Below are 57,671 nucleotides of genomic sequence, written 5' to 3' on the forward strand. Positions count from 1 at the left end.
AAGTTAAATTGCTCCTTTTTACATCCTGGTACTTTTTCTTGACATAGTACCAAGTTAAAATCATTTCTTTGATTCGTTCTTTATGCAATTGCTGATGGGACTTTTTACGATGTTTCCATGATTTAAAACCGCTTCTGGAAATATTTAATATTTTGCTTACTGCTCTAATCGAAACTTTATCTGAATCTGCTGTTTTTTTAATATAATCATTCAATGCTCTATAAAGAACACTTACTGGCTGTTGAGAATGTTCATAGCCTTTTTTAATATTTCAACAGCATCTCTTAAATCCTTGTTTTTTTTAATCTTGTCAGTTCTTTTGCATCATCACTGGAATAATTACCAGAACCCCTAAATACCTTACTTTCATCATCATTGTTTGATGAATATTCTTTGATCCAGCGATGAATAGAACTCAATGAGATTCCAAAATTATTTGCTGCTTCTTCCATAGTAAGCTCAAGATGATAAAAAGTGAACTGGATGCCAGACCAGTATACTTACAAAAAGAAAACAGTATCAAAGGGTATTTCTTTATATGTTATACAACTGTGCTGTTGACAAGACTGCTTCAATTCAAAGTACTAAACAATTCATATTCTGCAAATGAAATATGCCGATTCATGAAAGAATTCAAAATCGTTAAAATCAATGAAAACAGATATATTAATATGCTAAGATCTTCAAAATTAATTACTAATCTAGCTGTAATATTAAACCAGTCAATTACAAATTATTATCTTACAGATAAACAAATAAAAATGATGCAAACTCGATAATTGACGAATTAGCACCTTTTTTATTTAAAACCGCTAAAGCCAGGTTAGATATGTTAACATAATTCTCAACAAAAAACAATTCACCTCTTACTTATGGAATATGATTTATTGGAAAGCAATAAATAATATCCCATAAGTTTTTATTTCAAAAGAATTATGTTAAAATCAAATAAAGAAATGAGATGATTATTTATGTATAAATTTATTATTAAATTAGCAAATTTACGAATTCAAATAAATTGTTATTATCATTATTGTTTTAATATGTGTCAAGATTATATCGTTGAAGGAAAACAATTTGATTTTGAAATAACAGTTAATGAAAATGAATTAATGAAAGAAAAAAAGAATTTTAATGATTTTAATATCGGATATATTGAGAGTTTAACAGTTTATCGTCTAATTGCCGAAAAAATCCCATTATATAACCGGTTTCTTATGCATGGAGCTGTCATAACATATGATGAAATGGGATTTATGTTTATTGCTCCTAGTGGCACTGGTAAAAGTACTCATATTAAATTATGGAAAAAATATCTTGGTAAGCATGTTGATATAGTTAATGGCGATAAACCAATATTATCTATTGAAAATGATAAAATATATGCATACGGTACGCCATGGTGCGGTAAAGAAAGATGGCATAAAAATCGTAGAACTAGATTAAATGGTGTATGTTTTATAACCCAAGGAAAGAGCAATACCACAAAAATAATTGATATCAATAAACATTTTTTTAAATTAATGAAACAAGTATACTTATCAACAGATTCTACTTCTATGAACTATATATTTGATTGCATTAATCAATTTATAAAAGAGGTTCCTTTCTATACACTAGAATGTGATATATCTGAAGAAGCTGTAAAAAGTAGCTTTGAAGCTTTAACAAATTTATCTTATGATGAGTTTAAAATCAATAAAAACGAATAATGTATGCAATAAATTATCTTACACACAAAAAGTGGTTATTTTGAACCACTTTTTATATACCAATAAATTCATAACTAATTACTCTTCAAACTCTACTTCCGTATCAGCTTGACCAGGATCTGTTTGATCGTCATCTGATTCATGTATCTCTTGATGAGGATTCAATTTTATATCTGATGTCGTTTCATCATTTTCCTTTTGAATATTTTGATCTGATTGCTTATTATTCTTTGTTTCAACTTTATTTTCAATGTTATTAGAATCAATAGAGATATTACTACTTTTAAAGTTCATAAACAAAAGCACTATTACCAATCCTGCAACTATAACAATAACACCTACTATTATTCTTCTGTTTTTCACTATCATTTGCTTACCCCCTTTTACTTTTAATAAAAATTAAACAAAAAGAGATGAATAATACATCTCTTTTATCATATAAAATTACCATTCTCCAAAATCATCTTCATTATCACCTGGTCCAGGTAATTCACTTGTCGTAATAACACTTTCATCTATAAAAACAATCTCTAAATTAGGTTCTTCATACAAATCTTTTTGTTTCATAAACTTTCCTCTTTTCTATACTATTCTGTTTCATCAGAATTTTGATTTTCATATGTACTAATCAATTGTTCTATATATGTTTTTTGTTCTTCAGTGATTGAATTAGATAGAAGCATGCTATGAGCTACAGTTTTAGCAGATTGTTTATTTACATCACCTATATTTTGCTTAACATCAATTGGAACTGCATCCTCACATGTCGCTACAAATTGAGCATAAATAGATCTTTCATAACCACCATTAATAACTGGTACATTATTGATAACTAGATTAGCTGTGTAAGTTCCATCTCCATTTTCACTCCATTTTGTAGCAGTAACTGTTCTATTTAAATTATCTTCACTAGTTCCCCAATTCCAATACAATTCAACATTATCAATAGTACATCCTTCTGGAAGAGCAAATGTATATGAAAAACGCATATTTACTTTTTCAAAAGTATCTTTTGTCAATAATGACCCACCAATATACTTTATAGAAACAGCAGACTTCATTGTATAATTTCCATCATCAGCTATTTGAGATACAAATCCATTTGCACATGCATAATCAGGCACCACTCTATCAAATGTACCACCTGATACCTTGATTGAAGCAACTTTATCATCTTTACAAATGTAATTTTCACCATTACTCTTACTTTCAATTGCCTGTAATTCCCCTTTAACTACAGCGTCTTTAGAGATTTTAAGAACAGGTGCATTTTCTGCAGGACCATTATCATAATAATTCCATGCTCTAATATAATCTCCATCTCCACGACCAATTGTACCACCAGTTATATTCAATTCTGCTGTACTATCATCATAAGTAAAGACAACAACTGAACCTGCAATTATACCACCTGTAACTTCAGTGTTTGTCCAGCATTGTAATGCATAACTCTTGTCAGAATATATTTCACCACCAGTAATTATAGTAAGTCCAGATTCGTTTTTAACAGCAATACCATCTGGCTGACTTATAGTACCACCGTTTATTGTTAATGTAGCATTTTCATTTACTCTTTCACTATTAACTAATAGTGAGCTCACATTAGAATTATTACTAATAGTACCACCATTAACAGTTAAATCTCCATTATTTTGGATCGTGTAGTTACCAAAAGTATCATTATCACCACGTTTAATATTACCATCTTTAATTGTACAAGTACCGTTATTAACTAGAGCGATACCACCACGACCAACAGTTTCTTCACCAGTATCTGTACCACCCATAATTGTTCCAGTTTTAGTATCACTAGAATCTGTAATTGTCAATGTTCCATTATTAGTAAGAACATTTCCCATCTTACCTTTACTATCTTTAACACCTGTTAATGTATATCCATTCAAATCTAAAATTATTTCTTTATTTGCAGGAATAGTAATACATTCTGTTATATCTCCTAATAATTTTACTTTTTTACCACCAGCAATAGCATTTTGTAATGTTTGATAATATTTTTGTTCTCCTTCACTTGCATTAACTACTTCAGCTGCAAAATTAGTAACTTTCCAAGCACCTTCTTCTCCAGCAATTGTATATCCAGGAGCTAAATAGCTATAACTTGGCTTATGATTAAATATACCACCTGATATTAATATTTTAATTTTATTAGCATTGGTAGTAGTAGTATCATCAGCACGTCCTCCAGCTACTATAGGATGGTCAATGTTTGTATTAGTAAAATTACCACCTTTAATATTTATCGCAATAGAATTTTCACCATCATCATTAGTGTAAGTAGCATTAATACTTGCACGATTTCCTTCAATATTTCCACCAGTAATATCTACTGTAGTATTTCCATGAACACGAATAACGTCACTTCCAGTAGTTGTAATAGTACCATTCGTTACACTTAATTTTACATTTTCAATATTTAATCCAAATGAGTTCCCTTGAACTTTTCCACCATTAATTGCTACAGTTCCAGCTTCTGCATATACAGCAATACCAGCAGCTATTTCACCACCATCGATAGTAATAGTACCATTATAATTTTTATCTGTTCTAATACCATTACTAGCACTAGTAATTTTTCCACCAGTTACATTTAATAAACCATATCCATTCATATAAACAGCATGTTTATTTCCAGTATTTTCAATTGTTCCTGACTCAATATTCAAAGACCCTGTAGAATAAATTGTAATTTTTTCACTTTTAATTCTACCTGTACTCTCAAGTGACGTATCACAAATCGTCAACAAGCTTTCATTACGTAAAAAGAAACTGTCATTGTCTGATTGATCAGCTTGTGATATAGTATATCCATTTAAATCTAAAGTAACATTATTTGTTTTAAATCTTATAACATCCACTAATTCAATATTACTCATTAATTTAATAGTTTCACCACTTTGTACCTTTTCAACTGCCTCTTCTAGAGTTGGATATTCAGTACCCCCAATATTAGCAACATAATTAGTAGTTGAATCGTTCTCCCCTTCTAATGCTTTTACATTTAAGCTATCCCCCGCATGAATACTTACACACAAAGAAAAAACCATCGTTATTACAAGAAATAAGCTTAATATTTTTGTAAATTTATTTTTTATTCTCATCACTTTCTCCTCCTCGTATAAATTGACCACATTACATAACATAAACAAAAGAATGTAAGTATTTATACCTTTCATTGTATTCCCCAGGTAGGTATTTGTCAAGAAAGAATTCTTTAAGTTACAGTCCCTCTGATTCAAATATGATAATGTTACAACTAGTTAGAACATTATCAAAAAATATGTTAAACTGTTCTCTCATTTATGGGAGATTGTTTATGAAAATCCAACTGATTCGTCAAAGACTGATTGATCTGTTTAAGTCTCCTGATTTCCTTTCGCAACACTTCATTTTCTAAGATTTCCTGACAGTAAAACTCATAAAAATTCATATTAGATCTAGCCAAGATGATCAAATACTATTAAACAGCAAAGAAAAAAGAGCTGTTCAAGCAAACAATGTCATTAAGTTAATTTGACATTAAATAAACCAGAGATAAAAACGTTGTATGTTTTATCTCTGATTTTAATTTTTTATACACGAAAAAGTGTAGTATTGATACTACATTGTCAAAAATATATAATTATATATGTCAATCAAGTCTATAAATAAAGTATTCAGCTGGTCTACATCTAACATTGCGGGGGCTAGAGCGACCTGGTCTGATAGGTTCTATTTCTTTAGCTATGGTTGATTCGATATCAGGTGGATGTTTTCCACCTTTTTTGTATTTCAAGAATTCTCTTATATTATGAAAAGCCCTAGTAAAATTGATTTGATATGAATATTTTCTCTCCTTTTTAGAAGTTTTTGGTTTTATCTGTCTCATAATTCTTTCTGTAAAATTATAGAAAAGCAATCTTTCATATATTTCCTGCTTTATAGAATTATTTTTTTGGAATGAAAAGCATTCAAATCTACAGCATATTTTAGTTCTTTAAATGAAGTTTCGATTCCCCAGCGCATATTATAGAGTTTTTTTACTTCTTTAGCAGGAAATTCATCTCTATCCAAATTAGTTATAATACATTCATATGTATCATCTGTTATTTTGAATTTTACAATTCCACAGTTGAATTCATAAAATAGATTATCTTTCTTCATATAATCAAATTGTGATTTATTTGATAGGACCCTAAACAGTTGTGGGCAGGCTTTGATTGTTTTTGTCTGTTTTAGAGTAAGCATTCTAAAAACATCAATATCAAATTCATCCTGATCAGGATATGGTCCTAAAGTTTGAGTCATGCACTGCTTAGATGTAATATCTCTTACTCGAGTAAGGTATTTATTGCCAGAATGTACAACATGTTCAAAATTATTGTATGATTCATAACCTTTATTATTGATAAATATAGCTTGTATTCCATTATATCTATCTACCAGTTTACGAAAAGCCTTATTTATTTTCATCTTTGGATGCTCCTCATCATATGTATGTTCCATTAAATCATATGATGCATTTAAATGATACGCATTATACCTTTTGGCACTCTTTTGATTTACAAAATAAGTTATTTTATCATCAATATCAAATCTAATCGGTACTGAGCATCCATCAACCGCAAGCAATCTATATCCTTTATATAAATTATTTTGACTTTTATATGTTTTTGAATTAAATGATTCAAAGAGCCATTAAAAAGCTTGATATTTAATCTTACATCTCTGCTGCACAAAAGCTGAAGCAGATGAATTATTAATATTCAAATCAAAATTGTTATAAAGTTCATCTTTAATTGATCCAGCTTCCATCCATAGAATAAATTTAATTAATGATTTAAAAGGAAGTTTTCTATTTCTGGTAAAATCTTTATCAGGATTAAAAAGAAATTCTCTATAATCTTGAGATAGTTTGTCAACAGTTTGCATCAAAAAACGCAAAAAAAAAGAAACTCAAATTTGATTTTGAGATTCTCTAATCAAAAAAACCTTAACCTAATGACATTGTTCAAGCAAACAGCTCTCAGAACATAAAATATAAAGATTTTATATTTTAAAATTTGTGAATTAACTTTTTCTATTTCCATTTAGACTGTAAATAGTAACAATCATTGGAAAAAATATTAGCAGATACAATAATCATTATCTATTTCTAAAACAACATTACTAACTAAAGTTAATATTAAATAACCATTATTTCTTATCTTCTTTTGTTTAATTTTTTATTATATCGATTCACAATTGGATAACAAATTAACGCAACAATAATACCTATACCTGATTGAAAAATATTTTCTGGTATTCCTGTTAATGCAATAGCAGCACTTCCTTTTAGATACCATTTTGCTAAAAAGTATCCTACTACCATAATAACTGCCCCCAGCACATATGCTGGTATTTGAGCTTTCTTGCCAAATCTTTGAATCAAATAAGAAACAACGATCCCCACTAATCCCTTGATGAACAATGTTGGAATAAAATAATAAGCATACCCACCAGCAACATCTGCCAAAGCACTTCCTAATCCACCAACTAAAAAAGCTAAAAATGGATTAAGGATGGATGCAAACAATAAAATAAATCCATCACCTAAATTAAAATAACCATCTAAGGTATTTGGTATTTTAATAAATAATGTTGCAATAAAAACAATTGCAATCCCTAATCCTGTCAAAACCATTTTCTTTGTTGTTAATCCTTTTTTCATATATTCCTCCATTTCCGTCCGCCTCCATCGGTCGAACACAAACATGTGATTAAAATCTAAATTTACTATTAATCAAAATCAATTTAGACTATTATTATACGATTTGTTTTTATCATAAGTAATATTCTTAATATCTTTATATTCTTCGATTAATAACAAATTTTTTTCACACTTATATACCCCTTTACTTGTTCTCCATCATATCAAACATCTATACATTTTAAAATATACAATTTATGTATTTTTTTAAGGACAGTTTGTTATAATTAAATTGATGATCAATATAAAATTATCTATAAAAACAATATATTAAGAGACTGTTTTTTATCCCCATCATTATTTAAAAATTGGACATAAATAAGCTATTCAACTCCATTTTAATATTTAATCTCAAACATTTTTAAGATTGAAAATTTTCGAATATATGCCATTCAATATTTATTAGGATATACTTTTTTCATTACTATTTCATTTTTAACTTTTTTTATTAATAAAAATGAGTTATTAAAACTCATTTTTACCCAACCTAGTTTCGTTTTCAATTTTTTCTAAAAAACTGTATTCTTCTCCAACATTAGTTACATCAAACTGCATGACACTTTTACTAAGCCAGTACCACTTTCTAGCCATCTTTCCAACTATATTTCCTACTTCTGCTATGCTTATTTCATTTATAGAAACATATCCTGAGTACTGACGATGTACAAAATTACTTTTTTCAAAAAATTTTTTAATATCTCTCCAGCCATTCTTATAATTTTTTGAAGGATAATATTTTTTTAGAAGACTATCATTTAAATCAAAATTAATTGCTTTTCTGCTTTTTGAAGAAATTTGCATATCTATTCTTTATTCGATAATATGATTCTAATGCATCTTCTCGATATTCTATCGTATCGCCTTCATACCAGCAATACCATTTTTCTACTACCTTTAAAAACCACTCACTGTTAGGAAAACCAGTTTGTGCACAAGCAAAAGTACTAAAATCTTTATTTGTTCCTTTATAAAAACCGATACCTGTTTTTTTAACACCTCTACTAATAAAATATCTGTCTATTTTATTATAACATTCATTAATATCAACATTATTTATTTCAGCCTTTTCTTCACTTAGAACAATTTCCATCATCATCTTTATCACTTCCTATCAAGTATATAATACCTAAATCGGTCTATCTTTACAATACGATATTTATCCTTCATTATTATATACTTTGATAAAAGTGTTTTTACTTCAAACTTTATACTCTCGTTTAATTTTTTAAATAAATTCAACAATTCATAATAAAAATTATACCACACCTGCAACCAAGAAATCATCATCGATTACAATTTGATCAGGTATCCCCTCTCTTATAATAACTGCAGATTTTTTTTATTATTTAGATTTGAAAAATTATTAACGTCTTTATTATATGTTTTCTTTACAATATCATTATCAATTTTTAAAATTAATTTTATTGAAATTGAATTATCCATTACACCCTAATTAATTATTTAATTTCTTAGTAATAAAATAATTTGTTCTTCTTTCATTTGACTGAATTCATTTTTTATTATAGCCCAAATTCTATTTTGAAAATTTTCATCGATTAAAATATTCTTTTTTAATCCTGAAATAATATATTTATATGCCTCTAAAGATTTATATCTTAATAAAAAATTTGTAACAATTTATATAATTAGTAATATTTTATCTGATTTAGATATAAGTGTATTTAGTTTAGAACCTGATTTTGTTTCTGAATTTTATACTTTACTGTTATATAACTTTAAATTTAGAAATTATACCGCTCAAAGCCTTGAGTTAACAATAAAAGGTTTCCAAACTGGTTGTACCATAGAACGTCAAAAATAAATCATAATTTATTCTATAAAAACATCTTGTTGTGCTTACTATATACCTGAACAACACACTCACTGGCCCTTGAAGAGCCTTTTATTTTGTAAGTTCACTAATTTCTATATGTTTTTTGAACAAAATGATTAGATAGATTCATGACAAGGTAACTGATCAAATTCCTCTAGTATTTGATTCCAATTAATTTCATTACTCATAATAGAAAACCTCCTTTTTTAAGACAACGTTATTATCTCATAAAAAAGTGAGGTTTGTTAGTGTGTGAATTATAGAGAATTTACAATACATTATTAGGATAGATAATAAAATAGCAAAAAATTGTCTGCTTATATTAAAATACAGACAATCTTATATTATGATTTTTAGAAAAAACAGTTTATAAAAAGCTAAATAAATCGTCCTGAATCAATAAATAATTATGATAAAAGAATTCAAAAAAGATAACAATTCTTAATTAATAAACAACACATAAAAGATTATTGAAAATTAACTAAAAAATTTTTCATGTTCATAAAGCATTATTTATATAAAAAAATTGTATTTACATTTACCAAATCATATTTAATAAACTTCTTGTTAATTCAATTTTAATATTTTTATACTTAATACATCTGTAATCAAAATTTATTTTAGATATTTATCATAAATACTATCTATTTTTTTATCTAACTCAGAAATTTTTGTTTCTAAATCTTCTTTTTGAGAAATAAAATTATTTTCAAGACTTGCACGTTTATTTTCCAGTTCTTTACGATACTCTCTTACATCCAAAAGACTACTTACAAAAATGTTATTTGCTTTAGAAAAGTTATTAATTTTTGTTAACATCGAATTAAAACGATTTCTTTTATAACTTTCCTTTGATGAATCTGAACCAATAGTAAATAATATATATCCTTTTTGATTTATTACATTAGATAACATAGAACTAGCCCCGTCACGATTCCATGGTATTGCTCCTAAATACCAAAAATTATCTTTTGATTCTAAAGTGGTTAATGTTAATTCTTCCTCACCATGATGAACAATTATAGAGATTCCTTGTTTCATAAGATTCCCATTATACTCACTTCGATAAGAATTTTCAGGAAAGTATACAACTTCTGGTAACCCAATCCCTGCTTTCTTTGCGACAGCCTTACAAGATTCTAACCATTTATCGATATCTTCGCTTTCATCCCATTTTAAACAGCATTGCCACCCCATTTGCATTAATTCATTAAACTGTTCCAAGCTTAAACAATTATCTTGTCCTGGAAAAATTGTTGGAGATAATGTCAACATTCCAACAAACTCATGTTCTTTCATTAAAGGATAAATATCTGTATAAATATTTTCATTTAAATCAGTAAATAAAAAGGCTAGACTACTAATTCCCTGAGTCTCATTATTATAATTTTTCTCTAAATTTGATAAATCATTTTCTAACTGTTGTTTTTCTTTGGTTAAGGATTCCATTTCTTCTTCCATTTGAGTATAATGAACATCTATTTCCTTTTTAATCTGATCTTCTCGCCAAAAAAAGAATATTAAAAATCCTACAGTAATAATAGCTACAAGAACTATTATAACTTTTATTTTTTGTTCTTTATTTAGATTTAATTTATTCATACTAATATCTTCATCTTCTTCCATAATAGTCCCTCATTATAATAAATTACTTTAAATAAAAATATATTACTTCATTTAACAACATCCATTAAAACTTATTACTATGATAGAAATAAATCAATCATACAAATATATATTTTCATTATTATATTACTCAATGATTACCTCTATCCTTAGTATTCTATCTAGTCAATAGATATACTCATATTTGTTTTTGGCATAAAATAATATAGATCTATTTCTTTTTATATATCTTCTAATAAATAATGGTACTATGTCAAGAAAAAGTACCAGTTAAATAGAAATTTTTTCTATTTAACTTCTACATTTGAAAAATCCAGATTCATAATTATTTAGTCTCATATAACTTTACCTCTTATTTATCTATAATTTGATTATTGATTAATATAGATTACATCTATATTAATCAATACTGTTGTTACTCTACTGAAATTTCTTTATTTAGCTGGACCTAAATATATACTAGCATCATAACATTTAGTTTCAAACAAAGCTTAGCTTTTATAAACCCTACACAAGCATCATTATAATTGCCATTTTTACACAATCTTAGATTGTTTGATTATAAATTAATTAAATTTATAATAATCTCCCATTTTATATCTTAACAAGTCTTTCTAAAAATAAAGCATTTTAAAAATCCAAAACAATATAGTAAAACAACTTGCAAAGTTTTAATTTCATAAACACTAAATATATAAATATCTATGGTTAAATCATATAAACTTTTTCATTTATTATAATAATTTTAATTCTGATTTTTCTAAAACTATTAATTTGTACTATTCAAATTAATAGTTTTTATCATTGTCTAAATCTGATTAAAACAAATGATTTAAAAATATCTATAAAATACCTTAACTCTTTTGACTTTATGTTAGGGACAATCAAGCCAATAAATGAAATAACAACAGTAAATATTAATAATAAAATAAACCATAATATTGAAAAATGTGTCGGAAAAAAATAAGTCTTTATAATTGAAATAAATAATGTAATTAATATAACCTGTATAAATCTAATAAAATAATTGAAATAATATTTCTTTGGACTCATCTTTAATCCATGTTTAAAAATTATATACGGATCATACCATGCGTTAACAAACACTCGAGAAAAAGTTGTTCCTAATAAAACCCCAATTACACCAATTTGTTTTGCTAAAATAACAGACACTACAATATTTATTCCTGCTGCAAATATAGGTCTATATTTACCTTGAACAAACAATCCCATCGTTGTTCTAAATGTCCATAGACTTTGCAACATTCCTTCAATAAAATAATTTAAGCAAAATACTAATACTATTGATAATTGGAAAGTATATTTTTCACCAAAAAAGACAGAAATGAAAGGATTATAAAGAATAAACATGCATATAAAACAAAACGCATAAATATTAAAATACATAAAATCTATTTTTTTAAAAAGATCATAGTGTTTCTCGGTACTTTCTGACGCAATATAATTTCCCAAGCTTCCTGTTAATGCGGAACCAATCTGTGAAACAACCATAGTTAAAGATCCAGAAATCAATGTATAATTTGATAATATTCCTACATTTTTTACACTTGTGAATGCAGAAATTATTATATTGTCTGTACCATTTAATGCAACTCCAGCTACTTTTGAAAGAACTAAAGCTTTTACATCTTCTTTAATTAAATTTATATTATTCTTAGACAAAGGTGTAAAATCTTTATTTTTTAAATATGGATAAATTTGCAATACTTTTTTACTGATAAAAACATTTTCACAAAAGGTACAACAGATTTGAATAAATAAATATAGTAAAAAGTTTTGAAATAATATGATTATAGCTATTTGTATAATACTTTTTACAATAACAAATATAAATCTATACTGAGAGCAAACATAAGCTTTTTGATCAGCATTCAATATAGAACGTCTATATGCAAAAAAATAGGATACTACTGAATCTGCCAAAAACATCAAATAAATAATATGTATATTATCTATTCCCTTAGCATCATTAATAATCATGGTAAGGAATGGTAATATTAATAAACCTGCTATTCCTACAAATATACCAATATATTGATATACACGCGCATAAAATTTCATCAATGATAAAATTTTATCTTCATCATTGTTTGATAGAGGTTTATATAAATTATATGTCATTGCTGTTCCAAATCCCATTTCTGCTAATGATAATACGGATAAGATATTACTAAATAATCCATTAACACCTAAATAAGTTTCACCTAGATATTTTATAAAAAATATTCTAACAACAAAATTGACCACTAAAACAATTATTTGAGAAAGAAAACCATAAAACATATTTCTGGTAGTACTTTACTCTATGACATTTTTATTATTCACAAACATGTACATTTTTAAACCATAAACTAATTAGATCAAATTTTTAATAATTTAATTTAATAAAATCATTCCTACCATTTATCCTTTCAAACAACTAAAAATTCATTTACAAATATTGATAAATTTAGCTAAAGTGTCTTGAAAAAATAAGATATAATGTTAAAATAATTCAGTCAGTGTAACAATAGGGGGAAGATCAATGAAAGCATTTACAGAAATGAACAAAAATGAACTACTAGATTTAAAAAAAACGTTAGATCAAAAATACCAGGAATTTAAAGCCCAAAATTTAAAACTTGATATGTCCCGAGGTAAACCATGCAGTGAACAATTAGACTTATCAATGTCCATTTTAAATATGAAAGATTACACTATCGATGGTATCGATTGTCGTAATTATGGGGGATTAGAAGGTCTACCTTCATTACGTAAATTATTTTCTCAACTATTAGAAGTAAATGAAAATAATGTTATTATCGGTGGAACATCTAGTCTTACTTTAATGTATGATTATATTTCTCAAGCCATGTTATTTGGTGTTTGTGGCAGTAAACCATGGTCAAAGCAAAATATAAAATTTTTATGTCCAGTTCCTGGATATGATCGTCATTTTGCTTTTTGTGAACATTTTGGAATTGAAATGGTTAATGTTCCAATGACTAGTTCAGGTCCTGATATTAACGTAATTAATGAATTGATCAAAGATGATAGTGTAAAAGGAATGTTTTGTGTTCCAAAATATTCAAATCCACAAGGAATTACTTATAGCGATGAAGTCGTTAAAGCCTTAGCTGCTTTAAAGCCAGCTGCTAAAGATTTTAGAATTATTTATGATAATGCCTACTGTGTTCATGATTTAAGTGAACAAGGGGATACACTTTTAAATATTTTTGATGAATTACCACTTCATAATAATGAAGATTTAGTTATTATGGTTGCTTCTACATCAAAAATCACATTTGCAGGAGGAGGAGTTTCTTGTCTTGTAGCTAGTGATAATAATATTTCAGATATAAAGAAACGTTTATTCTATCAATCAATCTCACAAGATAAAATGAATCAGTTACGACACCTTAAGTTTTTTAATGATGTAGATAGTATTAAAGCACACATGAAAAAACAGGCTGCTATCTTAAAACCTAAATTTGATTGTGTAATTAGCAACTTAAAAAACGAATTAGCTAATAAAGGGATTGCTTCATGGCATGAACCTAAAGGTGGTTATTTTGTTAGTTTAGATGTTATGCCTGGCTGTGCTAAAAGAGTTGGTCAATTATGTAAAGAAGCTGGAGTCGTTTTAACAACTATCGGTGCAACATTCCCATATGGAAAAGATCCTCAAGACTCTAATATTAGAATTGCTCCTTCATATCCAACAATTGATGAATTATCTAAAGCTATGTCATTATTATGTATTTGTGTACAAATAGCTGCAGTTGAGCAATTATTAAGTCGTTAATAAATAATTATAGTTTTTTATCTTCAAGGCAATTAATCACTTATTGTAATTATTGCCTTTTTTATATTTAATTGTTAAATCAACCAATAGAAAATACTAATGAATATTTTTTAATACAAAAAATTTAAAAAACAAGACCCACATTGTGAATCTTGTTTTTTTATTATTTCTTATCTATATCTTCTTTTTTTATTTTCATAAAACGCAAGTGAAGCAATTACTAAACCAGCAAGAGGATATAACAAGTTGGTAGTATCACCAGTATTAATTGATGCCATTGTATCTCCAGATTTAACTACTTCTAATCCCTTGATACCAGCCATTAAGTTTTCATATGCCACTTGTACACCAGCTTCGTCAATTTCTTCATTAACTAATGCTGCTTTGGCTTCTTCTAAAGCATTTATCATGACAGACCATGTTTTAGCTGTGTAATTTGCCACATTTAATGTTTGTGCTTTATTGATTAATTCTTGTAATAAATCCTTATTTGGAATCAATCTTAAGTCTAAATATGCTCTTGTTAAGGCTTCATATGCTCCGTCGACTTCTGCTTGGGTTGCATCAACATTTTCTAATACAGCTTTTGCATTAGCCATTGGATCAGTTAAGTTAGCTACTGTTGCTTCTGTGTATTTAGATATATCTAATCCATTAACCATATCATACATTGCTTGTAATCTTGTTTTATCAGCTCTTAATACTAAGCTAGACATTGCATCTTTCAAGTTATTATATGCTTCGTCAACTTCTTCTTGCATTGCATTGTCATTATTCATGACATCTTTAGCTGCATCTAAGGCATCTTGTAAAGCTGTCCATGAATCAGTTGTATAGTCTTCTTCAACAAGTTTTTCAACTTCAGCGATTAAAGCTTCTAAAGCATCCTTATCACCTTGAAGGAATCCTAATTTATGAATAGCATTAGCTAGACGATAGAAAGCACTATCTACTGTAATTTGATCTACACTAGAATCTGCTAAAACTGTTTGAGCATTTTCTAGAGCTGTATCAAATTCAATTACAACAACAGGTACAACTTGATCTAATGCCCCATTAGTTTTTAAAGTATTAGCTGTATCAACAGCGATTTGTAACGCCACTTTGTTTGTTTCAACTACTACTGGTTTATCTACCAAAGCTTCTATTGCTTCATTTAATGCTGTTACAGCTTCATCAACTTCAACTTGGGTTGCATTTTCTTTTTCATAAACACTTTGGCAAGCTGCTAAAACTGTTTGTAGATTTTGATATGATTCTTGAGTATAAAGCGTACCATCAACTTCTAATGCTCTTTGAATACTTTCTTCCAAATTACTTTTATCTACTACTATTTTTTCCAATTTCAAAATAGCTTCTTTTAAATTCCATGATGCGATATCAATATTATTTTGTGAAATATCATCTTGTTTTAATAACTCTTGAGCTTCATTTAAACATTCTAAATATGCATCATAACTTTCTTGAGTATAGTTATTTTGATCAATAACTTCACTTACAAGACTTTGTAATTCTGTTTTGTTTGCTAAAACTGCTAAAGATTGATATGCCTGACGTAATTGCTCAATTATTTGATCTATTTCTTTTTGACTAACATCTTCTTTTTCATAAACAGTTTGTGCTTGCTGTTTTATATTTAGATAGCTTTGATAACTTTCACTTGTATATAATTCTTGAGCAGCTTCTTTATTCAATTCACTTTCTAAAACCTTTTTATCAATAATAGCCTGTGAATTAATAATTACTTCATTCAAACGCCACCATGCCGCATCGTTATCCTTCGTTGCTAAAACTTTTATTCCTAATACATCAATTGGTTGGGCTAAAGTAACTGTTTCATCTGAAATTCCTTGTAACTCTTGAAGAGTCTCAAAAGTTTTTCCATCCTTTGAAATCTGTAATTCACCATATTTTAAGATATCTCGATCAGAAACAAGTCTAACTGTTTCTAAATTAACAGGTTCTCTAAACATAATTTGTACATAGTCACCAGCTTTTTGATAATTATTCTTCCAATAAGTTGTCGAAGTATCATTATCAAATGCATAATCAACATTATAAATATAACCAGTATTTGGATCTTGATATGGGTTACCATTAGTTGTTACTACAGCAAATTTTTTCATATATAAATTATTTTTAGCATTTTCTATTTGTGAAACAGCTAAATCAACTCTTTTTTGTGTAGCATTAATATCATTATAGATCTCTTGACCAATCTGTTTTGCAATATCATAATCTTTCAATGCTTTACTATCATACATAGATTTATCAATTTCTTCTTTAAGAAGTTCTTTTAATCTAGCTTTATCAGTCTTTTCTACATCAGTATTTCCATTATATAATTGATCTACTTGCTGAACAATTATTGTCATCATTGATTTCACTTCATTATATGTACCTTCTTGTAAAGCTAGCTTTAACTCATCAATATTTGAACTCAATACTTCTCTAAATATACGATTCGATTCTGTTTCTAAAACTTCACTTAATGCCTGAGTGGCTAAATTAATAACATCATTAATTTCTTCTTCACGCATTCCAAAAACTTCAAATTCAGAAAAATTTCCTGAATAATAGGCATTTCCAGCCCAAGTAGCACAAAACATTTTAGTTTGTTCATATTTAATATATCGTGCTTGTAATGCCTGGTCTATTTTGCAGATGACCTTACCACTTGTACCACCACCAGGATTTTCTTGTACATCAATACACTGCCAATTTTCTCCATCTTTTGATACATGTAATTTATAAGCACCTGGCTTTTCTTTAAAATGAATTGTAATATTTTCTAATAAACATATCTCATTTAAATCTACCTGTACCCAAGCACTATCATCTCTATTAAGAGAAATTCTATTACCATAATCACCATCAGTTGCATTTTGAGGATCAAATTGTGGATAAACTAAAGTTCCATCATCATTATAACCACCTTCAACACCACTTACAGTTACTGGTTTATGCAATGCTAAGTTTGATGCTGGTACAACTTCAGTAGTTTTAACCTTATTATAAATAGACATTGATTTTAAATAACCTTTAATTCCTAAACCAACTTTTTCTACAGGTAAAACAAATGTACTACTTGCTTGTTTACTAGCACTTACTTGATAATATTCACCATTACCAATAAGAACATTATCAATATAAAGCTGTAAATCAGTGTTACTACAAGTCATGGTAAAATGATGCATTACATTTTCCATAACATCATAATCAAATAAATATACATACCCTTTTCTTTGATAACCTATTTTTCCGGTATTATCATAGTTATAATACATCACCCCATCTTTACCACTAAACATTATTGCATTAGCTGGTGTTGATGAAGAAATCATCATTTCAAAATCGATCGTATAAGGGTATCCAATTGAATTAAATGGCAATGATACATATCCTTTACCATCCAATAATAAAGCTTTTTGACTTGAATCAACCTTTAATCCTACTACATTAGCATCATAATGATTATCTGATAAATCTTTAATTACTCCATTTTCAACGTTTTCAAAATTATAATTTGCAACTAATTCACTATTTGATTTAACATAACGAGCTGGATTAGCAGTAGGTGCATATTGACCAAATTTTTCAACTCGCTGCATAAATTCATCACCAGTTTGGCCTTCTGTTTTTTCACCATACCAGTTTTTTTCTGCCATCAACATAATTTGATCGCGATGTCTATCAAAAATATCAAATTCAGATGCTCCAACTTTGATATCATTCCATAAAGCAGCCTCAGATCCTAACATTAATGGATGACCAGGCTTAACAACTTCATTAGTTGATATCATTCCAGCTTCCCATGTATTATATAAATTCTTAATATTTAAATAATCATGATAACCAGCTGCTGGGACAATGTATAAATATCCATCGATATTATTGATCATTGGATATTCACCTTCTAACATCAATCCTAAATTAGCAAAACTTCTAGCCCAAAAATGGAATACTGCTTCGTTAGATACAGGTGTTTTACCACCATAACTACTACCTTCAACATTTAACCCTGACCAAAGTCGAGTTTGAATATTTTTAGAATTAACATATTTTATCATTTCATCCATATAAGCACGCATTTCTTCGTTATGCCCTGAAGGATATTCATCAGTTCCAATATTGAACTTTTGATTCCTAAATACTGGATCATCACCATCTAAAAACTCATCATATAGTGATTTCATAAAAGCAACAGCATCAGGATTAGATAAATCAATATGACTACCGTCTAACATTATTGATGGATCTACATAGTTTATAGATCGACAATGAGCTGGTGTATCAATTTCCGTTACTACTTCAACACCATATTGATATACTTCTTTTTGATATTCTTTATAATCTTCTTGTGAGTAAACTTCATCTGCTGGTATTCCTGAATTAATAGCCGGATATTTTTTACTTTCTACTCTAAATGCTGTAGATTGCTCTCCACCATCATCATTAATATGAACATGAATTTCATTTAATTTAAAAAATGCAGCATATTTTGTAATTTCTTCTAAATAATCTAATGGCATATAAAATCTAGCCACATCTAACATCGTAGATCTAACTTGATATTGTGGGTAATCTCTCATTAATCCTTTAGGTAATAATAAATTCTGGTTATCCATAAACATTTGTGATAATGTTGCTCCAGCATATAATAAACCCTTTTCTTCTGGGGCTTTTACTGTTACAGAATCATCAATATCTAACGTATAACCTTCATTACCAACTGTCAAACTTTTATCTAATTCAATTGAAATATCGCCTGATTCAATTTCTTTAGAAACAATTGAAACTTGTGTTTGTGTCATTTCTTCAATATAAAATGCAATTTTTGATGCAACATCTTTTAACGAATTATCCTTTATAACCAGATTTCCATTAAATTTGAAAGTTCCCTGATTACCTTTCCATTCTCGAATACCTGGTAAAACTTGTGGTCTGTTAATTTGTCCATCATTATATTGACCATTAACTTTAACTATAATTGGATCATCCATATGTAGACTTTCTTTTGTATCCTTATTTTCTACTTGATAATACAAATAAACAATCATATCTTCCAATGGTTGGGTAATTTTACCATCTTCTCTAATAACAGCACTATTACTTGTTCCATATAATGAAATATTATATTGCTCATTTTCTATAGCTGGTAAAATAATTTTTTGGCCATCAGAAGATAATGTTGGTGCTTTATCTTTTATCCCGTTAAATATTTCAAGCAATTGCGTATCTGAAGTTGTTTTTTCAATTCCAAGTGTGGGCCCGGTATTTTCTACTTTTTCAATAGAAAGGGGTTCTTCTTGAGCAGCTGAAATATTTATTGTGCCCAACGAAAAAAGCATAGACATACATACTAGCACAACAAAAAATTTTTTCATCTTTTTCACCTTCTTTTAATTTTTCTTCTTGCTACATATTTCAAAAATTATTAAAGTCAAAACCACTATGATTACATCTATATCTTCAAACCTCCATATCTTGCTATTATATTTTATTTAACACCCTCCTTTACTCTTAAAATTTATACTATTTATATTATAAATAAAAAAACAAGACGCAAAAGATAAAACCAATCTTTTGCGGTCTTGCCTAATCAAATAGTAACAACCCTTGATACTTAAATTATCGCATCACCAATCTTTAAAGTCAATATTTAAATCAAAAAATTAATATATATTACTATTTAACAAATATTTTTATCACTATTTACTTTTCATAACTTTATTTTTTCGATACTCAAGAAAATCATTAAAAAACATTCTGATAACACAAATCAACGGTACCCCTAAAAACATTCCCATAAATCCAAATAAGCTTCCAAATATTGTTATTGAACAAATAATCCAAAACGGCGAAATTCCTACACTATCACCTAAGATCCGTGGTCCTAAAATCAAACCATCAAATTGCTGTAATGCAAAAATAAATATTGCTGATGTTATTGCTGGCATAAATCCTTCAATCAATAAAACAATAAAAACAACTGGTATTCCCCCAATAAAAGGACCAAAATATGGAATCATATTAGTAATAAAAACAACAAATGCTAATAATGGAAAAAATGGCAGACCCATCAATCCAAAGCCCACTAAAGCTATTAACCCAATAATCACAGAATCAATAAACTTACCATAAATAAATTTACCAAAAATACGGTGTGACTTAAAAGCATACTCATGAATTAATTCAAGATTATCTTTTTCAATAAAAGATAACATGAAACGATCAAAAATATTTGCTAATTTATCCGCCTCAATTAAAATATAAGGACAAAATATCAAACCCATCAAAATCGTTAATAACGTACTTCCCGTCTTTCCCGCAAAGATAATAATTTCCATAAAATCTTTACTGCTAAAACTCTTTAAAGAATCAACAAAAGTACGTTCAAATTGAATAATTACCTGCGAAGTATTAGGATCATCAAAAGTCTTATTAATTGAACTTTCAAACCCCTTAACATATGTATCAATGTTTTTTATAAACTCAACTGCATATTCCATTACCATTGGAATCAACCAAGTAAGCAGTAATACTACCAATAATATTACAATCAAGCTCACTAATAAAACACTAATAACACGCTGATGTTTAACTAAAAATTTATTTTCACTATTAATAAACAATTTTGATACTGTCTGTACTAATGGTTCTAAAAAATAAGCTAATATTCCCCCAATTATAATTGGAAAAAAAGCATTCAACAAAATAGAAAACCATGATGTATCAAAAGTCTTATAAATTACTATTAAAATGATACCAATTATTAATAAACCGCTATATTGTTTTAATTTATTTACGCGCATGATAGTTCTCCTTAAATAACTACTTTAATTATACCACAATTATCCTTATAATATCTATTCTTATTCCATAACTCTACTAATTGTTGTAAATAAGACATACTCATTGCTTCATATATCTCGTTTGTAAGCAAATCATATAAATGATATTCATCATTAATTTGCACCAAAACTAGATCATATTCACCTAATTTTTCCAAAATAAAACCTCCTTTTTAGCATTCTATGCGATAAAGAAGGTTTTATTACAAAGATATAAAACTAAACTAATTGATAACATAGTTCCACCAAGTACATCACTAAAATAATGTACCCCAAGATATACCCGACTTAAATCAACAGCAATAATAATTATTACCGATAATCCAATTAAAATATAGCGAAAAGATAAATTACTATGATACAAATAATAAATAATCAACGCATATAAACAACTGACAGCCATTGCATGCCCACTTGGAAAACTATAATTTGTTTCTACCACCAAATGAACCACATCTGGTCTTGGTCTTTTAAAAATAAATTTTAACAATCTATTTATCAATTGCTGTAAAAAAGAAACAATTAAACAATTCCAAGCAATTCTTTTACTAAAAGCAAAAATTAAAATAATTACACCAAGAATTCCCAAAAAACTGCCAAGATGGGTAATCATAATAACCACTTTTGTAACTTCTACACTTTCAAAGCTATGAAGACCTTGATATATTAATATATCCAATGATGCAATAATACCGGTTTGAACTAAAAAACAATCTATTACAAAAAGTATTAATGGTACTATAAACAACCATGGTTTATAGTTCTTTATTGACCCTAATGCCATTTTCCTTAACAATAAAAGCCGGTACTCCTACAACAGTACAATTATCAGGAACATCAGCCAAGACAACTGTTTGTGCTCCTACAATACTATTATTACCAATCGTCACATCACCAATAACTTTAGCTCCAGCAGAAACCATAACATTATTTAATAATGTCGGATGTCGTTTAACTTTATGTTCACCAGTTCCTACTCCACCTAAAGTTACTCCCTGATATAAAACACAATCATCACCAATAATTGTCGTTTCTCCAATAACAACTCCCATACCATGATCAATAAATAATCTTTTACCAATCGTAGCACCCGGATGTATTTCAATTCCAGTAAAAAATCTTGCAATTTGGCTTAATAACCGTGCTAAAAACTTTAAATGTAACTTTTTCCAAAGAAAGTTATTAATACGATAACAAAACATTGCATGAACCCCAGGATAGTTAACAATTACATTCAGGGCGTATCTTGCAGCAGGATCAGTTTCTAATACTTTTTTTATTAAACTCTTATCTCTCATGTTTTCACTCCTCTAGTTAATATAACGATTATTTGTAAATATTGCAACTATTATATTAATAATTTATGATTCTATCTTACCTTTTTATAGGCAAAAAGACTGACTTTTAATCATTTATAAAAATAAACAGAATCCATCCCCTTTGGATCCTGTTTGAAATATTAGATACTATTATAGTGTGTATCTTTCTTCCCCTTATAAATCATTAAATGATTTATAAACAAATTATAATCATTAATTTATAGATGTCAATAAATTAATTAAAAAAACTAATTTTTATCCTATTTTTAGTATATATCTAAAAAAATTAAGATTTATTTTATAAATGTATACAATCATATCATTCAAAATCTTATTGATTAATTTTTACTAATAACTCTTCTTAACTTATTATATCTTTCTTTATTCAAAATAAGTCCGCATCTTAGTTATAATTACATGTTAATATTGCAATTAAAGCGAATTTATGGTATTTTATTATGGTAAACATTAAAGGAGAATGGGTATGTATTTTGTAATAAATTGTTTTATTAGTGCAGTATGTATTGTTTCTTTAATACTATTTACTGAAGTTTTTCCAAAATTGATTAAATTATTAGTTGGAGCAGTTCAAGTTATTACAACTTCTTATGCAATTGCTATTTTAATCAAAAAAATTGGTGAATGGACTTCTATTTGGTCTGGAGATTATAAGTATATTAATTCTAATTTCTTATGGATCTTACCAATCGTAGCTGTAATAACTATTCTAATAGCATACATCTGCAATAAAAAATCAAAAAATTCAAAGAAAAAATAAAAACATGAATTTTAAAATTCATGTTTTTATTTTATTCCTTTTTCTAAAGCAATCTGTTTTAAAGTCTTAGCCATCCGTTTTAAAGCATCAATAACCAATTTATCATCACGATAAACCCCTAAAACAATCCGAAGATAACCCATACCACCTGGTCCATAATTTATACCATCATTCACAGCTACTTTTGCCTCTTCCACTAATCTTTTACAAATAACTGCACTCTCCCCTAATTCACTAACATCTACCCAAGCCAAAAAACCAGATTCTGGTAATTTCATTTTTACACCTGGGATATCATTTAAAATTTCATAAGCAACATGTCGCCTATAATCATAAGCTTTTTCAAATACCTCCATAAACTCTGGATGTTTAAAAGCTTCAATAGCCGCAATCTGACTAACCGTATTAGTAGCACCAATAACACTTACAGCACAACCATACATTATATCCATAATTACATCACTAGCAATAATATAACCAACACGATATCCACTCAATCCCATTCCTTTTGATATTGAGCAAACAGTAATTGTATGTTTAAACATATCAGGTAAACTCATTGGGGCAATAAATTCATTTTCATAAGTAAAATCCTCAAATGCCTGATCACAAACAAGAATTAAATCATATTTCAAAACTACTGTTCTAATCGCTTCTAAACTTTTACGATTATATACGGTTGTTGTAGGATTATTAGGGTGCGTTAAAACAATCATTTTTGTTCTATCAGTTACTAAAGCTTCTAAAATATCTAAATCAATCTGATAGTTATTATCAGCTTTTAATTCTAAAGCCATTGGTGTTGCCTGCATCATTTTAATATTTTGCAAATTATTAGGATAACATGGACAAGGAATAATGACCTCATCTCCTTTTTGCAAAAAAGGAAACATAGCAAAAAATAGAGCACTATCACTTCCTGGCGTCACAATAATATTGCGATCAGGTTTTAATTCTACACCATACTTATTTCTAGCCCGATTACAGATTATCTCTCTAAGCTCCATATTTCCCGTTGGAGCCGTGTAATGTGCTGAGATAGGTGATTGAATAGCTTCAATAGTTTTTTTCATTATATGCTCAGGAATAGAAAAATCCGGCATAAAGGGATCTGCCCAACCCATTAAAGCAACACCATCTTTCGCCATCTTTGTATAGCCATCTCCCACATCAGCTTTTTCTACTTTACTAAATAAGCCACCTTCAAAGTTCAAAAACTCTTTTTTCATTTTATTTTTCATATTATACCTACTTTATAAAATAAATATTTTTGCGACCAGGATGCAAATAAATTAAACCATCTTTAGTAAATGCTACTGTCTCCTCTGTATAAAAATAATAATCTTGTCCAAATACTGTTGCTTTTGTATTTAATTCTAAAGCATAAGTTGTATCATATGACATTAAGACATCACCTTTAACTGGAATAGCATTTTGATTATTCCATAAACCAATAGTTGGACCAGGCCCATGTCCATAAATATTACATGGATGTGAATATAATGTTGCTTCTATACCCTCAATTTCAGCTTGTTTTAAAGCATCTTTTAAAACTGCATTCCCACTTTTATTTTCTGCCATACAGCTAGCAACAATATCTTGAAAACGATCATTAATCTTCATTCCAGCAGCTATATCAACAGGTAAACAATCTTCATCATCTTTAGCAACATAAGCTAATCTTTGCGTATCAGTACAAATATTCAAATATTTAATTCCAAAATCACAATGCAATAAATCACCCTTTTCAATAACGCCAAAATATCTTGGATTATCTAAACCAGGTCTTTGTAGATCAACAGTAGGCTCAAACCAATAATCTAAACCTAAGTCTTTTACTTTCTGCATCATTAACCATTGTAAATCCTCACAAGTTGTAGTACCTGGTATAATACTTTTCTTACTAAATGCTTCTTCAATAACTGAAAAAGCAACATCCATTACTTCTGGGTGAAGTTCTAATTCAGTTGGAGTTCTAAGTTCCATTAACTTTATTGCTAGCATATCATTACGAACAATTCTTTCAACATATTTTTTGTCCATCTTGCTAGTAATCATTTCATATAACCCTTGAGTTAATCCATCACTAAAAGCAAAATTATCAGAAACATTAACTGCAATATTTTTAGGATCAAATTCTTTACACAAACGATTTAAGCAAACCATTTGATCTTCATGGTTAAAATCTTTCCAATAACTTGTATAATAAGGAGCTAATTCCTCACTTGGCATACATAATGAAAAACGATGAACTTTATCATTTTCTTTAACAAAAACAAATAATGAAATTCGCCTAGCTGTAGGATAATTAGATGGTGTAATAGCATGAAATAAAGGATCTTCATTATATTCTTTTGAAGCACTGATCCACATATCAACATCGTTATCTTTCATTACTTGTGGTAAAATAATTTCTAAACGTTCTTTTAAACAAGTATCTTTAATTTCATATTGTTCTTTTATTGATTTTATTTTAATCATTATTATCCTCCTATTAAAATAAGGTACACCTAAAGTGTACCTTATTGATAGCTAACTCTTATTTTTCAATCTTAGCATAAAATAATTTATAATGACCTTCAGGTGAATGTGTAACACCAGTTACTTTAGATGATAATAAATATGGTTCAGTATATCCAAATAATGGAACTATATAATGTTGATCTCCAACTAAATAATTTTCAGCTTGGTGTAAACCATTCATACGTTCAGCATGATCATCTAATACATTAGCAGCTGCTACTAAACCTTCAAAAGTAGCATCATCAACAGTATTACCTAAAGTAGTTTTACCAATATACATTGATAAATATGCCATTGGATCAATGAAGTCAGCAGTCATTGCATGACGGCAAAGTTCAAAATCACCTTTATCACGTTCATCAAAGAATGCTTCTTTTTCAGTTGCAACTAATTCAACATTAATATAAGCTTCTTTCATAGATGCTTGTAAAGCTTGAGCTACATTTTTATGCATAGTGTTATCGTTATATTTATATGTTAAATTTAACATATTATCTTTACTATAACCTTTAGATTCCATGATTGCTTTAGCTTCATCTAAATTGTATTCAGCTAATTTTTTAACTTCGTCTTGTTCTTCACGGAAATCACCAGATGCTCCTGGAATACCCTTAGGAATCAATCCACTTAATTCATAAGCATTATCACCATAACCTAATGCTTGTAAAACATTATCACGATTAATAGCTAAACCGATTGCATTACGGATATCTTTATCCTTTAATACTTCATTTGTATTTTCTTCACCAGCATTAATTAATACATAGTAGTTACATACAAATGGATCGATTTTCCATGATTGAGCACTTAATTCTTCTTTACTATTAATTGTGTCAATATTACATGAAGTAGCAAAATCAAGTTCTCCACTTTCAAATGCATTAGTTTGTGCATCCATATCAGCCATTACTTTAAATGAAATTGTATTAATAGATACTTTATCAGCATCAGCAAATTCTTCATTCTTTTCTAAGAAAACTTCATCTTTAGTATTTACAGAAGTAACTTTGAATGCCCCATTGTAAGGAACATCATCTTTATTTCCCCAAGATGAATCAGTTAAATCACCATCTTTAGCGTTATCTTTTAAATAATCTTCTCTTAGTGGATAGAATACAGTGTTAGTTAATAAAGAAGTGAAATAAGCACATTTAGCTTTTAATTTAATTTCGATAGTAGTATCGTCTAAAGCTTTTGCACCGAAATCTTTCAATTCATCCATAGTAGTATATGGTGTATCAACTTCTGCACCAGTTTTTTCATCTTTTACCATGTGAGAAGTACCTTCAATATATTGCCAGATAAATTGTGTATAGTATCCTTGAGTAGGAACTGCACGTTTCCAAGCATATACGAAGTCAGAAGCTTTTACTGGTTTTCCATCGCTCCATTTAGTACCTTTCTTCATTTTAATTGTGTAAGTTAATCCATCTTCACTGATTTCAGGCATATCAGTAGCTAAATCAGGAATAACATTACCATCTGTATCAAGTGTATATAATCCTTGATAAACTTGTGCTAAAATGTTAGCAGTAATTGAGTCATCTACAATTGCAGGGTCTAAATCTGCAGTATCCCCACCAACAGCAACTCTTAAATCAGCTTGGTTTCCTCCGCCACAACCTGTTAAACAAGTTAAAGCCATTAGGAAACAAAGACTATAAGTTAATAGTTTTTTCATGTTTTTTCCCCTTTCAACTTTCAACTATTTTTCATATAAGAAACATGCTACTTGACGATTACCAATATTTTTTAATGTTGGTTTTTCCTTGGCACATCTCTCAGTCGCCTTTGGACAACGTGTCCTGAATACGCATCCACTAGGCGGATTTATCGGACTTGGAAGTTCACCTTCCAATACGATACGTTTTTTACTGCGGGCAGTCTTAGGATCCGGAATTGGAACCGAAGATAATAATGCCTGCGTATATGGGTGTAATGGCTCATGATAAACATCATCAGCTTCCCCAACTTCAACTATATTTCCTAAATACATTACTCCAATCCGATCTGAAATATGTTTAACCATACTCAAATCATGAGCAATGAACAAATACGCAATTCCCATTTCTGCCTGAATTTTTTCAAGCAGATTAATAACTTGAGCTTGAATTGAAACGTCAAGAGCCGAAATCGGTTCATCACAAACAATAAATTTAGGATTTAAAGCAAGTGTTCTAGCAATCCCAATTCTTTGTCTTTGACCACCTGAAAACTCATGTGGATAACGTCGAATATGGTCAGGTTTTAACCCAACAATTTCTAATAATTCACGAACTCTTTTTTCACGCTCTTCTTTTGTATCATAAACTCCATGAATATCCATTGGTTCACGAATAATTTCCCCAACTGTCATTCTTGGATTTAAACTTGCATAAGGATCTTGAAAAATCATTTGCATATTTTGGCGGAACTCTTTTAACTTTGCTCCTTTGATTTTCGTTATATCTTCACCTTCAAATATAACTTTACCAGCAGTAGGTTCATAAATTTTAACTAACGCTCTACCAGTAGTACTTTTTCCACATCCTGATTCACCTACTAAACCAAATGTTTCACCTTTAGCGATTTCAAAATCTACACCATCAACCGCTTTAACAATTTGTTTTTTAGCTAGGAAACCACCAGAAACTGGGAAATGTACTTTAAGACCTTTTACTTTTAATATTGGTTCACTCATTTTCTATTCCCCCTTCTTTAAAACCTTAGGATTTCCAAGCCAGCATGAACAAGTGTGGGTTTTCGAATATTCACGATATTCATCCATCTTAAGTGGACAAATATTCATTGCATCTTCACAACGATCTACGAAAGGACACCCATCAGAAATATTCAATAAATCAGGTGGTGATCCTGGGATAGGATGTAATTCTTTTCTCTCCATATCTTCTGGATTTGCAATGCATGATAGTAGTCCTTTTGTATAAGGATGTTTAGGACTATAGAAAATTTCATCTGTAGTACCCATCTCCACGATCTTACCACCATACATGATTGCAATACGATCACAAATACTAGCAACAACACCAAGATCATGAGTAATCATAATAATACCAGAATCAATTTCATCTTTTAAACTACTAATCAACTCCAACACTTGAGCTTGAATAGTTACATCCAAAGCTGTCGTTGGTTCATCAGCAATAATAATTTTTGGATCACAAGCCAAAGCAATCGCAATAATTATTCTTTGTCTCATTCCTCCAGAAAATTGGTGTGGATACTGACGAATACGACTTTCTGGAGAAGGTATTCCTACCTTTTTCATTAAATCAATTGCTTTATTACGAGCATCTGCTTTAGATATTCCCGGATTATGATTGATAATTGGCTCAATCAATTGGGTTTCAATTCTAAGGGTTGGATTTAAAAATGTCATCGGATCTTGGAAGATCATCGCCATATCATTTCCGCGAATATCATCCATTGTTTCTTCATACTTTTTGTTTGAATCAAAACTTAATGGCGAAATTTCTTTACCATCTATTTTAATTGATCCATTAATTACTTTACCATTGGCAGCAAGTAATCCCATGATAGAAAACATTGTTTGCGATTTTCCAGAACCAGATTCCCCAACAATACCTAATACTTCACCCTTATCTACATAAAAAGATACATCTCTAACCGCTTTTACAGTTCCGTTTTCAGTACTAAATTCAGTAGTAAGGTCATTAACTTCTAACATTTTCATTTTATAACTCCCCTCCTACTTCTTTTTAGGGTCAAGGGCATCCCCTAAACCGTCTCCAATAAAGTTTAAAGCCAACATCGTTAAACAGATTGCTAATATTGGCCAAACAACCTGTAAAGGTTGTGAGCTAATCATCGCTCTAGCATCATTAGCTAATGTTCCCCAGCTTGCTTTTGGTGCTGAAAGCCCAATTCCTAAAAATCCTAATGTTGCTTCATAAAAAATTGAACTAGGAACTAACATTGAAAATGATACAATGATTGGTCCCATACTATTAATGATTAAGTGTTTTAACAAAATTCGTGGTTTACTTGCCCCCAAAACAAAGGCTGCTAAAGAAAATTCTTGTTCTTTTAAAGTCATAACCTGCGCTCTTACCTGTCTAGCCATACCCATCCATGAAGAGATACAAATTCCAATAATTATTGATAAGAAATTTGATCCCATAACAACTGTAATCATGATTAAATATAACATATCAGGAATTGAATACAAAGCATCAACGATACGCATCATGACCATATCTACTTTTCCACCAATATACCCAGCAATAGCGCCATAAGTAACCCCTACTAATAAAGAGATAATCGCTGCTGAAAATCCTACTGAAAGAGAGATTCTACCACCATACATAATTCTTACTAGGACATCCCGTCCAAAACGATCTGTTCCTAAAAAGTGTTCCATAGATGGACCAGCAAATGTATTCGCCATATCTTGCCCATCATAAGTATACTGAGAAAAAATTGGTATTAAAATACTACAAATTGCCATTAATGCCAAGAAAAATAGTCCAACTAAAGCTAACTTATTAGCTTTAAAACGATTCCAAGCATCAGCTAAATAAGTTTTACTTTCATATGAAATTTTTTCACTATTCTTTTTTGAATCATCTAACTTCTCAAACATATCAGGAGTAAGTTCGATGTCCATAACTTTATTTCCTTCCATCTTGCTCCTCCTTATTTTAATTTAATTCTTGGATCGACTACTGCTGATAAAATATCAGTAATAATATTAAATGTAATAACTAAAAATCCCAAGAAAATTGTAAGTCCCATAATCATTGGATAATCACGTGTTTGGATACTAGAAACCATTTCACGTCCAATTCCCGGAATCGCAAATAACGATTCAATAACAAAACTTCCCGTAAGCATATATGCAAATGCTGGTCCCGCATATGTAATAACTGGAATCATTGCATTTTTAAGTGCATGTTTAATTACTACCTTTTTATATGATGTTCCTTTTGAACGCGCCAAAATAATATAGTCCTGTTTCATAACTTCCAACATACTACTTCGTGTCAAACGACAAATCATTGAAATTGGATAGAACGATAAAGCCATTACTGGCAAGACATAATTAGCTGGCGTATCTAGCCCAACAAATGGGAAAAGCTTCAGCTTAACCCCTAAAACAATCATTAACAAAATACCTATCAAAAATGATGGTACTGATACCCCGATCGTTGCAATAAACATACAAAGATTATTCACCCATTTACGTTTCGAAAGGGCTGCTACTGTTCCTAAAGTAATGCCTATTACTAAGGCTGTAGCAAAAGCAGTTGATCCTAATCGTGCTGTAACTGGAAAACTTTGAGTAATCGTATCAGAAACTTCACGTCCAGAACGCACCATACTTTCACCTAGATCTCCGTGAATCAAATCTTCCATATAGATAGTATATTGCTCAAAAACCGGCTTATCTAAATTATACTTTTTAATTGCCAATTCCCGCTGTGCCTGATTTTTATATTTTTCACCACTAATTGGTGATCCTGGTGTTGCCTTCATCAAAAAGAATGTTGCTGATGAAAGTAAAAACAGGGTTACAATTCCAATAAGCACACGTTTTAAAACATACCTAAACATCTAATCACCTATTCCTTTACTTTATATACTTATTAGGATACCTTAAAATGTCCCAAATTTCAAATACTTTTTTACACACAAAGTCCGCATTTATCAATGACTTTAGCCCAAAAACCGCTAATTGTATACGATTATACAGATTTAAAAAAAAATAATTTTTTTTCTTTTTTTTCTTAAAATCTATTAATTTCGATGAAAAAAAACAAATATGTATTAAAATAAATACAATTTATTCACTTTCATAAATACCTCTTCCAGCAAGCTTTGCTTCATCATTTGCAGCAATTATTTCACTTTTATAAGTATAATCATAACCATAATCATAAAACTTCTCAACCAGTCCCGCTCGCGCCAATTTTTCCTGTAACAACTCACCATCAACAAATACCCATGCAAGCATACGATCATACTTATCCACTGTCTCACCATCCTCATTTAGCTCCAGTTCTATTTTTTTAGCATTAGTTAATTGAGCTTGGGTATAATCACTAGCCTCTTTACCATAAGGCTCTACTTGATTAGTCGATTCTGGTGTATCGATATACAAAAATCTTACCTTAGTACTTTCACCATCAATATTAAACCATGCTGTATCACCATCAACACATTTATCCAATGTTACTTCAAAACGCTTACCTGGAGAAATAGTTTTATGCTCCTGATAAAAATTATATCCAAAAATTATCAAGATCACTATTATTCCTAACCATGATTTAGATAATTTATTACACTGTGCTTTTGTCATTTTAATTTTTTTAGCCATTTATACCTACCGCCTTTTTAGCTAATTTATCTGCTCTTTCATTATAAACATCACCACTATGGGCTAACACTTTAACAAAAACAATATCCATTGATTCTCGATACTGGATTACCTTTTTTTGATATTCCTGAGTTTTTATTTTATTAGCTTTCCATGATCCATTAGCCCATTTTTCAATTCCCTCATAATCATAATAAATACATACTTGCATATAACCGTTGTTTTTAGCAAATTCCATAGCATAAAGGCTGCCTAATATTTCACCTGCCACATTTCGCATTGAAGCATAATTGACATCATTGCCTTTATCATACACTTCCTTGATTACCTGGCCACCCTCGATCAATACACAACCAAATCCGTATTCTTTAGTTTTAACATTATAGCTTCCATCAACATAAGCAATCAATCCTTGTTCAAAAGTGACCTGCTTTTCTTCGATAAACATTTTAGCTTCATTTTCACTACTAAAAGATTTATACACTGCCCCGCTATATCTATCAACCTGCATTTTACATTCATCCCATGATAAATAAATCCCTGGTTTTCGTCCTACTTTTACTGCATAATATTTTGCCATAACTACTCCTTATATAAAAATATATCCTATTTTAAACCAGAAAAAATAAATAGTAAAGAGACTGGTTGTCTAATTAATAATAATGAGTATAATTAAATTATTAGAACTAAAGGAGATATAATATGAATATTGAAGAAAGATTTTTAAAATATGTTAGTTTTGATACTCAATCAGACGAATATTCCAATACTACTCCATCTACTTTAAAACAATTAGAGTTAGGAAAAGAATTGGTTAAAGAAATGTTGGAAATTGGAATCGAAGATGCTCATTTAGATGAATTTGGCATCGTTTATGGAACAATTAAGGGTAATAGCAAAAACGGTGATGTAATAGGTTTTATTGCGCACATGGATACCTCTCCTGATGCTAGCGGTAAAAACATCAAACCACAAAAAATTACAAATTACGATGGTTCTATCATTGAACTTAACAAAGATCTAAACTTATCTTTAGACCCAAAAGAATTCCCTAGTTTAAAGAAAATGATTGGTCACGATCTAATCACTACAGATGGTACTACATTGCTAGGTGCTGATGATAAAGCTGGAGTTGCGATTATTATGGATCTAGCTGATTATTTATCTAAACACCCTGAAATCAAGCATAATGACATTAAAGTAGCTTTTACACCAGATGAAGAGGTCGGACGTGGAACCGATAATTTTGATGTAAAAAAATTTAATGCTAAATATGCCTATACATTAGATGGTGGAGATATTGAAGAATATAATTATGAAAATTTTAATGCTTACAGCGCTAAAGTAGAAATCACTGGTAAATCGATTCATCCAGGCGATGCTAAAAACAAAATGGTCAATGCAGTTAATATTGCCATCGAATTTGAAAATATGTTACCTGCTGATCAAAAAGCATATTATACAGATGGCTATGACGGATTTAACCATTTACATCATTTAGAAGGTAATTGTGAAAAAGCTACTTTAGAGTATATAATTAGAAATCATGATCTACATTTAGCAAAAAAACAAATTAACGATTTTGAAAGAATCAAAAAATATTTAGATGATAAATATGGTTATGAACTAATCAAACTAGACATCAAAGAATCATATTTAAATATGGCTGAAGTAATTAAAGAAAATTATTATATTATTGAAAAATTAAAAGAAGCTATGAAAAAAGTAGGAATCGAAGGTCATGCTAGTCCAATTAGAGGGGGAACAGATGGAGCAAGATTAACATTTATGGGATTACCATGTCCAAATATCGGTGCTGGGGGAGCTAATTTCCACGGTCCATTTGAGTATGTTTCACTTACAATGATGAAACAAGCTGTAAAAATATTAACAGAAATCATAAAAGTGTAAAATTATGAAACGCTGTTTATTTATTGTAAACCCTTCATCTGGACAACGTTCTTTACAAAATAATTTAGATAAGTTAATTGGTCAACTGATCATCAGACAACTAGTAAATCATGTAGATATTTTTTATACCGCTAAAAAAGATGACGGTTACTATAAAGCATTAAAATGCGATGAAAAAGATTATGATTTTATCGTTGTTGTCGGAGGTGACGGTACAATCAATGAAGTAGTAAGTGGAATGGTTGAAAGTCATAAAACTATACCTTTATGTATTTTAGCTGCAGGAACAGTTAATGATTTTGCAAACTATTTAAATTTACCAACTAACATTAATAATATCTGTGATATGATCAGCAATTTCCATACTGTCTGCTGCGATGTTGGTAAAATTGATAATCATTATTTTATGAATGTAGCTGCTGGTGGAATGTTTAGCGATGTCTCTTTTACAGTTAGTAAAGCCGATAAAAAAAGACTTGGTCCTTTAGCCTATTACCTTAGTGGATTAGCTAATTTACCAAGTCAACTAAATACTAATATTAATCTTAAAATCATCCTTGATGATGTAAATGTAATTGAGGAAGAGGCTAAAATGTTTATGGTTACTAACACTAATCGAGTTGGTGGTTTTGAAAACATCATTCCATTAGCTGATATCCAAGATGGATTATTAGATTTAATTATTATTAAAAAATGTTCTGTTACCGATTTAGTTGCCCTATCTAAAGATTATATTTTAAAAAAACATGCTAATAGTCCTTTTATTGCATATTTTCAAGCTAAAAAAATTGAAATATATAGTAAACAAGAAGTATTACTTGACATTGATGGTGAACAGGGCTCACCACTTCCAGCAACTATTCAAGTTATTAGTCAAGCCGTTAATATTTTAATTCCAATTTAAGGGGTCCTCCCCTTTTTTTATTTCTTTTTGGCTGAAACTAACAACATCATTGGCCGCCTCATTTCATCTTTCATTCCAGGAAGTTCAATCATTTCTGGTGATGGTTGTGGTTCTATAACATGTTTTAATTCAAAACCTTTTGATAACAAACATTTTAAATAAGTAGTTAATGTCCGGTGATACTTAATAACCTTCTCCCCAAGGAAAACAGCTTCGCGCTTTCCTTCATAATAATAATTATCTACAGGAAAATGAAGAATATTACCATTTTCATCATAATACCAGTCCTGACTGCCATAACTTGTAAAAACCGGATGTTCAACCGAAAAAACAAATTCACCCTTTTCTTTTAGCCACACTGCAATTTTTTCTACTAATCCTTCAAAATCTTTTACATAATGAAATGCTAATGAACTGATTATGATATCAAATTTATTTTCTGAAAAATCTAAATCTTCCATTGCTTGACATCGATACTCGATCTTTACATCAGCATTTTTTCTTCTAGCTACCTCAAGCATCTTTTTTGAAATATCAATACCTAAAACATAATTTGCTCCCTGCTCTATGGCATATGCACAATGCCAGCCATATCCACAGCCTAGATCAAGGACTGTTTTATCTTTAAAATCAGGTAAAATCTTTTTTAATTCATGCCATTCTCCAGCACCTTCTAACCCTTTTTTAGAACGTTCCATCATTCCATATTTTTTAAAAAATTGTTCATTATCATATTTATTTTCTTTCATCTTTTCCTCCATTTATATCCATCTTTTTCACCTAAACTTCACGGTATGTAATTAAAATTTGTTATTATCCTAAATCATTTTAATATAGCTAAGATATATATTTTTATCATAAACAACATTCTTGATATCATATTTATTTCAATCAACAACAATATTATTTTAGCACTTATCTCTTTAAATAAAAACTCTTAAACTAATGATAAAAATCATTAATTTAAGAGCCAACCCTTCTATAAGTTATTTTAAAATCAAAAATCTAGGCATAATTTATATTTAAAAAGCCTGCTTCGTTATCCTATTAGAAACCTTTTTCCTTCGTTCCTGCAATGTAAAATAATCAAGAACATAATCACCTGTAGCAGTATGAACACTTTGTTTCCTTTTATTCAAAGCAATATTTTTAGATCTTGAAACATCAATTTTTCGACAACTTTTCTTAGGAGGATTTGTATAAAATCTAGTTACCATCATTATTGCCTCCTTCCATTACATCATACGAAATAATTCAAAAATCAATTAATGAATTTGAACTATGAAATCTAAAATCAACAATATTATAGCATAATTTATTCGATTCAATCAATAAATATTCATTTTATGAACTCAAAATATTTTGTCTTAACAACTTTAAAACTTCAATTTCACGTTCAACACTAGTTTCTATCGTTGATAAAAATGTTGAAAAATTACTATTCTTTCTTACAAAATCAAGCCATTCAATGATTTCCTTTTTCGAATAGCCCATATCTGTAAACTGAGCTTCTAATAGTGCAAATTGGAAAAGTAAATCAGTATTAAAGATTGCCGGATCATCTGTATTGATCGTCAATAACACTTTTTTACTATGATCGTCATTAAAGCCAATTGCGTCTAAATTTAAATATGGTAATAGTGTTACATCATCAACATCACCAATCAAACTATTCGATACCGGATTTATTTCTACAATAATTCCTTTATTAGCAACCTTGTTTCTAACATATTTTTGTAGCGTGCTATATAATTCAAAATCATCGATATTTTCAACAATTAAAACAGATTCATTCATTTTACTTATAAAATAGCTACAATGATCAGCTACTAATAATTCTTCAAGCGTCCATCTAAAATCAGCTTTATTTAAACTTTTATTCTTACAAGCATGTGAAAAATAACAACTCTTTTTATTCATTTTTAGCACTTTTTTATCAATACAGCTAAAGTTATAATTATACCAGTCAACTAAAACATGGATATCAACCGTATAATCTTCATTTTCCGAATAAATTTCTCTAAAAGTACTTAAAATCTTATCTCTTAATAAACTCTCACTAATACTTAATTTTAAGTCTTTCTTAGATATCTGGATATAGATCCAGATTAAATTTTTTAAATAATCAATCTTTTTTATCTGCGTAACTTTTTTATCCCGAAGATAACGTTTTAAATCCAAAGCTAATGCTAAACCATGACCAATTCGATCACCTTCCATATAGTTAAAATGTTCAATCACTTCATCAACATGTCGCAAACCACTGACAATACTAGAAAAAACCTCACCAGCATGGTATGTAAACCCTATTCTTTTAGCGGGAAAAATATCATAATTATAATATTTTTCAATTAATTGCTGATTCTGTGATTCTTCTATTATTTCATGATGGGGATTTCTTATTAAACGATATACCGGAGCATAAACATATGGTTCACAATAATGTTCATTTCCCGCAACATCGATACCAATGATATAATTTTCCAAACCTTCTATATTATTACGTAAATGCTGTAAAGCCATAACATTATTTATTAACTCATATTGTAAATAACCGTGTTTTAAATACTTATAATCATTACTTGTAGCAAACTCTTTATAACATATATGATCAACAGGTCTTTTCTTTTTAAACATTACGATAAAACCTAATTTCATTGCTCGATTAGTAATCGCTATTTTTTTATACCATTCAATATGATAATTAACTAACTCCAAAACCTTTTCCTTATAAGAACTAATTAATTCATTAAGATTCACACCAGGAATATAAGCAATTTTAAGTTCTACACCTTTAATCTTCTCTTGATGATAATAATGATCAAGAACTAAATTTAATTTATCTTTTAAACAAATGCATTTATTGACATTTGCACGATAAAAATTACTAAAATATGATAGTCCTTTAACTTCTTCAGTTTGCACTTTCAAGGCAAAAACACTATTTTTAACTCGCAGATAATTAAAGAAGCACTGGTTAAATAAAGTTTTTTGATACTTATTTTTCTTAATATATTTTAAGCAGTGATGAATAAAAATATTCTCGCTTTGAACCTCATTTTTTTTACCAATAAATAAACTAATATAATCGTTGTAATTATTATCACAATTATTATAATCATCGCGGTGATATGTAATTATCTCCATATCTATATTTTCAATAACCTTATTTATCAAATCTCGATCATCATCATTAAGTTTACCTGAAGCATATTTTGTCAATAAGATATAATCACTATCATAGACCTCCTGATCAAAAAATATTATTTTCATCAAAATATAGCGAATTGCAAGCGACGCTAAAGAAAACAGTTCATAATCAAAATAACTACTCTTGATCTTGTTGACTTTATTTAACTCACTAAGCGAACGACGCACATCATAGTTTAATGGTCTTTTACCAATCATCGCCCACCATTGTAAATTAAAACCAATAGCACCGCCAAAGTGAACATGCGTTTCATAAAACCCTTCTTTAAACACACTGCTTTGATAATTATTTAATACATGAATATGTAATCCTTCATTACTGCATATAAAATCCTCAATAGAAGTAACAAATCTATTTAGATGATTAATAATTACTGGTGTCATTTCCATCCACCTTGAAATATAATACCAAATCAGGATTCTTTGATTTTCGTTATATGCAGAAAATAAATCTTTTCGATTATTGATATACATCTGATTCAAATAGATTTTATAATCTTCAATTCTTAATAATGACGACCCTAATTTTCCCAGCAAATCAAGATAAAATTGTGTTATCTGATCATTTTTATCACATTTAGCATCTCTACCCTGGCGAGGAAATATTTTTTCAAGTATTAAGATAAACTCATCCATATCCCTAATCGAAATCTCATTTTTTATAATACTAAAAATCACTAAAATAAATTCATCATACGTTATTTCACCATTTAAATATTCCGCATAATAATCATCCTTAATAAACCTAAAATGACGATATGGTAATGTAACGATGGCAATTGTCAACATCAAATTATAAGTATTCATAATTACAACTCTTTATTAAAAACACTTAGTAAATTCAAGAAAAATCTACGCTCTTCATTATCGCTACATACCAGATCATATAAATATAAACTCATGACATAAATAGGGGTTATGTATAACAGTGCCTGAGCTTTAGCAAGCATTTTATCTCGATCAAAACTATTTTGATCATTTACCAAATTATAAAGGGCTCTTAGCTCATCCATAATATAATCACAACATTTATTTCGCACTACCGTTTCATCACTTAATTTACTAATCAAATTCATTAATTTAGGTCTAAAATTATTCATCCAGTCATTATTATCAACTACATCATAATATATTTGAACAATAATATTAAATACTTCCTGACTTAACTCACTACTTTCATCATCTTCTATTTTAAGATAAATATCAGCGTTATTCATAATATTGTTATGAATATTTTCAACATCAACAATATCATAACGATGATAATTTTCAGCTTCTAAATAATAATAATCAAAAAGCTGTTTAGTTAAAAGATACATTCTTTCAATAAATTGTCTCTCATGGCCCTCATAATTATCCTTATATTTTTTAACTTTTGTTGCATAAATATCTATTTGCTGTTTAAAATATAGATCCTCTAAATGATCGATTCGTGGTTTATCATTGTCATTCGAATATTTAGGACGAGCATTTTTAGATAAACAATAACTGCTAATTATTTCTAAATATGTATTATTATTAGGAACTTCGCTATATTTAATACTTTGTAATTCAGGAATAAATGTATTAATAATATTTATAAATGTTTCAATAACATTCATATCATCTCTGCCAAAAAAGCGAATCATATTTTCGTCGTTAAATATAAATGTAAATCGTTCTAATAATTGTGATATATCAAAAAGTTTTCTATTCAACTGCTCACTAACGAATAAATTCCGTATATCATCAAATACAGGAACAATTTTATTTGTATAATATTTCTTATATGGATAAAGACCTTTCATCAATGATAAATTATTCTTTATCATTTTTTCTAAATTACTTAACCAATTATAATTATCATCAATATAATTTTTAATCAATAATCGAATTATATCTCTTTCATATTCTGGTCTTTTTATCCCGTTTATTTCAATCCCATAGCATAACTCATCATAGATTTCTTTATTAAGATTACTGTTTCCATCATTAAAAATATCACATGCCGCCTTCATTATTTGCACAAAATACTTCTTATCATTATTTTCATTATATAATCGTGCATTTGTATCATAGTTGACTACACTATCACCATTGATTGCATTAATAGCTTTCATTGACATTCTTGTGGTAATGTATGAATAAAATAATAAAGTATCTTTAATATCAGCATTATCAGGTAAAAACAAAGTTATATTTTGATTAAAAGATCGAACAAATACATGAACAAAAATATTTTTCAACTTATCTCTAACTCTTTTGTAACGCTTATGATAATCCGTTTTAAAAAAACAATTTAGCAGTTCATTCATAAATAAAGGCAGAATAATCAAAGCTTCTATTTCTTCTTTATAATCATCTCGAAGATATTTTTTATTCTCATTATTTTCAGACTTGATTGCCTCATAATTTTCCTTTATCTTTTCTTCAACAACTTCTTTTAATTCTTCACAATCGATCCTTAATTTGTCATAACATTTCTCTTCGTCATCCTCATACCTTTTTTCATTTTTAATATATAAATAGCGATCAATATTATTCAAATTTTTTCGATACGTATTTTTTGAATTCAAAATAATTCCTAAAAATTCCTCAATAAAAATTATTTTATCTTTATTAGTTCTTAGTTTTTGATAATTTTGACGACATAAATATATATAAACATTCATAAAACCTCTGACATTAGAACTAAAGGCTGAATAATAAGAATAAATTACTGTCTTATCTTTTTTAAAAAAGAAATCTTCACCATCATCACCAAGACAAATATTAGCTAACAATTCCTCCAAAGTCTTATTTAAAAGATCATTAGAATCTTTATTTTTTACATATGTTAACTTACTTTTCTTACGATTATCCAAAGTCTTGATCTCAAATCGGTATAATGGTGGTAATACTTTTTTTAGGAAAAATTCACTACGACTCTTAGCCATTTCTAAAGCCTGATATTGCTTTTCATTTTTTCCAAACGAATATATCTCTTTAATATCACGATTATCTAAATTTTCCCCCTGTAACATTTTCAATGTTATCGACTGGCAAAAAAGATCATAATCACCACTAATAAATGTAACAATATGCGAATGCGATAAAAATGTTAAAAAATCTTCAAATATTGTTCCACAATATTTTGCTGTCATATCAACATCATCAAAGAAAAAGAAAATCAACGGTTCTTCTTCATAGCCATACCTTTTATTAATTATTCTTTTGTACTCAATTAAATAATCAATCAATGTTCTAAAAGTCTCCACAACATCAAAATCCTGACTTTGAATTTCTGTTGACCGATTAACATAATCAATAGTATTTTGATACTGTCGATTAATAATATTTTTATAATCAATTTTACGATGCTGATAATTCTTTTTTAATACATTAAACTGATTTTCAACCTTCTTTTCAATTTCTCGGGTATCATCTTCACGATTCAATAAACAAGTTGCTCTAGTGTAACTTTTTATTTGATCATTATACATTTTTTCCAAAACAACAATTATCCAGCCTAAAATATCACTTGTTTCACTCATATCATCGGGAACGATCAGAGAAGAAATAAGATCATATTCATTGAAAGATATCGTTTTATGATTTTCAGAAAAATACTGATGACTTTCAATTTGCTTGATTATTGTCATCATAATTGATGTTTTCCCTAAACCGCGACCCCCTAAAATAGAAATAAAATTATCATATTTTTCATAAGATAATCTTTTTAATTTAGTATCACTATTTCTAGCATTTTTTCGAAAATCACTAATAAAATCTTTGATGTTACCAATGTTAGGTAACATCAGTTTAACATTCTCTAACTCAAGTTCTCTTGCTCCAATATGATAATTTATTTTTTTATCGTCAGTCATTTAATTTTTCCTCCCCTCAGTATTATTTTGCTTCTTATCATCATGTTGTTTATTTTCTAAAAAATCTAAAAAATATGTTAAAACTAAAATTTTTAATTTATCAGCAAACATTAAATACCGATTTTTTAAAACAAAATATCCACTAACACAAATAACGATTGCCATACTATAAATAATATCAAATTTAAGACCACCTGCATTAGTAAACAAATGGTAATTAAATATAAACGCTAGAAATAAACTTACCCCAGATAGATTTTTAGAAAAAGATTTTGATGAATTGTAATTATGAACACGATTATATTTTTCATTCGTTTGAATCAGCATATATGAACTAGTACTCATTGATTCTACTGCCTTTTTTAGGTCATTTTCATTTTTAAGATCAAAATTTTTATCAAAGTCTTCATATAGTTCAACTAAATATTTATAACATTTCTTAATTAAAATCTTATACTCAATAGTATCATTTCTTTTCTTTACTTTCCCCGTCAATAATATAAATACGATCCATACAGTCATTGAAAATACCAATTTAATATTATCTATTTTAAATATAAAAGCTATGACAGTAATTATATATACAACTAAATAAAGACAATTTATATTTATCTTTTTTTCAAAAAAACGATAAATATATTTAATCATTTGTGATAACATCCAACCCACACAATAACTAAAAACAATAACCAAACCAAAAACAAACCACTCATTATTTATTTCACTAATAAGCCTTTTGATTTCAGTTGGAATGATTGAACAAACACCAATAAAAATCATTATTCCCGGTACTATTGTTGAAACAATATCATATAATGTTATTTTATTAATTATATTTTGCATATCTAAATTTATCCCCTTTCTTTAAAGAGACAACTCAAAACTCTTTTTATCTCATATTCACATCAAAAAAAGCCCATTTAATCACGTTTATTCAATCATTATAACTAATTATATCTTATCACAGAGCCAAAAATATATAAATATAATTCAATCATAAAAATTACCAAGATAAATAAAAAGCCGATGAGATCTCATCGACTATCGGCGCGGAATTATTATTGCAGCAATAATATATGCCCAAAAACCACTACCACCTATGGCAAATAAAACAACCCAAGCCAATCTCACCAATGTCGGGTCTAAATCAAAATATTCGGCAATTCCACCACAAACACCACAAATCATCTTTTCTTCATCTGAACGATATATACGTTTCATTTTCATACCTCCATTTTTATTATAATATTTCCCACATTACAATCAGCTTCAATCATCCGATCACCGCCATTATAATAATATTCATCACTTAAACCTTCGCCACGATAACTGCCTACTTGAATATCACCTAAATCACAGTCCACATCATAACTATAGTCACTTTCTGTCCCTGTCATAACAACTTTGATATCCCCTACATCTGCATTAAATTCGCTTTTTTTACTATCCAGCAAATCAATTTTTGCTTCCCCCGCATCAACATCAACAACCGCCTTTTCGACAGTAATATTATCTGCTTTAAATGACCCAGCATCAACATCAACCTCTAATTCATCAGCTATCAAATTTGCCAGCTTTACACTTGCAGCATCTATTTCAATTTCCACTCTATTAAATCGATAATCTTTAGGCACATATATCTTTACATCAGTATCATTAACAATTGGAAAACCAAATCTGAAATTTTCTTTAAAAACTAGTGTTTCATCATCTTGATATACCTCTGTACGCCGGCTAATATTTTCAGCTTTTATTTCGATAACATCACCACTATACTCAACGATTTCAAAATTACCTGTTGAAGCTTCAATATCTAAATTTTTAATATTCTCAAACTGTCTTTTTACATCTTTTGTTTTAACAAACGGTAATGATATGTTCAAATCATCTTGATGATAAGCATTTTTTAACTCTGTAAGACCATCTAACATTACCCCTGATATAAATAAAATTACAGCTACAATTAAAGATATTATTACTATCAAGGTTGATTTTTTCATATCAATTCACCTACTTTATTTATAATTGTTTTTATTAGATTTATTCCCCCATTAATTACCAATGGAACAGCTTTGACCAAAGCCTTTTCAACAACAAAAAAGCCAACAGCTAAAGCAATCAAAGCAAAACCAGCCGATATAACAATCAATCCCATGCCCGGTGTTGCTGATAATAAAATAAGACCGCGAATAAAACAAGCTATAGCTCCAGCTAAACATATCGCTCCGCCAACTAAAATCCCAATTCCCACAGCTAAAACAACTGCCAAAGCACTTATTCCAACGCCAAAAAGACCGCTAAAACCTAAGATTACTATTCCAATTAAAATCAAAATAATTAAAATTCGATTGCGTTCAGGATTACCTTTAAAATTATTTTTTCTTTTTTCATGATGATTTTCATGATCAATTACATCAGCTTCAATTATCTCACTCGCCTCTTTATAATAAGCATTATCCATACCCTTTTCACTAAATTCAATATCATCATCAAATCTATTTTCCAAACCAGCTTTAATAATTGCAGCCACTCTTTCTGGAGACCCTAGATCATTGATTACTTGAGTCTCATTTTCAGCCCCTGCTTCATCAAAATAATCTTCGTAATACTGTAAGGCTTCATCTCGTTCAACATCTTCAATATCTTGCAACAAATAAGCTAACTTCTCAAGAAATCTCTTACGATCCATTAAATTTATCCCCCTCAATAATAAAATTTATCTTTTGAACATATTCATGCCACTCACTACGATACATCTCTAATTGTGCCTGTCCCTGAGCTGTAATTTTATAATAACGACGATTTCTCCCACCATATTCTTGATCATATGTCTCTAAACAATTATCTCTTAATAACCTTCTTAAAACTGGATATAACGTTGATTCTGAAACATCCAGTGCAATTCGAACGTCTTGAGTAATTTTATAGCCATATGTCCCCTTAGATTCTCTTGAAACAACAGAAAGCACGATCGCATCTAACAAAGCAGCACCTGTATTAAAAATCATCAGTTCCACTCCTTCTATATTTATTATCCAATAATATTATATATCATATAATATTGCTCGTCAATCAATAATATATAATTATAAACATAGGAATTAGTATCGTTAATTTGTTAATTATTTAATTTTTTTAGATAATTTTCCCACATTTATCCTAAATAATTATTAAGTAAGGAGGTAATAATGAAGAAGGCAAAAAAAATTATACTAATCTGTGCAGGTATCATTGTAATAGGTTTAGTTGCGATATTCTTATTTACAAATGATTCTCCACAAACAGCAGCATCAAGCAATGATAGTAATAGTATTGATTATATTGAATTAACAGATACTACAGATGATATCAGTAAAATCTATACTCTTGATTATCAATCTGGAATCAATGAACAAATAGAAACATTAAAAAATAAAAATAACTATACTATTAAAGAACCATTATTGATCGCTAACCCATACGGTACAAATACAACTGCTGTTTACATGTATTTTAAAACTGATGATGAATGTAATGCATCTTATACAATTAGTGCTGATGGCTATGATGACTTTTCAAGAACATTAAATAACAATAGTAACAGTGATTATACGACAGAACATGAGTATTTATTAGTTGGGTTTGTTCCTGGAACAACTAACAGTATTACCGTTACTTTAACTGATACAAAAGGAAATATCATTGATACATTAGATTGGTCATATGATGCACCAGAACTTCTTGGCAGTGAAGATAATATTCAATTAGAAGTTACTACCGGTAATAGCAGCGAACCTTTAAGCGATGGACTTTATGCAATGCTTGGTAACCGTACAGCCGAAGACAATGAAGAAGTTGATTTTATTCTACTATATGATAATAATGGAACGATTCGTAGTGAAATACCTATTACAAGTTATCGAAGCTGTCGCGTTATTTTTGATGACGATATGATGTATTATAGCATCTCAGCCAGCAAGATTGCAGGAATGAATAAAACAGGTCAAGTAACGGAAATCTTTAATACAGGGGACTATAAACTACATCATGATTATATTTGGGGTAGTGAAAATGATTTAATCGTCTTAGCCTCTAAAAAGGATGCTGAAACAAATGAAGATCGCATCATTAGTATTGATCGTGATACCGGAGATGTAAAGGAACTAATTGATCTTAAAGACCTTTTTAGCAACTATTTCAATACTTTAACTATTAGTGACGATAGTGATGAAGCATTTGACTGGATGCACATCAATTCAATTCAACTAATCAATGAAGACAGCATAATCATAAGTTCCCGAGAAACTTCATCAATTATAAAAATTGATAATATCTATGATCAACCAACTGTTGATTATATGATCGGTTCTAAAACATTCTGGCAAGAAAGTGGCTACGACAACTTAGTTCTTGAACAAATTGGCGATTTTTCTTTGAATGCTGGTCAACATTGTGTCACTTATCAAGAAGACGATTCTTTAGCTGATGGACAATATTATTTATATTTCTACAACAATAATAATACTGTATGTTCAACCCGTAATTATGATTATTCAAATGAAACTAATTATGAAGGAGCAAGTATTGGTGTAAATGGTGAACAATCTTATTATGACAAATATTTGGTTGATGAAAATTTAGGTACTTTTGAATTAGTCGATCGTATATCAGTAACCTATTCTGGTTATGTTAGTTCAGTACAAGAGTTAGATGATAATATCATCATTGATAGTGGAAGTGCTTTTGAAGCTTCTGAATTTGATAGTAATCATCAACTTATTCAAACTGTTGTTGGTACAGGAGACACATGGTGGTATCGTGTGTTTAAATATGATTTTAATAACTATTGGTTTCAATAACCAATAGTTTTTTTATAAAAAAAGATACCTCCTAGTAAGGTATCTCGTTAAATCAAAATATTATTTATACTTTTCTGTATGTAATAATTTATTAGCATTATCTATTCTATCTTGAGTAGGTGGATTAACTCCTTCTAATTGATATGGAATATTTAATTCCTCCCATTTGAATGTTCCTAAAGTATGATATGGTAATACTTCTACTTTTTTTACATTATTAAGACTATTAATAAATTTATCTAATTCAATTAAATATTCATCTTTATCACTAATTCCTGGAACTAAAACATGACGAATCCATACAGGCTGATCAATTTCTGAAAGATATTTTGCCATATCTAAGATGTTTTTATTTGATTTACCTGTTAGCTTTATATGTTCTTCATCATTTATATGTTTAATATCTACCAATAATAAATCAGTATATTTCATTAATTCATTGAACTTACTAAAGAAAGGTTCTTCTCTAGTAAAATTAGCACCACTAGTATCAATACAAGTATTGACCCCTTCTTTTTTAGCTAATTTAAACAACTCAGTAATAAAATCAATCTGTAGTAGTGGTTCACCACCACTAATAGTAATCCCACCATCATGACCCCAATAACTTTTATATTTAATTGCTCTATCTAAAGCTTCCTGAGGTGTAAGTTCCATTGTTGCTTTAGCATTTGCCCATGTATCAGGATTATGACAAAATTTACAGCGTAAAGGGCAGCCAAGAAGAAAGTATATATAACGAATTCCTGGTCCGTCAACAGACCCGAAGCTTTCAATCGAATGTACTGCCCCCATAATCTTATTATCCATTTTATTCTTCCTTTCATTATTAATAATTATTTCCAATAATTATCTCATTAAAACAGCCTCTTGTTAAAAGAGGCTGTTTTGCTTAAATTTCAATAACTATTACATTGATTTATGGCAAGTTCTTGAAATAACATCCATTTGTTGTTCACGAGTTAAATCAATAAATTTAACAGCATATCCAGATACACGGATTGTGAAGTTTGCATATTCTTCTTTTTCTGGATGTTCCATAGCATCGATTAATTTTTCAGTTCCAAATACATTTACATTTAAATGATGAGCACCTTGATCAAAATATCCATCTAATACTCTAGCTAAAGTATTTTTACGTTCATCATCATCATGACCTAAAGTATCAGGACTAATTGTTTGTGTATTAGAAATACCATCTAATGCCCATTCATATGGTAATTTAGCAACAGAATTTAATGAAGCTAATAAACCAGATTGTTCAGCACCATATGCTGGGTTAGCACCTGGAGATAATGGTTCTCCAGCTTTACGTCCATCAGGTAATGAACCAGTAGCTTTACCATAAACAACATTTGAAGTAATTGTTAAGATAGAAGTAGTAGGTTCAGAATCACGATAAGTGTGATGTTTTTTGATCTTTTCTAAGAAAGTTTGTAATAACCATACTGCAATATCATCAGCACGATCATCATCATTACCATAACGAGGGAAATCTCCTTCTGTTTCATAATCTACAACAATACCATCTTCATCACGAACTGTTTTAACTTTAGCATATTTAATAGCACTTAAAGAGTCAACAACATGTGAGAATCCAGCAATACCTGTTGCAAAAGTACGTTTTAAATCAGTATCAATTAAAGCCATTTGAGCTGCTTCATAATAATATTTATCATGCATGTATTGAATTAAGTTTAATGTATTTACATAAATATCAGCTAACCAATCCATCATTTGATCATAGCTTCTCATAACTTCATCATAATCTAAATATTCAGAAGTAATTGGGCGATATTCAGGAGCTACTTGAGTCTTAGTTTTTTCATCAACACCACCATTGATAGCATATAATAAACATTTAGCTAAGTTAGCACGTGCTCCGAAGAATTGCATTTCTTTACCAGTTTGTGTTGCAGAAACACAGCAGCAGATTGAATAGTCATCTCCCCATACTGGACGCATTACACAGTCGTTTTCATATTGTACAGAGCTTGTATCAATTGAAATCTTAGATGTATATTTCTTGAAGTTTTCTGGTAATCTAGAAGAATATAATACTGTTAAGTTTGGTTCTGGAGAAGGTCCCATGTTTTCTAATGTGTGTAAGAAACGGAAATCATTTTTAGTTACCATTGGACGACCATCAGATCCAATACCAGCTACCTCTAATGTAGCCCAAACTGGGTCACCAGAGAATAATTGGTTATAAGAAGGAATACGAGCGAATTTAACCATTCTACATTTCATAACAAAATGGTCGATTAATTCTTGAGCTTCTTCTTCTGTAATAACCCCTGCTTCTAAATCTCTTTCAATATAGATATCTAAGAATGTAGAAACACGTCCTACAGACATAGCAGCACCATTTTGAGTTTTAATAGCTGCTAAATATCCAAAATATAACCATTGAACAGCTTCTTTAGCATTTTTAGCTGGGTTAGAAATATCATAACCATAAATTTCAGCCATTTTTTTCATACCGTGTAATGCTTTGATTTGTTCAGCGATTTCTTCACGACGACGAATAACGTCTTCTTTCATTGAACCACTTCCACAAACAGCTAAATCATGTTGTTTGAAAGCAATTAATTCATCAATACCATATAAAGCAACACGACGATAATCACCAACGATACGTCCACGTCCATAAGTATCAGGTAAACCTGTAATGATCTTATTACGACGAGCTAATCTGATTTCAGGTGTATATACATCGAAAACTCCTTGGTTATGAGTTTTGTGATATTCAGTAAAGATTTTGTGTAATTCTGGATCAGGTGTATATCCATAAGTTTCACAAGCTTGTTCAGCCATTTTGATACCACCATAAGGCATAAATGCTCTTTTTAATGGTTTATCAGTTTGTAATCCAACAACTTTTTCTAAATCTTTAAGTTCTTCATCAATATATCCAGGACCGTAAGCAGTTAATCCAGAAACTACATGAGTTTCCATATCTAACACTCCGCCTTTAGCACGTTCTTCTTTTTGAAGTTCTTGTAATTTCCCCCATAATTTATTTGTAGCATCAGTAGGTTCAGCCAAAAATGATTCATCACCATAATATGGCTTGTAGTTATTTTGGATGAAATCACGAACATTGATTTCTTCTTTCCAAAGTCTACCTTTAAAGCCATTCCATTGTTCTTTTTTTAACATGTCTTTTTTTCCTCCTTGAAATTTTAATGACCGTTAGTTAAAGCTCTTACAAGGTTTTAAATAATAATCCGATGGATTTTGCAAGGGATGTCATCAAGACTAATATTCTACTTCTCTCGTAATAAACTTACTTAACAAGAATAACACACACTATATTTTTGGAAAATGATTTTATTTCCTTTTGTTATCCACGCTTGCATTATATTATATTTTGTTTTTACAATTCAAGTAATTTGCACTAAAAAAACAAATTATTTTCAACAAATTTCTATAACCTTATAATATATAATGTCCCGCCCCTAATAAAAGCGCTTACATATAGTGTATGATTACTAAATTTTATAAAAATTTAATCCATTTAATAGTAGATTTTTTCTTTTATTTATTATATAGTATTATCTAAAGTTATCAGGAGGTAAAATAATGAATTTAACATTCAACACAGATGCTGATTTTAATCAAATTAAAACTATTGTAATCGATATTATAAAAAATACTGCTAATGATTTTGATTTATTTCTTTCAACAAATTCAATCAATAATTTATCAATTCATTTAAGTATTGCAATCATAAGAATAAAATCAGACAACTACATTCCATTAAGCAATGGACAAATTGCATCATACAAACAGGAATATAGCTACCCTTATGCGAAAATGCTATGTGATCGTCTTGCAAAAAAATTTGAAATTGAATTTCCTGAAGATGAAGTATCTTTAGTTTCAATGCATTTATCTAAAAATCAAAAATTAGACCTAGAAATTAATTCTGGATTCGACTTATTAGATAGTAAAGTTTTTAAAATTCTTAATGAAACAATGACTTTGATTTATCAAGAATATCACAAAGACTTTAGAAAAGATGATAAATTATTGATTGCTATTGGTTTACATCTAGAACCAGCAATAGAAAGATTATCAAAAGGACAAACTATTGAAAATCCATTAAAAGATAAAATCATAGAACGCCATAATGAAGAATATAATTATAGCAGAATTTTAAACAAAGTTATCAATCATGAAACAAATTTATCATTCAACGATGATGAACTTGCCTTTATTGCCCTTCACTTTGTAGTTGCGAATAATCGAATTGATAATTAAAAACACTATAAAATCACATTATAATAATAAAAAGACAATAGGCCAGAATACCTGGTAAATATTGTCTTTTTTAATTCTAAATCTTCAACATAAAATCCAAACTATTTTTATGTTACAAATTATTTATTTTTCTTTTTTTACTTTTACAAAATATTATCGAAGCCAATACTAGACCGGCAAACGAATATATTGTATTTGTTGTATCGTCAGTATCTACTGCCACCACTGTATCTCCTGTATTTACTGCTGTATTAATATCTACTTCATTAGCTATTAATCCCGCAATTGCTTTTGCTAAAACATCTTTAGCATTATCTACCTGTTCTTGGTTTGCTTCTGGATCTTCTAATACCGCTTTTGCTTCATTTAAAGCATCTGCGACTACTGCCCATGTTTTAGCACTATAGTTTGCCATGTTTAAGTTATTTGCTTTATTGATCAATTCTTGTAATAAGTCTTTATTTGGTTTTAATCTTAAGTTCAAGAACGCTTTTACTAATTCTGTAAAGGCTTCATCTACTTCACCTTGCATTGCATTAACATCAGCCAATACAACATTTGCATTATCTAATACTGGTAACATATCAGACCATGATGATTCAATGTATTTACTTTCATCTAATCCATTGATTTGATCTACTTGTTTTTGTAATGCACTCTTATCACCTTGATAGAATTCCAACATCTGCATTGCCCTTGCAAGTCGATCAAAAGCATTATCTAATTCACTTTGAGTGGCATTAGTTTTTGCATATACTTCTTTTGCGTTTGTTAAAGCATCATTGAATTCAGTTACTACGGCTGGTACAACATTTTCTAAACTTGCTTTTTCCGCCATTTCAATGGCAATTTGTAAAGCTAATTTATCAGTCTCAACAATATTTTTAAATACTGGATAATTATTTTCACCACTTATCCATGCACAATATTCAGTATCTAAATTAGCATTCAATTCGTTTAATAATGTTCCATCTGTAAACTCATCAAGGCTCAAGCCATTTAAATCTTCAAAATTATTTGTATTTCCAAAACCAGCTTTACTACTTTCATAATAAATATTTTGATAAGTAACTTGGTATGATTCACCTGCAACAGATTCATCATATCCGGCCACTACACCACTAAATCGAGGTGCTGTTACATCAGCTTTAACATAACAATTCTTGATAATAGTTGGTGTGTTAGGATCAATACTGCGATTAGCTGCACCAACTAAACCACCTGCTGTTTCTACTGTTCCTGCTACTTCACTCCATGCATAACAATTAATCATCGTTGAATTATTAAACATTCCGACGATTCCACCTGTATCATTGCTGCCATTAACATTAGCTTCAACACCACAATTTATAATTGTCGCATACATCGTCCGTCCAACTAATCCACCAACTTTAGCTTTACCAATTATATTAGCGTTTCTAAGCTCAACATTTTTAATCGTTCCGCGTTCTAATAAACCAATCAACCCAACATTTTCTCCTTGTGGCTGATTAATCGTTAAATTAGAGATCGTATGTCCATCGCCATCAAAAACACCATTGAATACAGCTGCTGGTGTATATTTATAATTTTGCATATCTAAATCATTAGTTAATTTAAAATATGCTTGCATCATTTCCCCACTATTAATTCCATTTGCAAACAATAATAATTCTTTTTCTGAACTAATCAAATATGGATTCTCAGCAGTTCCCGTACCTGCAAATTCATATTCTAAAGATGAATCAAGATTTTGATTATATTTATTTCCAATTGTTAAATTATCTAAATAACCATTAATACCGTTAAACATCTTATTAGTTGGTAAATATGATGTCGCTGAATGTGACGAAACACTTGCAGGTCCTTCAATTAAAGTAGGATTATAAGTAATACCATCAACTTTTAATAATGTTGTTGCATTAACACCATGAATATATGTACTTGTTAAAGTAATATTTAACCATTCATCTAGCGGTAAATTAATATTATACGTATAAATATATTTACCAACTTTAAAACTAACACCCTGATTTTGATAATTCAAATAGAACGTACAAAAATCATCAGTAAATAGCACAGCATCATCTCTTTGTGTGCCTTTCAAATATAAATCAAAATTGACTGTATAAGGATAACCAACACTTGCAAATGGTAAAGAAAGATTACTTTGTGGTTCAAGCTGTAAAACTTTTCCATTAAGATATTCTTCATTCATTGTCGCAAGATTAGCAGCCTGTACTTGAGCATCATAGCCATTTTCTAGATCATTAATTTTCAGATCAGCCATTTCTTCAAAATCATACTTAGCGATAATACTTGAATTTGTAGCTACATACTTTCTTGGATTAGCACCAGGGGCATAGTCACCAACTTGTTCAAATGCTTCTACAAAATCATTACCACTTTCAAAACGATTATCATCACCATACCAGCTCTTTTCACTAATTACACCAATATAAGATAAAACTAGATCCAAAACATCAAAATCATTAGCCCAAGAACGGTCATTCCAATTACAGAAAAGCGTTCCAATGATCTGTGGATTTCCCCGTAACAAATCATATTGAGCATAATAATTACGTGAAGCTATATAAGTCGGATTACCAATTCGATGGGTATCAAAATCACTGCATCCTCTCCAGGTATCATAGAAAGTCGCCATATCTACATAACCATTATGCAGACCATTACTATTACCTGGAATCAAATACATGCTATTAGAAGTTGAATTGATGATTTCAAAACCATCTGCTAAAGCTTGTTCAACTCGCTGATCAGCAGAATCCCAAATTTGATTAACAACATTTTTAGAATCAATTTCACTAGCCCCATAATAAACAGAGAGATTACCCCAAAAATAGACTTTATCGATATTATCTTTTGATAAACAATATTGAGCTAGATCATTAATATAGCGACGCATATTTTCGTTTGTATTAGATGATTCATCAGTTCCAATATGAACAGCAGCACTTTGGAATACTGGATCATCACCGTCTAAAAATTCATCAAAAACACTACTGATCAAATCTAAACATTCATCATAGTGATTACTTAAATCAAAATTAGAGCCGTTAACTATTTCTGGATCAATTAAATTAAAAATTGTTGCATGTCCAGGTGAATCGATTTCAGTAATAACATTAACACCAAATTGTTTCAAATTCTTTTGCATCTGACGATAATCATCTTGTGACCATACATAATTACCATTTTCTAAATTATATGTATTCAAGACCGGATATTTTTTACTTTCAACTACAAATGAAGAACTGTACTCACCACCAAGTCCACTATCTTCATTAATATGAAGATGGAATGTATTCATTTTAAACCAGGCCATATATTTACCCATCTCTTCAATGTAATCTAAATCAAAATAACGTCTAGCCACATCAAGCATTCCACCACGAACTGAGTATTGTGGATAATCGCGAATAATCCCCAATGGAATTGTATCATGGTTTTCATCTTGATATAAAATCTGAGCAATAGAAACGCCACCATAAAGCATTCCCGTATCACTAGGTGCACTAATTACAACCTGGTCACCAATATTAATATAATATCCTTCATCACCTAATTCATTTAATTTATCTGGTGTATATTTAATAACAATATCACCACTTACAGAGGCAGCTTCGCTTACTTCTAATGTTACTCCTATCATTTCAGTTAAATACATTTGCAGCATTTCGGCACTTGTTTTCGCCATTTGATCTTCATAAACGATCCGAGCCCCATTTTCAAGTTTAAAATCACCATCTAGACCATACCATTCTTGAAGACCAGGAACAACATTTGGCATTTTATTAGTACCTGTATTACTATATTTACCAGCAACTGTAACAGTTATATTACGATCAAGCCGGCATACTATTTCATTGCTCAAAGTATCTAAAATATCATAAATCAAATATACTTTTTGCTTTGTTAAAGGCTGATAAACATGACCATTTAAATCAATAACCTGTTCATTACTTGAACCAAATAATACAGCCTGATAGCGATCATCATCTGATTTTGGTAAAACTAACTGATCATCTATAATTTCAGGCTCATTTTCAATACCAGCCATAAACTTTTCTAATTCATTAGCATCATCAAAAATAGCTAATCTAGCTACATTATCTGTTCCTAATTTCCATTCACTATAATTTTCTTGACAAGATTGATTCAATGTATCCACAAAACTTTGACTCATCATCTCAGCTTTATTCATTCCTGTAATAGTTGAAACTGTAACAAGATTTCCAATTGCAACATCAGGTAAATTTTCTTGATTGTAATAAAGATGATCATAATTTGCAAGATTGTCATCTTGTTCAATAAATCCACCTATTTTACCTGAATAAGTTCCCCAATGAACTCGTCCTAAATTATAAGAATTAATTATATTTGCTGCTACTGTTGGATTAAGACTACGACAAATAGAACCCGCTAAACCACCTAATGATTTAGAACCACTGACAATACCATTATTGTAGCTGTTTAAAAGATCAGAATTATTTAACATTCCTACGATTCCACCAACATCTTCAAAACCTTTTATCGTTGCATTGTTGTAACAATTTAAAATCGTTGCCTGCATACTTCGCCCAATCAACGCTCCAACTTTATATCCACCTTCAACTTTACCACTATCAATTCCTAGATTTTTAATTGTACCTCCTTCAACTTGATGGAATAATCCAATGTTTTGGCCATTATCTACTTTAATATTGATATTTTTGATAACATGTCCATCACCATCAAAAGTTCCTTTAAAAGGAATAATAGAACTAAAACCGTTAAATTCAATTCCCTTCAAATCAAGATTTGCTTTTAACTGATAATAAGCTGTCGAAAATTCCGTGGCCATATTAACGACCCTTTCCATTTCCTTTAAATCATCAACCGTCTTGATCAAATAAGGTTCTTCTAAACTACCATGTCCTGATAAAGTTGTTTTAATAAAAACCTTACCTCTAAATCCCGGATATCCAGTGTTATCTTCAAGCCACGTAAAATAATCAGCAGTTAAATTATTATTTAATTTTATAATCAACTCACCATTACTAAATTCTTCTAAATCAATTGGAATCAAACCAGTACGATTATCATTATTTCCAATAGCTATTTGATTTTGTTCATAATAAAGATTACTCATGGTAATTCGATAATTATCGCTAACCGCGCCTTCATCATAACCTACAATGATCCCTACATGCTGATCACCACTAACAACAGCACGACTATAACAATTATCTATAGTTGCCATAAACTCTGGAGCAATACTACGATTAGCACTTCCAACAACGCCACCAACAGTTATCTTACCGCTAATATTTCCCCAAACATAACAATTTAACATAGTAGAATTATTAAACATTCCAACTATTCCACCAGTATCATTAGCACCTTCAACATTGGCTTTACTGTAACAATTTAAAATCGTTGCCTGCATTGTTTTTCCCACTAGGGCCCCAGTATGATTACCGCCAATAATAGTTCCACTTTCAATTCCAAGATTTTTAATTGTACCACCATCTAAAAAACCAATTAAACCTACATTTTCTAAATCAGGTTCATTGATATTTAGATTCAAAAGATAATACTGATTACCATCTAAAACACCACTAAAACGTGTAATCGGCTGAAAATCGATATCATTCATATCAATATCACTAGTTAATTTATAATAAGCATCACCATACAATGCATCATCATTAATAATCTGTGACATTAATACTAGATCTTCGGGAGTTTTAATTAAATATGGAACATCTTTAGTTCCTTGTCCAATCAAACCACATTCAGACATACCATCATTAAATTCTGGGTATCCTAGTGCCCCTTTGACCCATGGGCTATAACCCTCTTCACAGCCACTGTTTAAAGCTTCTAATAAACGTCCATCTTGAAAGGCTGCTGTTTCTATGCCATTTACACCTGAATGACTGCTATTACCAATTCCTGTTACCGAACTGTCATAGTAAATACTGCTCATGGTAATTTCATAACTAGCTCCAGCAACACTTTCATCATAACCAATTGCACTACCTACATACTGTTGACCAACAACTGTAGCTAAACTATAACAATTTTTTAACACTGTTGGTGTTGCCGGATCAATACTGCGATTAGCACCGCCAACTATTCCTCCAGCTGTTACTCCACTACTATTTATTTCTCCCCAAAC

At 29.4% G+C, this 57,671-nt stretch carries 45 protein-coding genes (2 of these 45 running past the window's edge); 8 read left to right on the forward strand and 37 right to left on the reverse strand.

Annotated features, from left to right (window positions below; all coding sequences use genetic code 11):
- Both OC535_RS10295 and OC535_RS10300 read right to left on the reverse strand, forming a co-directional pair.
- On the reverse strand, positions 1 to 214 hold the 5' portion of the coding sequence (locus OC535_RS10295; RefSeq protein ID WP_498823748.1) for a hypothetical protein. It extends 32 nt beyond the left edge of the window; 214 of the gene's 246 nt are visible here — the first part of the coding sequence; it begins with the start codon at positions 212 to 214; its stop codon lies off the left edge, out of view.
- 70 nt (positions 215 to 284) lie between these two features.
- Positions 285 to 452 (reverse strand): transposase, encoded by a 168-nt coding sequence (locus OC535_RS10300; protein WP_498823749.1) that lies wholly within the window; start codon positions 450 to 452, stop codon positions 285 to 287.
- Positions 453 to 464: 12 nt separating this feature from the next.
- Between OC535_RS10300 and OC535_RS10305 the strand changes: the two genes are divergently transcribed.
- Complete coding sequence (locus tag OC535_RS10305) at positions 465 to 779, forward strand: hypothetical protein (RefSeq protein WP_498823750.1); 315 nt, start codon at positions 465 to 467, stop codon at positions 777 to 779.
- 192 nt (positions 780 to 971) lie between these two features.
- Entirely contained in the window at positions 972 to 1,712 is a 741-nt protein-coding gene (locus OC535_RS10310; RefSeq protein ID WP_498823751.1) for a hypothetical protein, read from the forward strand.
- Between the two features lie 78 nt (positions 1,713 to 1,790).
- Here OC535_RS10310 and OC535_RS10315 read toward each other — a convergent pair whose 3' ends face one another.
- From OC535_RS10315 to OC535_RS10355, 9 genes are all read right to left on the reverse strand, one after another.
- Positions 1,791 to 2,081, reverse strand: a complete 291-nt coding sequence (locus OC535_RS10315) for a hypothetical protein (protein WP_498823752.1) — start codon at positions 2,079 to 2,081, stop codon at positions 1,791 to 1,793.
- Between the two features lie 75 nt (positions 2,082 to 2,156).
- Positions 2,157 to 2,279, reverse strand: coding sequence for a hypothetical protein (locus OC535_RS10320; RefSeq protein WP_498823753.1), 123 nt, complete (start codon positions 2,277 to 2,279; stop codon positions 2,157 to 2,159).
- Between the two features lie 20 nt (positions 2,280 to 2,299).
- The gene (locus OC535_RS10325) at positions 2,300 to 4,831 is read right to left on the reverse strand and encodes an autotransporter outer membrane beta-barrel domain-containing protein (RefSeq protein ID WP_498823754.1); all 2,532 of its coding nucleotides are present in this window, start codon (positions 4,829 to 4,831) and stop codon (positions 2,300 to 2,302) included.
- Positions 4,832 to 5,648: 817 nt separating this feature from the next.
- Positions 5,649 to 6,341, reverse strand: coding sequence for a transposase (locus tag OC535_RS10330; protein WP_498823755.1), 693 nt, complete (start codon positions 6,339 to 6,341; stop codon positions 5,649 to 5,651).
- Positions 6,342 to 6,912: 571 nt separating this feature from the next.
- Positions 6,913 to 7,419, reverse strand: a complete 507-nt coding sequence (locus tag OC535_RS10335) for an ECF transporter S component (RefSeq protein ID WP_498823756.1) — start codon at positions 7,417 to 7,419, stop codon at positions 6,913 to 6,915.
- A gap of 504 nt (positions 7,420 to 7,923) precedes the next feature.
- Positions 7,924 to 8,259, reverse strand: coding sequence for a VapD family protein (gene vapD / locus OC535_RS10340; RefSeq protein ID WP_498823757.1), 336 nt, complete (start codon positions 8,257 to 8,259; stop codon positions 7,924 to 7,926).
- Complete coding sequence (locus OC535_RS10345) at positions 8,225 to 8,554, reverse strand: hypothetical protein (protein ID WP_498823758.1); 330 nt, start codon at positions 8,552 to 8,554, stop codon at positions 8,225 to 8,227. Before OC535_RS10345 ends, vapD begins: the two co-directional genes overlap by 35 nt.
- Before the next feature lie 1,353 nt (positions 8,555 to 9,907).
- Entirely contained in the window at positions 9,908 to 10,918 is a 1,011-nt protein-coding gene (locus OC535_RS10350; RefSeq protein WP_498823759.1) for a hypothetical protein, read from the reverse strand.
- A gap of 801 nt (positions 10,919 to 11,719) precedes the next feature.
- Complete coding sequence (locus OC535_RS10355; RefSeq protein ID WP_498823760.1) at positions 11,720 to 13,222, reverse strand: lipopolysaccharide biosynthesis protein; 1,503 nt, start codon at positions 13,220 to 13,222, stop codon at positions 11,720 to 11,722.
- A 241-nt stretch (positions 13,223 to 13,463) separates the two neighbouring features.
- Here OC535_RS10355 and OC535_RS10360 point away from each other — a divergent pair, with 241 nt between their 5' ends.
- Positions 13,464 to 14,723, forward strand: coding sequence for an aspartate aminotransferase type Ic (locus OC535_RS10360; protein WP_498823761.1), 1,260 nt, complete (start codon positions 13,464 to 13,466; stop codon positions 14,721 to 14,723).
- A gap of 170 nt (positions 14,724 to 14,893) precedes the next feature.
- Here the strand turns inward: OC535_RS10360 and OC535_RS10365 are convergent, their stop codons facing one another.
- The 5 genes from OC535_RS10365 to epsC all read right to left on the reverse strand — a co-directional run bounded on the left by OC535_RS10365 (position 14,894) and on the right by epsC (position 22,875).
- Complete coding sequence (locus OC535_RS10365) at positions 14,894 to 20,110, reverse strand: family 20 glycosylhydrolase (protein WP_498823762.1); 5,217 nt, start codon at positions 20,108 to 20,110, stop codon at positions 14,894 to 14,896.
- 324 nt (positions 20,111 to 20,434) lie between these two features.
- Positions 20,435 to 21,538: an AI-2E family transporter gene (locus OC535_RS10370; RefSeq protein WP_498823763.1), complete on the reverse strand. Its 1,104-nt coding sequence runs from the start codon at positions 21,536 to 21,538 to the stop codon at positions 20,435 to 20,437.
- Between the two features lie 11 nt (positions 21,539 to 21,549).
- A complete protein-coding gene (locus OC535_RS10375) occupies positions 21,550 to 21,735 on the reverse strand; it encodes a hypothetical protein (protein ID WP_498823764.1) in 186 nt (61 codons plus the stop codon).
- Positions 21,736 to 21,758: 23 nt separating this feature from the next.
- Positions 21,759 to 22,361, reverse strand: a complete 603-nt coding sequence (locus OC535_RS10380) for a phosphatase PAP2 family protein (RefSeq protein WP_498823765.1) — start codon at positions 22,359 to 22,361, stop codon at positions 21,759 to 21,761.
- A complete protein-coding gene (epsC, locus tag OC535_RS10385; RefSeq protein ID WP_498823766.1) occupies positions 22,333 to 22,875 on the reverse strand; it encodes a serine O-acetyltransferase EpsC in 543 nt (180 codons plus the stop codon). Before epsC ends, OC535_RS10380 begins: the two co-directional genes overlap by 29 nt.
- 505 nt (positions 22,876 to 23,380) lie before the next feature.
- Between epsC and OC535_RS10390 the strand changes: the two genes are divergently transcribed.
- Entirely contained in the window at positions 23,381 to 23,674 is a 294-nt protein-coding gene (locus tag OC535_RS10390) for a hypothetical protein (RefSeq protein WP_498823767.1), read from the forward strand.
- 26 nt (positions 23,675 to 23,700) lie between these two features.
- On the opposite strand, the gene OC535_RS10395 is transcribed toward OC535_RS10390, so the two are convergent.
- The 9 genes from OC535_RS10395 to OC535_RS10435 all read right to left on the reverse strand — a co-directional run bounded on the left by OC535_RS10395 (position 23,701) and on the right by OC535_RS10435 (position 33,114).
- Positions 23,701 to 24,915: a pyridoxal phosphate-dependent aminotransferase gene (locus OC535_RS10395; RefSeq protein WP_498823768.1), complete on the reverse strand. Its 1,215-nt coding sequence runs from the start codon at positions 24,913 to 24,915 to the stop codon at positions 23,701 to 23,703.
- 7 nt (positions 24,916 to 24,922) lie between these two features.
- Positions 24,923 to 26,155: a M24 family metallopeptidase gene (locus OC535_RS10400; protein ID WP_498823769.1), complete on the reverse strand. Its 1,233-nt coding sequence runs from the start codon at positions 26,153 to 26,155 to the stop codon at positions 24,923 to 24,925.
- 58 nt (positions 26,156 to 26,213) lie between these two features.
- On the reverse strand, positions 26,214 to 27,878 hold the full coding sequence (locus OC535_RS10405) for a peptide ABC transporter substrate-binding protein (RefSeq protein WP_498823770.1): 1,665 nt from the start codon (positions 27,876 to 27,878) through the stop codon (positions 26,214 to 26,216).
- Positions 27,879 to 27,902: 24 nt separating this feature from the next.
- The gene (locus tag OC535_RS10410) at positions 27,903 to 28,877 is read right to left on the reverse strand and encodes an ABC transporter ATP-binding protein (RefSeq protein ID WP_498823771.1); all 975 of its coding nucleotides are present in this window, start codon (positions 28,875 to 28,877) and stop codon (positions 27,903 to 27,905) included.
- Between the two features lie 3 nt (positions 28,878 to 28,880).
- Positions 28,881 to 29,891: an ABC transporter ATP-binding protein gene (locus OC535_RS10415; protein WP_498823772.1), complete on the reverse strand. Its 1,011-nt coding sequence runs from the start codon at positions 29,889 to 29,891 to the stop codon at positions 28,881 to 28,883.
- Between the two features lie 15 nt (positions 29,892 to 29,906).
- On the reverse strand, positions 29,907 to 30,842 hold the full coding sequence (locus OC535_RS10420; protein ID WP_498823773.1) for an ABC transporter permease: 936 nt from the start codon (positions 30,840 to 30,842) through the stop codon (positions 29,907 to 29,909).
- A gap of 11 nt (positions 30,843 to 30,853) precedes the next feature.
- Positions 30,854 to 31,771, reverse strand: a complete 918-nt coding sequence (locus OC535_RS10425) for an ABC transporter permease (RefSeq protein WP_498823774.1) — start codon at positions 31,769 to 31,771, stop codon at positions 30,854 to 30,856.
- A 229-nt stretch (positions 31,772 to 32,000) separates the two neighbouring features.
- On the reverse strand, positions 32,001 to 32,534 hold the full coding sequence (locus OC535_RS10430) for a thermonuclease family protein (RefSeq protein ID WP_498823775.1): 534 nt from the start codon (positions 32,532 to 32,534) through the stop codon (positions 32,001 to 32,003).
- Entirely contained in the window at positions 32,527 to 33,114 is a 588-nt protein-coding gene (locus OC535_RS10435; protein ID WP_498823776.1) for a ribonuclease H1 domain-containing protein, read from the reverse strand. The genes OC535_RS10430 and OC535_RS10435 overlap by 8 nt, the downstream gene beginning before the upstream one ends.
- A 122-nt stretch (positions 33,115 to 33,236) precedes the next feature.
- Between OC535_RS10435 and pepT the strand changes: the two genes are divergently transcribed.
- Together pepT and OC535_RS10445 are read left to right on the forward strand one after the other, a co-directional pair.
- Positions 33,237 to 34,445 (forward strand): peptidase T, encoded by a 1,209-nt coding sequence (gene pepT / locus OC535_RS10440; protein WP_498823777.1) that lies wholly within the window; start codon positions 33,237 to 33,239, stop codon positions 34,443 to 34,445.
- 4 nt (positions 34,446 to 34,449) lie between these two features.
- Positions 34,450 to 35,349 carry a diacylglycerol/lipid kinase family protein gene (locus OC535_RS10445; RefSeq protein WP_227053073.1) on the forward strand — a complete coding sequence of 300 codons (900 nt, stop codon included), beginning with the start codon at positions 34,450 to 34,452 and terminating at the stop codon, positions 35,347 to 35,349.
- 17 nt (positions 35,350 to 35,366) lie between these two features.
- Here the strand turns inward: OC535_RS10445 and OC535_RS10450 are convergent, their stop codons facing one another.
- The 9 genes from OC535_RS10450 to OC535_RS10490 form a co-directional block, all read right to left on the reverse strand.
- Positions 35,367 to 36,098, reverse strand: a complete 732-nt coding sequence (locus tag OC535_RS10450; RefSeq protein WP_498823778.1) for a class I SAM-dependent methyltransferase — start codon at positions 36,096 to 36,098, stop codon at positions 35,367 to 35,369.
- A 273-nt stretch (positions 36,099 to 36,371) separates the two neighbouring features.
- Positions 36,372 to 36,566 (reverse strand): hypothetical protein, encoded by a 195-nt coding sequence (locus OC535_RS10455; RefSeq protein ID WP_227053071.1) that lies wholly within the window; start codon positions 36,564 to 36,566, stop codon positions 36,372 to 36,374.
- A gap of 127 nt (positions 36,567 to 36,693) precedes the next feature.
- A complete protein-coding gene (locus tag OC535_RS10460) occupies positions 36,694 to 39,366 on the reverse strand; it encodes a hypothetical protein (RefSeq protein ID WP_498823779.1) in 2,673 nt (890 codons plus the stop codon).
- 2 nt (positions 39,367 to 39,368) lie between these two features.
- The gene (locus OC535_RS10465) at positions 39,369 to 42,404 is read right to left on the reverse strand and encodes a hypothetical protein (RefSeq protein WP_498823780.1); all 3,036 of its coding nucleotides are present in this window, start codon (positions 42,402 to 42,404) and stop codon (positions 39,369 to 39,371) included.
- Entirely contained in the window at positions 42,405 to 43,247 is an 843-nt protein-coding gene (locus OC535_RS10470; protein ID WP_498823781.1) for a hypothetical protein, read from the reverse strand.
- A gap of 198 nt (positions 43,248 to 43,445) precedes the next feature.
- The gene (locus OC535_RS10475) at positions 43,446 to 43,631 is read right to left on the reverse strand and encodes a PspC domain-containing protein (RefSeq protein WP_498823782.1); all 186 of its coding nucleotides are present in this window, start codon (positions 43,629 to 43,631) and stop codon (positions 43,446 to 43,448) included.
- On the reverse strand, positions 43,628 to 44,404 hold the full coding sequence (locus OC535_RS10480; RefSeq protein WP_498823783.1) for a DUF4097 family beta strand repeat-containing protein: 777 nt from the start codon (positions 44,402 to 44,404) through the stop codon (positions 43,628 to 43,630). Before OC535_RS10480 ends, OC535_RS10475 begins: the two co-directional genes overlap by 4 nt.
- Positions 44,401 to 45,093, reverse strand: a complete 693-nt coding sequence (locus OC535_RS10485; RefSeq protein ID WP_498823784.1) for a DUF1700 domain-containing protein — start codon at positions 45,091 to 45,093, stop codon at positions 44,401 to 44,403. Before OC535_RS10485 ends, OC535_RS10480 begins: the two co-directional genes overlap by 4 nt.
- Positions 45,083 to 45,412: a PadR family transcriptional regulator gene (locus OC535_RS10490; RefSeq protein ID WP_024722720.1), complete on the reverse strand. Its 330-nt coding sequence runs from the start codon at positions 45,410 to 45,412 to the stop codon at positions 45,083 to 45,085. The genes OC535_RS10485 and OC535_RS10490 overlap by 11 nt, the downstream gene beginning before the upstream one ends.
- A 180-nt stretch (positions 45,413 to 45,592) precedes the next feature.
- Between OC535_RS10490 and OC535_RS10495 the strand changes: the two genes are divergently transcribed.
- Positions 45,593 to 47,242: an aryl-sulfate sulfotransferase gene (locus tag OC535_RS10495; RefSeq protein WP_498823785.1), complete on the forward strand. Its 1,650-nt coding sequence runs from the start codon at positions 45,593 to 45,595 to the stop codon at positions 47,240 to 47,242.
- A gap of 60 nt (positions 47,243 to 47,302) precedes the next feature.
- Here OC535_RS10495 and pflA read toward each other — a convergent pair whose 3' ends face one another.
- Together pflA and pflB are read right to left on the reverse strand one after the other, a co-directional pair.
- A complete protein-coding gene (pflA, locus tag OC535_RS10500) occupies positions 47,303 to 48,052 on the reverse strand; it encodes a pyruvate formate-lyase-activating protein (RefSeq protein WP_024722718.1) in 750 nt (249 codons plus the stop codon).
- Between the two features lie 99 nt (positions 48,053 to 48,151).
- Complete coding sequence (gene pflB, locus OC535_RS10505) at positions 48,152 to 50,404, reverse strand: formate C-acetyltransferase (RefSeq protein ID WP_024722717.1); 2,253 nt, start codon at positions 50,402 to 50,404, stop codon at positions 48,152 to 48,154.
- A 423-nt stretch (positions 50,405 to 50,827) separates the two neighbouring features.
- On the opposite strand from pflB, the gene OC535_RS10510 reads away from it, so the two are divergent.
- A complete protein-coding gene (locus OC535_RS10510) occupies positions 50,828 to 51,508 on the forward strand; it encodes a BglG family transcription antiterminator (RefSeq protein WP_227053064.1) in 681 nt (226 codons plus the stop codon).
- A gap of 112 nt (positions 51,509 to 51,620) precedes the next feature.
- Here OC535_RS10510 and OC535_RS10515 read toward each other — a convergent pair whose 3' ends face one another.
- Positions 51,621 to 57,671, reverse strand: partial view of a family 20 glycosylhydrolase gene (locus OC535_RS10515; RefSeq protein ID WP_498823786.1) — the 3' portion only. 543 nt of this gene lie beyond the right edge of the window; the window shows 6,051 of its 6,594 coding nt (coding positions 544–6,594); its start codon lies beyond the right edge, outside the window; it ends in the stop codon at positions 51,621 to 51,623.

Source organism: Clostridium sp. Marseille-Q5894 (assembly GCF_946902305.1).
Classification (GTDB): Bacteria; Bacillota_I; Bacilli_A; order Erysipelotrichales; family Coprobacillaceae; genus Thomasclavelia.

Excerpts from the sequence above, each read along its gene's own strand:
- OC535_RS10300 (WP_498823749.1), bottom strand. The coding sequence starts at position 452 with ATGGAAGAAGCAGCAAATAATTTTGGAATCTCATTGAGTTCTATTCAT.
- OC535_RS10305 (WP_498823750.1), top strand. The coding sequence starts at position 465 with ATGATAAAAAGTGAACTGGATGCCAGACCAGTATACTTACAAAAAGAA.
- OC535_RS10310 (WP_498823751.1), top strand. The coding sequence starts at position 972 with ATGTATAAATTTATTATTAAATTAGCAAATTTACGAATTCAAATAAAT.
- OC535_RS10315 (WP_498823752.1), bottom strand. The coding sequence starts at position 2,081 with ATGATAGTGAAAAACAGAAGAATAATAGTAGGTGTTATTGTTATAGTT.
- OC535_RS10320 (WP_498823753.1), bottom strand. The coding sequence starts at position 2,279 with ATGAAACAAAAAGATTTGTATGAAGAACCTAATTTAGAGATTGTTTTT.
- OC535_RS10325 (WP_498823754.1), bottom strand. The coding sequence starts at position 4,831 with ATGAGAATAAAAAATAAATTTACAAAAATATTAAGCTTATTTCTTGTA.
- OC535_RS10335 (WP_498823756.1), bottom strand. The coding sequence starts at position 7,419 with ATGAAAAAAGGATTAACAACAAAGAAAATGGTTTTGACAGGATTAGGG.
- vapD (WP_498823757.1), bottom strand. The coding sequence starts at position 8,259 with ATGCAAATTTCTTCAAAAAGCAGAAAAGCAATTAATTTTGATTTAAAT.
- OC535_RS10345 (WP_498823758.1), bottom strand. The coding sequence starts at position 8,554 with ATGATGATGGAAATTGTTCTAAGTGAAGAAAAGGCTGAAATAAATAAT.
- OC535_RS10350 (WP_498823759.1), bottom strand. The coding sequence starts at position 10,918 with ATGGAAGAAGATGAAGATATTAGTATGAATAAATTAAATCTAAATAAA.
- OC535_RS10355 (WP_498823760.1), bottom strand. The coding sequence starts at position 13,222 with ATGTTTTATGGTTTTCTTTCTCAAATAATTGTTTTAGTGGTCAATTTT.
- OC535_RS10360 (WP_498823761.1), top strand. The coding sequence starts at position 13,464 with ATGAAAGCATTTACAGAAATGAACAAAAATGAACTACTAGATTTAAAA.
- OC535_RS10365 (WP_498823762.1), bottom strand. The coding sequence starts at position 20,110 with ATGAAAAAATTTTTTGTTGTGCTAGTATGTATGTCTATGCTTTTTTCG.
- OC535_RS10370 (WP_498823763.1), bottom strand. The coding sequence starts at position 21,538 with ATGCGCGTAAATAAATTAAAACAATATAGCGGTTTATTAATAATTGGT.
- OC535_RS10380 (WP_498823765.1), bottom strand. The coding sequence starts at position 22,361 with ATGGCATTAGGGTCAATAAAGAACTATAAACCATGGTTGTTTATAGTA.
- epsC (WP_498823766.1), bottom strand. The coding sequence starts at position 22,875 with ATGAGAGATAAGAGTTTAATAAAAAAAGTATTAGAAACTGATCCTGCT.
- OC535_RS10390 (WP_498823767.1), top strand. The coding sequence starts at position 23,381 with ATGTATTTTGTAATAAATTGTTTTATTAGTGCAGTATGTATTGTTTCT.
- OC535_RS10395 (WP_498823768.1), bottom strand. The coding sequence starts at position 24,915 with ATGAAAAATAAAATGAAAAAAGAGTTTTTGAACTTTGAAGGTGGCTTA.
- OC535_RS10400 (WP_498823769.1), bottom strand. The coding sequence starts at position 26,155 with ATGATTAAAATAAAATCAATAAAAGAACAATATGAAATTAAAGATACT.
- OC535_RS10405 (WP_498823770.1), bottom strand. The coding sequence starts at position 27,878 with ATGAAAAAACTATTAACTTATAGTCTTTGTTTCCTAATGGCTTTAACT.
- OC535_RS10410 (WP_498823771.1), bottom strand. The coding sequence starts at position 28,877 with ATGAGTGAACCAATATTAAAAGTAAAAGGTCTTAAAGTACATTTCCCA.
- OC535_RS10415 (WP_498823772.1), bottom strand. The coding sequence starts at position 29,891 with ATGAAAATGTTAGAAGTTAATGACCTTACTACTGAATTTAGTACTGAA.
- OC535_RS10420 (WP_498823773.1), bottom strand. The coding sequence starts at position 30,842 with ATGGAAGGAAATAAAGTTATGGACATCGAACTTACTCCTGATATGTTT.
- OC535_RS10425 (WP_498823774.1), bottom strand. The coding sequence starts at position 31,771 with ATGTTTAGGTATGTTTTAAAACGTGTGCTTATTGGAATTGTAACCCTG.
- OC535_RS10430 (WP_498823775.1), bottom strand. The coding sequence starts at position 32,534 with ATGGCTAAAAAAATTAAAATGACAAAAGCACAGTGTAATAAATTATCT.
- OC535_RS10435 (WP_498823776.1), bottom strand. The coding sequence starts at position 33,114 with ATGGCAAAATATTATGCAGTAAAAGTAGGACGAAAACCAGGGATTTAT.
- pepT (WP_498823777.1), top strand. The coding sequence starts at position 33,237 with ATGAATATTGAAGAAAGATTTTTAAAATATGTTAGTTTTGATACTCAA.
- OC535_RS10445 (WP_227053073.1), top strand. The coding sequence starts at position 34,450 with ATGAAACGCTGTTTATTTATTGTAAACCCTTCATCTGGACAACGTTCT.
- OC535_RS10450 (WP_498823778.1), bottom strand. The coding sequence starts at position 36,098 with ATGAAAGAAAATAAATATGATAATGAACAATTTTTTAAAAAATATGGA.
- OC535_RS10455 (WP_227053071.1), bottom strand. The coding sequence starts at position 36,566 with ATGGTAACTAGATTTTATACAAATCCTCCTAAGAAAAGTTGTCGAAAA.
- OC535_RS10460 (WP_498823779.1), bottom strand. The coding sequence starts at position 39,366 with ATGAATACTTATAATTTGATGTTGACAATTGCCATCGTTACATTACCA.
- OC535_RS10465 (WP_498823780.1), bottom strand. The coding sequence starts at position 42,404 with ATGACTGACGATAAAAAAATAAATTATCATATTGGAGCAAGAGAACTT.
- OC535_RS10470 (WP_498823781.1), bottom strand. The coding sequence starts at position 43,247 with ATGCAAAATATAATTAATAAAATAACATTATATGATATTGTTTCAACA.
- OC535_RS10475 (WP_498823782.1), bottom strand. The coding sequence starts at position 43,631 with ATGAAAATGAAACGTATATATCGTTCAGATGAAGAAAAGATGATTTGT.
- OC535_RS10480 (WP_498823783.1), bottom strand. The coding sequence starts at position 44,404 with ATGAAAAAATCAACCTTGATAGTAATAATATCTTTAATTGTAGCTGTA.
- OC535_RS10485 (WP_498823784.1), bottom strand. The coding sequence starts at position 45,093 with ATGGATCGTAAGAGATTTCTTGAGAAGTTAGCTTATTTGTTGCAAGAT.
- OC535_RS10490 (WP_024722720.1), bottom strand. The coding sequence starts at position 45,412 with ATGATTTTTAATACAGGTGCTGCTTTGTTAGATGCGATCGTGCTTTCT.
- OC535_RS10495 (WP_498823785.1), top strand. The coding sequence starts at position 45,593 with ATGAAGAAGGCAAAAAAAATTATACTAATCTGTGCAGGTATCATTGTA.
- pflA (WP_024722718.1), bottom strand. The coding sequence starts at position 48,052 with ATGGATAATAAGATTATGGGGGCAGTACATTCGATTGAAAGCTTCGGG.
- pflB (WP_024722717.1), bottom strand. The coding sequence starts at position 50,404 with ATGTTAAAAAAAGAACAATGGAATGGCTTTAAAGGTAGACTTTGGAAA.
- OC535_RS10510 (WP_227053064.1), top strand. The coding sequence starts at position 50,828 with ATGAATTTAACATTCAACACAGATGCTGATTTTAATCAAATTAAAACT.